This window comes from Georgenia sp. SYP-B2076, from assembly GCF_003991205.1.
Taxonomy (GTDB): Bacteria; Actinomycetota; Actinomycetes; order Actinomycetales; family Actinomycetaceae; genus Georgenia.
In genome coordinates this window covers 1-55481 of the sequence record NZ_RXOZ01000032.1, presented here as the reverse complement: position 1 = coordinate 55481, position 55481 = coordinate 1, and the positions used below count along the sequence as shown (strand labels likewise).

Genomic DNA, 55481 nt, shown 5'->3' with positions numbered 1-55481 from the left:
CGGGGATACCGCCGATGACGGGGTTCCTGGGGAAGGTGGGCCTCGTCGAGGCCGCCGCGGCGCAGGCCACGAGCCTGGACTACGCGCTGATTGCCGGCGGCCTCGCCACCTCCCTGCTGACGCTGTACGCGATCACCAAGACGTGGAACATGGCCTTCTGGCAGGACGCGCCCGAGCCGCTGCCGGAGACGACCATGCCCAGGGCGATGGTGGGCTCCGCCGCCGCGCTCGTCGTCTTCTCCCTGTTGCTGGCGCTGGTGGCGGGCCCGCTCTTTGGGTACACCGACCAGGCCGCCCGCGACCTGCGGGAGCGGGCGCCATACATCGAGGCCGTGCTGCCCGAGGGCGGGCGGGGGACCGGCCAGTCGCCCGACGTGGCCGAGCAGGGGGACCGTCGCGCCGCCGACGCCCCGGGTGGCTCCGCGACGCCGGGCGCGCCCGCGGCCCCGGCGGGGGGTGGGACGCCGTGAGCGCGCCCCGCCGTCGCTGGCCCCGCGCGTCCTGGGGCATGATCGTCTGGCTCACGGCCGTCTGGGTGCTGCTGTGGGGGGACATCAACGCCGCGAACATCCTCGCGGGTCTCGGCATCGCGCTCCTCGTCACGACGGCCGCGCCGCTGCCCTTCGCGCCCTTCGACGGTCGGTTCCGGCTCTGGGGCGTGGCGCGGCTGGTGGTGCGCTTCGCCTACGACGTCATCGTCGCGTCGCTGCAGATCTCCCTCAAGACGATCCGGCGCCAGCAGCCGCGCGGGGCCGTGATCCGGGTGCGGCTGCGCTCCCACTCGGACACCTTCCTCACCGCCACCGCGGGCATGTCATCCCTCGTCCCCGGCTCGATCGTGGTCGAGGCGCACCGGCTGACCGGCACCCTGTACCTCCACGTCTTCGACGTCGAGCTGGCCGGGGGCCTGGAGCACGCGCACCGCACGGTGCTCGAGCAGGAGGAGCGGATCCTGCGCGCCTTCGCCTCCCGCGACCAGCTGATCGACGCCGGCTACGCACCCGGCTCCTCGCCCCGCGCAGGGCGGCTGCCGGCCGCCTCCACCGGCGGGGCGGCACGCCCCGCCGGGCGTGCCCCCGGACGCGAGGAGGGCCGATGAGCATCGTGTACGCCTACTGCATCCTGGCCCTGGCCCTCGCCGGCCTCATCGCCCTCGTGCGCATGGAGCGCGGCCCCAGCATGCTGGACCGCATCGTGGCGCTCGACGTCATCACCGCCGTCGTCCTCGGGGCCGTCACGCTCGTCTCGGCCGGCTCCCGCCGGACCGACCTCGTGCCGGTGCTCGTGGTACTCGCCACGGTCGGCTTCGTCGGCTCCGTGGCGATGGCCCGCTTCGTCGCTGTGGAACGCGCCGAGGAGTCCCGCATCCTCACCAAGGACGAGCTCAGGGAGCTGCTCGCCCAGCAGAAGGTCATCGACGACGACGCGGCGCCGGTGCACGACCCCGACGCCGCGGCCTCGGCGGCGCGCGGCGAGGAGCCGGAACCCGGGGAGTACGCCATCGAGTCCGCGAACGACGCCGCCGGGTCGGACCTCGGCGACGGGCGTGCGTCGGGCACGGAGGGGGAGACACGATGAGCTGGAACCACGTGGCCGACGTCCTCGGCGCGGTCTGCCTGGTGCTGGGCTCGACCCTGACCCTGGTCGCCGCCGTGTCCGTGAACTTCTTCCAGGACCTGCTCTCCCGCATGCACGCGGCCACCAAGCCGCAGGTGCTGGGCCTGGCGCTGATGATGACCGGGCTGGCGCTGATCGTGCGCAACCCGGTGGTGGGCTGGACGCTCGTGCTCGTGCTCGCGTTCCAGCTGATCACCGCCCCGATCTCCGCGCACATGGTCGGGCGCGCCGGGTACCGCACCGGCAAGGTGGACCGGTCCCGGCTGGTCGTCGACGAGCTGACCGAGGACCTCGAGGCCTCCGCCCGGCAGGCCGCTGCGGAGGCGCCCGCTGCGGAGGCGCCCGCGGCGGACGCCGGCCGCGGCAGTGACGGCCGCGGCGATGGCCGGCGCAGCGGCGAAGACACGTCCGCGCGTCGCTGAAGCCGCAGGTCAGGGGCCCCCGGCCGGGGGGTCGGTGGGCGCGCCGGTGCGGGGTGCGGCATGATCGATGCGGGTGCGTGCGAGCACGCACGGGACGCCGGACTCGGACAAGGAGCATCGATGGACATCGGCTGGAGGGCAGTGAGCGGGGGGTCGTTCCTCATCGCGGGACTGCTGACGAACAAGATCCTCGATGTCGGGTGGAAGGCCGTGACCGGTCACGAGCCGCCGCACGACCCGGACGACCCGGGCGTGGCGCTGTGGGAGGTCCTGACCTTCGCCGTGGTCTCCGGGGCGCTCGTGGGGCTGACCCGCCAGCTGGCGCTGCGCGGTGCCTCGAAGTGGTACGGCGGCCCGGGGGCCGGGAAGATCGACAAGCACGCCTGAACCCAGGCTGCCGGCCGGCCCGCGGTCCGGCGTCGAGAGGCCCCGGCCCGGACCGGGGCCCGGCCCGGGCCGGGGCCCGGTGTAGGCTTTCCCCGAACGACAGGGGAGCGCCATGATGGCGCTGAGAGTGCGGACAGCCGCAGACCCTCGAACCTGCACCGGTTAGCACCGGCGAAGGAAGTCGGGAACGTCTCTCCCTGCCGTCGCCACGCGACGCCCAGGCCGCGGGACGACGGCGGGCCCTCCTGAACATGAGGAGGAGCCAATGACCACCAGCAAGCAAGCCGCCACCGGAGCCGCGGCGGAGACGACCCCGCGCCGAAGGCCCGACCGCACCGGGCCGAGCGCCCGCCGGCGGACCCGCCGCGGGCGGACCGGTCGGGCCGCGGCGGCCCTCGCGGCCGGCGTGCTCGTGCTCGCCGGGTGCAGCCTCACGGGCGGGGACAGTGCCGCCTCGGGCACCAAGGGCAGCGAGCTGACCGTCGTCACCCACGACTCCTTCAACCTCAGCCCGAAGCTGCTCGACTCCTTCCGGTCCGAGACCGGGTACCAGGTCAAGACGGTGGCCCCCGGCGACGCCGGCGCGCTGGTCAACCAGCTCATCCTCACCAAGGACTCCCCGCTCGGCGACGTCGTCTACGGCATCGACAACTCCTTCGCCGCCCGGGCCGTCGACGCCGGCGTCCTGGTGCCCTACACCTCGCCGGCCCTGCCGGCGGGCGCGGCGCAGCACCCCGTCGACGACCGCGGCTCGCTCACCCCGGTGGACATGGGGGACGTGTGCGTCAACGTCGACCACAGGTGGTTCGCCGACGCCGGCATCCCCGAGCCAGTCACCCTTCAGGACCTGGCCGAGCCCGCCTACAAGGACCTCCTCGTCGTGACGAACCCCGCGACGTCGTCCCCGGGGCTGGCCTTCCTCCTCGCGACCGTCGGCGCCTTCGGGCCGGACGGCTGGCAGCAGTACTGGCAGCAGCTGAGGGCCAACGGGGTGAAGGTGGACCAGGGCTGGGAGGACGCCTACTACGTGGACTTCTCGGGCTCGAGCGGCGCGGGACCGCGCCCCCTGGTGCTCTCCTACTCCTCCTCGCCCGCGGCCGAGGTGCCCGAGGGGGCCACGGAGCCGCGGACCGGCGCGCTGCTCGAGACCTGCTTCCGGCAGGTCGAGTACGCCGGCGTGATCGCCGGCACGGACAACGAGGCCGGCGCGCAGGCCTTCATCGACTTCCTGCTCTCGCCGGAGGTCCAGGCGGACATCCCCGGACAGATGTACATGTATCCGGTCGACGGCGACGTCGCGCTGCCCGAGGCGTGGGCGAAGCACGCGCCGCTTGCCGAGCACCCATTCACGGTCTCCCCGGCCGACATCAGCGCCCACCGCGACGAGTGGATCGCCGCGTGGACCGCCACCGTGATCGGCTGACGTGACCGTCCCCGCCCCGACCCGTGACCCCGCCGCGCCGGTGGGCCCCGCCCGGCGCGCCGCCGGGCCGCACCGAGCTGCCCCCGGGCGGGGCAGGGGTGACCCCGGGCGCCCGGCGGGCCGGGGCCGAGGCGCCGCGGGGCGCCCGGCAGGGCGGGCGCGGGGCCGCGGCGCCGCGTGGCTCTACGGGGGGATCGCCGTCGGGCTGCCGCTGGCGTTCCTGGGCACGTTCTTCGCCTGGCCCGTCCTCGCCCTGGTCGCGCGCGGGTTCTTCCCGGGCGGCGCCCTCGACCTCGGTGGCTTCGCCGACGTCTTCGCCCGCCCGCGCACCCTGCGGATCCTCGGCCAGACCCTCACCCAGGCCGCGCTCGGGACCGCGGGCGCGGTGCTGCTCGGAATTCCGGGCGCCTACGTGCTCTACCGGTGCCGCTTCCGCGGCCGCGGGCTCGTGCGCGCATTAGTGACGATCCCGTTCGTGCTGCCCACCGTCGTCGTCGGGGTCGCGTTCCGCTCGCTGCTCAGCGTGGGCGGCCCGCTGGGCTTCCTCGGCCTGGACGGGACGTTCGCCGCGATCGTGCTCGCCCTGGTGTTCTTCAACTACTCGATCGTCGTGCGCACCGTCGGGGGGATGTGGGCGCGGCTGGACCCCCGCGCCGAGCAGGCCGCCCGCGCGCTCGGGGCCTCGCCGTGGCGGGCGTTCGTCACCGTCACCCTGCCGGCGCTGGGCCCGGCGATCGCCTCGGCCGCCTCCATCGTCTTCCTGTTCTGCGCGACCGCCTTCGGGGTGGTCCTCGTCCTCGGCGGCGTCCAGTTCGGCACCATCGAGACCGAGATCTGGGTCCAGACCACCCAGTTCCTGGACCTGCGCGCCGCCGCGGTGCTCTCCGTCGCCCAGCTCGTGGTCGTGGCCGCCGCCCTCACGGTGGCGGGCCGCGCGCGCGCCCGCCGCGAGCGGGCCCTGCCGCTGCGCACCACCGACGCCGGTCACCCCCTGCGCCTCGTCGTGCGCCGGCGGGGCTCGGCCGCCGGCCCCGGCCCGGCGCGCGGGGGCGCGGCGCCCGCCCGGTGGCGCGCGGGCCCGGACCTCCTGCCCGCCCTGGTGACGGCCGCCGTCGTCCTGGGCCTGCTCGCCCTGCCGCTGGTGGGCCTCGTCGCGCAGTCCCTGCGCACCCCCGCGGGCTGGGGCCTGGACAACTACGCGAACCTTGGGACCACCGGCGGCTCCGGCGCCCTCACGGTCTCCGTCTGGGAGGCCACCGCGAACTCCCTGCGCGTGGCTGTGGACGCCACCGTGATCGCCGTCGTGGTCGGCGTCCTGGTGGCGCTCGTGGTCTCGCGCCGGCCCCGCTCGCGCGCGGCACGGCGGGGCGTGGCCGCGCTCGACGCGGTGTTCATGCTGCCGCTCGGCGTGTCCGCGGTGACCGTCGGCTTCGGCTTCCTCATCACCCTGGACCGGCCGCCGCTGGACCTGCGCTCCTCGCTGATCCTCGTGCCGATCGCGCAGGCGGTGGTCGCCGTGCCGATGGTGGTGCGGACCGTGCTGCCGGTGCTGCGGGCCATCGACCCGCGCCAGCGGGAGGCGGCGGCCGTGCTCGGCGCGTCACCGCTGCGCGTGCTCGCCGGCGTGGACGGCCCGTACCTCGTGCGGGGCCTGGGCCTGGCGGTCGGGTTCGCCTTCGCGGTCTCGCTCGGGGAGTTCGGGGCGACGTCGTTCCTCGCCCGGCCGGACCGCCCCACGCTGCCCGTGGTGATCTTCCGCCTCATCGGCCGGCCGGGGGCGGAGAACTACGGCATGGCGATGGCTGCGGCCGTCGTGCTGGCGGTGCTGACGGCGGGCGTCATGGCGCTGGCGGAGACGATGCGGACGAAGGAGGCCTCCCAGTGGTGAGCGAGCTGCACGTCCCGGCGGCCGGCGGCCGGCGTGCGCCGGCGCCCCCGCCCGAGGCCGACGCCCGCCGGGCCCCGGCGTGGTCGCCGCGGTCGCCCGGTCATGCGGGGCTGTCCGTGCGGGGCCTGGTGGTCCGGTACGACGCCGGCCGCGGCGGGGCGACGACGGCGGTCGCCGGCGTGGACCTCGACGTCGCCGTCGGCGAGGTGGTCGCCCTGCTCGGGGCGTCCGGCTCGGGCAAGTCCTCCCTGCTGCGCGCCGTCGCCGGCCTCGAGCCGGCGGTCGCGGGCACGATCGGCTGGGACGGGCGGGACGTCGTGGGCGTCCCGGTGCACGAGCGCGGCTTCGGCCTGATGTTCCAGGACGGCCAGCTCTTCCCGCACCGCTCGGTCGCCGGGAACGTCGCCTACGGCCTCGCGATGGCGGGGGTGCCCCGCGCGCTGCGGCGGCGCCGCGTGGGCGAGCTGCTCGAGCTCGTCGGCCTGCCCGGCTACGGCGCGCGCGCGGTGAGCACCCTCTCGGGCGGCCAGGCCCAGCGCGTGGCGCTCGCCCGGTCCCTCGCCCCGGCGCCCCAGCTGCTGCTGCTCGACGAGCCGCTCTCCGCGCTGGACCGGGGGCTGCGCGAGCACCTGACCGGCGAGCTCCACGACATCCTGCGGGCCACCGGTACCACCGCCCTGTACGTCACCCACGACCACGACGAGGCCTTCACGGTCGCCGACCGGGTGGCCGTCATGGCAGACGGGCTCATCGCCCAGGTCGCCGGCCCCGGCGAGCTGTGGCGCGCCCCGGTCAGCCGCGAGGTCGCCGCCTTCCTCGGGTACGGGCCGTTCCTCCCGGCGGTGGCGGCCGGCGGGCTCGCGCGCACGGTGCTGGGGCCGGTGTCCGTGGCCGGCGAGCGCGGCCCGGTCCTGGTCGGGCTCGGGCCGGGGGCCCTGCACCTCGCGGAGGGCGGCGCGGGCGACGGCACGCCGCTGACCGTGGCCGCCACGCGGTTCCGCCGTGGGCACACCGAGGTCGCCGTCACGCTCCCGGACGGGCAGACTGCCGTGGCCCTGGCCGGGCCGGCCGCGCAGGTCGGCGCGCAGGTGCGGGTGCGGCTCGACCCGGCGGGCGTCGTCGTCGTGCCGGCCGGGGAGGACGCGCGGGCCTGACCGTGAGCAGCGCCGGTCAGGGCATCGCCGGGAGCTGGCCGAGGAGCTTGTCGACGCGGGCGTCGAGCTCGTTGCGGATCCGCCGCGCCTCCTCGATGGTGTCCTCGGAGGCGTCGTCGAGCTCCCAGTCCTCGTAGCGCTTCCCGGCGTAGACGGGGCAGGCGTCCGGGCAGCTCATCGTGATGACGACGTCGGCGGCGCGGACCACGTCGTCCGTCAGCGGCTTGGGGTAGGCGTCGGCCATGTCCACGCCGAGCTCCGCCATGGCCTCCGCCGCGCGGGGGTAGACACGCTCGATCGGGGAGGCTCCCGCTGAGCGGGCGTGCACCCGGCCCTCGGCGCGGCGGTTCAGGAGGGCGGCGGCCATCTGCGAGCGCCCGGCGTTCTCGACGCAGACGAACAGGACCTCGGGGACGGCGTGGGGCAGCGCGCCCTCGGACTGGGCGAGGGCGGTGAGCCGGTCGGTCGCGAACTTCTGGGCCAGCGCCGGCAGCATCGCGCTGACCCGGGCCGTCCGGGCGAGGGCGGCGTAGGACTCGAACACGTAGCGCTCGACCATGTCGGCGCTGAACGTGCCGGCGAACTTCTCGGCGAGCTCCGCGGCGATCGTGCGAAGGATGTGGTCGGGGTGGCTCAGACCCGGGAGCCCCTTGTCGCCGTCCATTGGTGCTCCTCGTGGCGTCATTGCGTGGGTGCGACGGAGTGCCGTTCATTCTGCTCCTACCCCGGCGCCCCTGACCTATGTCGCCTCGGCGTAGTTGTCGACGACGGCGACGTCGAGCGGGAACTCGACCGGGAAGTCCCCGAACAGGAGCCGCCCGGCACCCGCGGCCGCCTCGCGCACCGCCGCGGCGACGGCGTCGGCGAGGTGGGCGGGGGAGTGGACGATCACCTCGTCGTGCAGGAAGAACACGAGGTGCGGGGCGCCCGCGCCGGGGGCTGCCGGGCCGCTGGTGCCCGGGTCGCCTGCCGCCGGGTCGTTCCCGGCGATCTCGCGGAGCCGGCCGCGCAGGTCCGCCATCCAGCACAGGGCCCACTCGGCGGCGGTGCCCTGGACCACGAAGTTGCGGGTGAAGCGCCCCCAGTCGCGGGCCTGCCGGTAGGCGCGGCGGCGGTCGGCCTCGTCGGCGTCTGGCTCGCTCGCGCGCCGCTGGGCCTCGTGCCACGAGCCGGCCGGCGGCGGGGAGGTCCGCCCGAGCCACGTGCTCACCACGCCGCCCCCCTCGCCCACCTGCGCCGCGTGCTCGACGACGCCGGTGGCCCGCGGGTACGCGCGCACCAGGCGGGGCATGAGCCGGCCGGCCTCGCCGGTGGTCGCCCCGTACAGGGCGCCGAGCATCGCGACCTTGGCGTGCGCGCGCGTGTCGACGATCCCGTCGTCCACCAGGCCCTGGTAGAGATCGGCCCCCCGGCCGGCCCGGGCCATGTGCCCGTCGCGGGACATGGCCGCCAGCACGCGCGGCTCGACCTGGGCGGCGTCGGCGACGACGAGCTTCCAGCCCGGGTCCGCCGTCACCGCGGCCCGGATCTGCCTGGGCAGCTGGAGGGCGCCCCCGCCCCGGGTCGCCCACCGGCCGGTGACCACGCCGCCGGGCACGTAGTCGGGCCGGAACCGGCCGCCCCGGCCGCCCGCCGCCGGCCGGACCCAGGCGTCCATCCAGGCCCAGCCGTTCGCGGAGAACAGGCGGGAGAGCTGCTTGTACTCCAGCAGCGGCGGGACGACGGGGTGGTCGAGCTCCGCGAGCTCCCACTTCCTGGTGGTGCGCACGTCGAGGCCCGCGCCCCGCAGGGCCCGCAGGAGCTCCGGGGCGGAGTCGGGGTTGAGGTCGGGGGCGTCCAGGCACGCGCGGATCTGCCCCGCGAGCGCCTCGAGCCGGGCCGGGCGGCTCCCGTGCCGCGGCCGGGGCCCGAGCAGGTCCGTGAGCAGCCGGTCGTGCACCTCGCGGTCCCACGGCAGCCCGTCGTGCGACATCTCGGCCGCGATGAGCGCACCGGCGGACTCCGCGGCGAGGAGGAGGCGCAGCCGGCCCGGGTCCGCCGACCCGTCCACGGCAGCGCGCTGGCGGGCGTGCTCGGCCACCACGTCCTCCGCGGTGTGCGCCTGGACGAGGCCGTCCAGCAGGGTGGGCTGGTGGTCGACGTCGCCGCTGAGGGATGTGTCCCAGGCGCCCGGCGGGGCGCTCGCCAGGGCGGATCCGGCGCTCAGCGCGGCGTGCCGCAGGACCGCGTGGCACAGCCGCAGGTCGTGGCAGCGCTCCACGCGCACCGACGCCTGCAGCAGCGCGGGGTAGAGCGAGCCAGTGTCCGCCCAGACCCAGCGGGGACGCCTGGCCTCGAGCGCGCGCACCCGCTCGGGGAGCTCCTCGAGGGGGAACCGGGACGTCGTGCCCGCCGCGCCGCCGTCGGCCACGAGGTGGACGTTCCCGCGCTCCACTGCCACGACGACGTCCACGTGCCCGAGCGTAGTTGCCGCCGGGGACACGGTCGCCGACGCCGCCGCGGCCGGGCGGCCACCGGCGTCGCGGCCCGGGGCCCGCCCGGTCAGCCGCCCGGCGATGGCCCGGCCGCGGCGGCGGCCTCCCGGTGGCCGCCGCGCTCGAGCTCCTCGGCGGCACGCGCGACGTTGCGCTGCATCCCGCCGAAGACGAGGCCGTGGAAGGGGGAGATGGCCCACCAGTACGCCTGGCCGAGCAGCCCCTGGGGGTGGAAGACCGCCCGCTGCCTGAACAGCGTGCGGCCCCGCTCGTCGGCGTCGGCGATGAGCTCCAGCCACGCCAGTCCCGGCAGGCGCATCTCGGCGCGCAGGCGCAGGAGGTGTCCGTCCTCGATCTGCTCCACGCGCCACCAGTCCAGGGCGTCTCCCACGGACAGGTCGCGCGGGTTGCGCCGGCCGCGGCGCAGCCCCGGCCCGCCGAAGACCCGGTCCATGAGGCCCCGCGCCACCCAGCCCATGCGCCACGAGTACCAGCCGTTGGCGCCGCCGATGCCCTCGATCACGGTCCACAGGCTGGCCCGGCTGGCCCCGACCAGGCGCTCACGCTCGTCGACCTGGAGGCTGCCGCCCGCCCACTCCGGGTCCTCCGGCAGCGGGTCGCTCGGGGCGTCGGCGGTCGACGCGGAGGACCAGGAGGTGCTCACGTCGAACTCCCGCACCCGCTGGAGCGCCAGCTCCACGGCCCGGTCGAAGCCGAGCAGCCCCTCCGGGGGGTCCGGCACGTAGCGGCGGATGTCGTCCTCCTTCGCCACCACCTCGTGGATGAGGGACTCCACCAGCGGCCGCGCCAGCCCGGACGGCACCGGGGTGACCAGGCCCACCCAGTGGCTCGCCAGCTTCGGCGTCAGCACCGGCACGGTGCGGATCACGCGGGCCGGCAGGCCGGCGACGGCGGCGTAGCGCTGCATCATCTGGCGGTAGGTGAGCACCTCCGGGCCGCCGATGTCGAACGTGCGGCTGACCTCCGGCGGGACGCGGGCCGCCCCCACGAGGTAGCGCAGCACGTCGCGCACCGCGATGGGCTGGATGCGGTTGTCCAGCCACTTCGGCGCCACCATCGCGGGCAGGCGCTCGGTGAGGTAGCGCATCATCTCGAACGAGGCGCTGCCCGAACCGATGATGACGGCGGCCTGCAGCACGGCCGTGGGCACCCCGCTCGCGAGGAGGATCTCGCCCACCTCCCGGCGGGAGTCGAGGTGGGGCGAGAGCTGCTCGTCGTCAGGGTGCATCCCGCCGAGGTAGACGATGCGCCCGACGCCTGCCTCGCGGGCGGCGACGGCGAAGGTGCGCGCCGTGCGCCGGTCGCGCTGCTCGAACGTGGCCCCCGTGGCGAGGGAGTGGATGAGGTAGTAGGCGACGTCGACGCCCTCCATCGCCGCGCGCAGCGCACCCACGTCCTGCGCGTCGGCCTGGACGACGTCCACCGCGCCGCGCCAGGCGCGGTCGGCCAGCCGGTCCGGGTGGCGTGCCATGGCGCGCACCGCGAAGCCGGCCGACAGGAGCTCGGGGACCAGCCGCCCGCCGATATAGCCGGTGGCGCCCGTGACGAGGGCGGTGAGCTGGCGTTGGTCGGACATCGGTCTAGACCTTCCGTGGGTTGCGCCGGGCGATCGCGGTGGTGAGCGCGGTGGCGAAGCCGCACCACGCGGCGTAGGGCGCCAGGGCGACTCCCGCACCCGGCCGTGCCCGGTAGGTGCGGCGGACCAGGTCGGCGCCGCTCAGGGCGAGCGCCGCGCACTCCGCGGCGGCCACCCAGGGGCGCCTGCCACGCCAGAAGAGCCAGCTCCAGCCGGCGTTCAGCACGAGGTTGCCCGCCAGCGCCCAGAGGTAGCGCCGGCGCTCCGGGTCCTCGCGCTCGTGCGCGTCCAGCGCCGCAGCGGCCGCGAGGGCGATGCCCAGGTACAGCGCCGTCCACACCACGGGGAACGCCACCGGCGGCGGCTGCCACGCCGGCTTGCGGAGCGCGCGGTACCACGAGGCCGACGGGTCCGTCGCGACCGACCCGGCCACCGCCGTCAAGACGCAGGCGACCGAGGTGCCCGCCACCGTCGCCGCGCGCATCACGAGCCGGCGGCTTCCTGGATCGTGCTCATGCGTCGTTCCTACCGCAGGGCTCGCGCCCCGGCGCGCCGAGCGCGCGATCGCCCCGCCCGGCGCGCGCGAGGACGGTACCTTCGGCCCAGCCGCGCTCGCCCAGGGCGTGGAGGTGGGGATGGAGAGGCGGATGACCCACGGGAGAGCGCGCGGCGCCACGGGGCCCGGGCCGGAGCGCACCGAGGTGCTGCACCGCGTCGCTGCCTTCACCGACGCCGCGGTGGCCATCGCGCTGACGCTGCTGATCCTGCCGGTCGTCGAGCTGGCCCCCGAGGCCGCCGACGCCCGGGTCGGGGCCCTGCTGGCCGACCACGTGGGCGAGCTCGTCAGCTTCGGCGTCTCCTTCCTCGCCATCGCCGCCTTCTGGCGCGGGCACCGCCGCCTCTTCGAGCAGGTGACGGACTATGACGACACGCTCGTGGGCCTGACGTTCCTGTGGCTGCTGGTCATCGTCGTCATCCCGTTCCCGACGGCGATGCTCGGCGCCGGCGAGGGGCCACGGATTGACACCACCAGCTTCTACCTCGCCACGCTGACGGTGGGGGCGGTGGTGGCGGCCGCCCAGACGGCGTACGTCCGGCGGCGGCCCGGGCTCCAGCGTGGTGGTGACGGGCCGGCCAGGCTGCGGGCGCTCCAGGCCCGGGAGGCCGCGTCCGCCGCCCTGTTCGCGGTCGCGACGGTCGTCGCGCTGGCGTGGCCCGTCCCGGCGCTGTTGCTGCTCCTCGCCATGCCGGTGGCCACCCGCCTCGGCACGGGTCTCGACCGGACCAGGCGCCGACGGCGTCGGTGAGGCCCCGTGGGGCCGCTGCACGCGAGCGTGCGGGGCCCGGCCGGGGCCGGGCCCCGCACCGGGGGATCGACGATGTGCGGCGGGGCCGCGGTCGCCGCGCTACGGGCGCGTGTGGCGGCCCGTGTCGCGGTCGGTGTCGGTGTCGACCTCTTCCTTGCGGACCTGCTCGGTGACCTCCCGCTGCTCGGTGACGGTGTCCTTGTTGAGCCGGACCTTTTCCACGGGCACGGTGTCCTTGTCGACGACGACCTCGTCCTCGTGGAGGGTTACCTCGGCCTCGTCGTCACCGATGGTGGTGGAGTGCCGGTCGCCGTCGGTGATCGGCTCGCGCTCGATCCGGACCTCCTCCCGGGTGACGGGGACGGTCTTGGTCACGTTCTCGGTGATGACGTACTTGCGCAGCCGCGCGCGGCCCGCCTCCCGCCGGCGGGTGCCGACGTTGACCTGCTCCTCGGACAGGACCACCGAGGCGTCGTCCCCGCGGTCGGTGTCGAGCCTGTCCCGGTCACGGAGCCCGCTCGTGCCCGCCGTGCCGCTCATCGTGGTGGTGGTGTCGACGTCGGTCCTGCTGTAGCCGGAGTCGTCGAGGTGGTAGTAGCGGTAGAGCTCGTCCTCCTCCGCCTCGGAGAGGTGCTGGTCCGTGTCGATCCTGGGCGCGTCCTTGACCATGGACTTGTCGTAGGGGACGCGCACGGTGTCACCCTCGACGGTGGCGGCGCTGAGCGGCACGAACGACTCGGACGTGCCGAAGAGGCCCGTCTTGGCGGTGACCCACGTGGGCTCGCCGGTGACGTCGTCGACGAAGACCTGGCCGACGGTGCCGATCTTGTCCCCGTCGTTCGAGACGACGGTGGCCTTGCTGTCGATCAAGTTTTGGATCTGCTCGGTGGTGATCATTTCTTCTCCTGGGGGTCGACGTCGGCGCGGCACCCGGATGAGGGCGCGCGCCAAGAAGGACTGGTGGTGGATGTCGTTGACGCGGCTCCGCGCGGTGCCGGCCCGCCCGGTGGGGCTAGGCCTGCTGCGGCGGGGCGTTGTCGATGCCGCCGAGCTGGCGGAGGAACTCGTGGCACTTCCTCGCGCGCTCGGAGTCCTCGGCCATGACCGACTCGAAGAAGGAGGCGATCTCCTCCTTGCCCGCGTTCCGGGCGTCGCGGACGTACTGGCCGTAGTCGTGCCCGGCCTTGAGGGAGTGGTACTGCACCGAGATGAGGTCGTACGTGACGTCGTCGAAACCGGTCTCTCCGGTTGCCATTGGTGTCCTCCTCCAATCGGCTTGTCGGGACCATCGAGAGCGTTCGGTGCGCGGCCGGCCAGGCGTTCCCGAGGTGTGCTTTACAACGTACGCGCCCGCGTCGCGCCCGCAACCGCAGGGAGTGAGCATCCGATCCGGGTTCGGACGCGGGAGCGCCGACATGGGCCCCGCAGCGGTGCCGGCGCCCCGCCGTCGGGCGCCCCCGATGGCAGCCGGGCGGCGGCGCAGCGAAACTGACGGGACGGATCGAGGCAAGGAGCGTCCATGCTGGGTCTTCCCGACGGTGTGCGGGCATGCCTGTTCGACCTCGACGGCGTCCTCACGCGCACGGCAGAGGTCCACCGTGCCGCCTGGTCCCACGCGTTCGACGGCTACCTGCGCGAGCGCGCGCGCCGCACCGGGTCGACGTTCGTGCCCTTCGACCCACGGGCCGACTACGCCACCTACGTCGACGGGAAGCGGCGCGTGGACGGGGTGCGGGACTTCCTGGGCAGCCGCGGGATCGTCCTTCCCGAGGGGACGCCCGAGGACGGGCCCGCGACGGAGACGGTCTACGGCCTCGGCAACGGGAAGAACGAGCTGCTGCTCCGGCTCATCGAGGACGACGGTGTCGAGGTGTACGAGGGCAGCCGTCGCTACGTCGAGGCCGCGCGGGCCGCGGGGCTCGCTCGGGCGGTGGTCTCGAGCAGCGCCAACACGCGTCTGGTGCTCGGCGTGACCGGCATCGCCCCGCTCTTCGACGGCGTGGTCGACGCCGTCGTGGCCCGGCAACGGGGCCTGACGGGCAAGCCCGCCCCCGACACGTTCCTCGAGGCCGCACGCCGGCTCGGTGTGGAGCCCGCGGACGCCGCCGTCTTCGAGGACGCGCTGGCCGGGGTGCAGGCCGGCCGGGCCGGCGGCTTCGGCTACGTCGTCGGGGTGGATCGCCTCGGGCAGGCGGACGCGCTGCGCGCCAGCGGCGCCGACGTGGTGGTGCGGGACCTGGAGGAGCTGCTGTGAGTGACTCGCGCGTGCTGCCCGTCGAGCCCTGGTGCCTGCGCGAGCCCGAGCTCGACCTGGACCTGCTGGGGCAGACGGAGTCGCTGTTCGCGCTCTCGAACGGGCATCTCGGGCTGCGGGGCAACCTCGACGAGGGCGAGCCCAACAGCACCCCCGGCACGTACCTGAGCTCGTTCTTCGAGCGCCACCCGCTCCCCTACCCGGAGGGCGGGTACGGGTACCCGGAGTCGGGCCAGACGATGGTCAACGTCACCAACGGCAAGCTCATCCGGCTGCTGGTGGACGACGAGCCCTTCGACGTGCGCTACGGGAGGCTGCTGAGCCACGAGCGGGTCCTGGACTTCCGCGCCGGGACGCTCTACCGGGAGGCCGAGTGGGTCTCGCCCGCGGGCCGGCGGGTGCGGATCCGGTCCACGCGCCTGGTCTCCTTCGCGCAGCGCGCGATCGCCGCGATCGCCTACGAGGTGGAGGCGATCGACTCCGAGACCCGGGTCATCCTGCAGTCCGAGCTCGTCGCTAACGAGGCGCCGCCCGAGATGCACAGCGACGACCCCCGCGTGGCGGCGGCGCTGGACGCGCCCCTCGAGGCCGTCGCCCAGGACGTCGAGCAGCACGGGGCGGTGCTGGTGCACCGCACCCGGCGCAGCCGCCTGCAGATCGCGGCCGGGATGGACCACGACATCGAGTCGCCCGTGCAGTACGACGTCGAGAACGAGGCCCGCGACGACTGGGCGCGGACCACCGTCGTCAGCGTGCTGCGGCCCGGGCAGACGCTCCGCCTCGTCAAGTACGTCGGGTACGGCTGGTCGGCGACCCGGTCGGACTCGGCCCTGCGGGACCAGGTCGCGGCCGCGCTGACCAGCGCGCGCTACGCGGGGTGGGACATGCTCGCGATGGCGCAGCGCAGGTACCTCGACGCGTTCTGGGCGTCCGCCGACGTCGAGGTCGACGGTGACCCGGTCGCGCAGCAGGCGGTGCGTTTCGGCCTGTTCCACGTGCTCCAGGCCGGCGCCCGCACCGAGCGCCGCGCGATCGGCGCGAAGGGGCTGACCGGCACCGGGTACGGCGGCCACACCTTCTGGGACATCGAGGGCTTCGTCCTGCCCGTCCTCACCCTGACCGCGCCCGAGGCGGCGGCGGACGCCCTGCGCTGGCGCGCCTCGACGCTGGACCTGGCGCGGCAGCGTGCCGGCACCCTCGGCCTGGCCGGCGCCGCCTTCCCGTGGCGGACCATCGGCGGCGAGGAGACCTCGGCCTACTGGCCGGCGGGCACGGCGGCCCTGCACGTCAACGCGGACATCGCCCGGGCGCTGGAGGAGTACCGCCTCATCACGGGCGACGAGGAGCTCGAGACGGAGTGCGGCCTGGAGGTCCTCGTCGAGACGGCCCGGCTGTGGCGCTCGATCGGTCACCACGACCGGCACGGCCAGTGGCACGTGGACGGCGTCACCGGGCCGGACGAGTACACCGCCGTCGTCGACGACAACGTCTTCACGAACCTCATGGCGGCGCGCAACCTCCGCGCCGCCGCCGAGGCGTGCGCGCGGCACCCGCGCGAGGCCGGTGACCTCGGCGTGACGACGGAGGAGACCGCGACGTGGCGCAACGCCGCGGACGCGGTCTACGTGCCCTACGACGCCGAGCTGGGCGTGCACCCCCAGTGCGAGAACTTCACCAGGTTCGCCGAGTGGGACTTCCGGGACGACTCCTTCTACCCCCTGATGATGTCCGCGCCGTACTTCCAGCTCTACCGCAAGCAGGTCGTCAAGCAGGCGGACCTGGTGCTCGCCATGCACTGGTGCCCGGAGGCGTTCACGGCCGAGCAGAAGGCCCGAAACCTGGACTACTACGAGCGCCGGACCGTCCGGGACTCCTCGCTGTCGGCCTGCACGCAGGCCGTGCTGTGCGCGGAGACCGGCCACCTGCGCCTGGCGCACGACTACCTCCACGAGGCGGCGCTCGTGGACCTGCGCGACCTGCACCACAACACCAGCCAAGGGCTCCACATCGCCTCGCTGGCCGGGACGTGGACCGCCCTCGTCGAGGGGTTCGGCGGCCTGCGTGCCGGCGGCGAGCGGGTCTGCCTGGCCCCGGCTCTGCCCGACGCCATCACCAGGATGGCGTTCCGGGTGCGCTGGCGGGGCATGCTGCTGCTCGTCGAGATGACCGGCGAGGAGGTGCGCTGCAGCCTGCCCGACCAGGTCGACGCGGCGCTGCCGGTCCGGCTCTACGACGAGGAGCTCATGGTCACGTCCGCCGAGCCGGTCAGCCGCCCGTGCCGGCGCCGCGACCCGCTGCTGCCTCCGCCGACCCAGCCGCCCGGGCTCGGGCCCCGGGCGCGGTTCGCGGCCGCCGAGGTGTGACCGGCGCGGGACGGCGCCGGGGCGGCGTCAGCGTCCGAGCAGCGCGTCGAGGTCGACGTCCCCCTTGAGCAGGCGGCCCGCCTTCCCGAGCTCGACGAAGGCGATGGCGGGTCGCCGCCGTCCGCGCGCACCGACGCCCGCACGGCCCTGTCCCCGATGGCGTTGACGGCTCAGCATTGGGGCTCAGGCCCGGGGCGGGAGATAGGCGATGGCGTCGATCTCGACGAGGAACTCGGGGCGGCCGAGGGCGGCGACCTGCAGCACCGAGATCGCCGTCGGGTGCTGGCCCCACACCCGCTGGGAGGCGGCGAACCCCTCCCGGGCGTCCTGGCCGGCGACGAGGTAGACGGTCATCTTGGCGACGTCCTCGCGGGTGCCGCCGACGGCCGCCAGCACCGTCAGGAGGTTCTCGAGCGCCCGGGCGGTCTGCGTGGCCAGGTCTGTTCCGACGACGGCGCCGGCCGGGTCGACGGCGTTCTGGCCGCCGATGACCAGGAGCCTGCCGGGGCCGTCGAGGAGCACGGCCTGGGAGAACGCCGGGTTGGCGTGCATGCCGTCGGGGTTGATGTGGGTCAGCGTCATCACTGGTCTCCCGCCTGCGTGGTGGTGGAGCTGGCGGGCTCAGCCCAGCAGCTGCCGCATCGTCCCGAGGCTCTGCGGCGCGACGAGGATCCCGCGCTCGGTGCGGCTCCACCACTGGTGGGTCCGGCGCAGCTCCTCCCACGTGGAGTAGCGGTAGCGGAACACCCGGGCCCGGACGTAGCGCGGCCGGCGGCCGGCGAACGGGTCGGTCGCCAGCAGCCGCAGGGTGGCGCGGTCCGCCTCGAGCAACCGCATGAGGAACACCGTGAACCACCGGTGCTGCGCCGCCGAGCCCAGGGCGAGGAACCACATGCCCCAGTCGAGCCGCAGGTGGTAGGGCGCCCACTGCCGGGGCATGCGCCCGGGGGAGCCCGGCTTGCCCTTGAACTCGTACTCGCGCCAGTCGGTCGTGAACGGGTCCTCGTCCTCGGTGCCCTCGACGACCACCTCGTCCCGCCGGCGGGTGATGGAGCCGAACGCGCCGTAGGCGCCCGCGAGGTGCCAGCGGTTGAACGAGGCGTTCATCTTCTGGTGCCGGTCGAGGAGGTTCCGCGCCGGCCAGTAGCTCAGCACCACCATCACCGCGGTCATGGCGAGCACGAGGACGACGAACCACGGCGGCGTGGGCGCGTGCGGCTGCGTCCCGGGGCTCCACGGCAGGGCGGCGTCCAGCACGTCGTCGCCGACGGCGCTGAACGCGAGCAGCATGGTCAGCGCGTTGAGCCAGGCGAAGTTGCCCGAGAGCATCAGCCACCCCTGCGTGACGACGACGACGCCCGCGGCGATCGAGGCCACCGGCTGCGGCACGAAGAGCAGGAAGGGCACCACGAGCTGGGTGACGTGGTTGGCGGCCACCTCCACCTTGTGCAGGGGCCGGGGCAGGTGGTGGAAGAACCAGCTGCCCTGGTTCGGCATCGGCTGGGTCTCGTGGTGGTAGTACAGGCAGGTCAGGTCACGCCAGCAGGGGTCGCCGCGCATCTTGATCAGCCCGGCGCCGAACTCGAGCCGGAAGACGAGCCAGCGGAACAGGAAGATCACCGTCACGGGCGGGGCGACGGCGTCCGAGCCGAGGAACGCGGCGAGGAAGCCGGCCTCGAGCAGCAGGGACTCCCAGCCGAAGCTGTAGAACACCTGGCCCACGTTGACGATGGACAGGTACAGGGCCCAGACGACGCCGAAGGCGAGCAGCGGCAACCAGGGCGGCCCCGCCTGGGGGAGGCCGACGACGATGCTCGCCGCCACGACCCCGCCGGACCAGGCGACGGCGAGCAGCAGCCGGTCGGAGTAGCGCCAGTGGAACAGGCTCGGGGCCAGCCGGCTCGGCACGCGGGCGACGAACCGCGGCACCGGCAGCAGGCCGTGCTCGCCCAGCAGCGGGCGGAACTGGCGCAGGGCGGCGACGAAGCCGATGACGTAGACGGCGGCGATGCCGCGCTGCAGCACGAAGCGTGCCACGTCGTAGCTCTCTGCCGCGAACCAGTCCACGGCCGCGTCCCCTCCCCCTCCTGCTCCCATTGCACACCCCGGGCGGGGCGGTTGCAGCCCGAGCGGGGGGCGCACGGCGCGAGCGGGCGGCGTGCGGCGCGAGCGGGCGGCGTGCGGCGCGAGCCGGTGGCGGGGGCGCGAGCCGGTGGCGTGGCGGCGCGCGGCGCTCAGCCGGCCGCGTACCTCAGGGAGCCGGGGACCGCGGGGCACTCGCGCCCGATCTGCATGGGGGCGATCCGGCCCTGCTCACGCAGCCCGAGCAGGCGGGCGACCACCCGGTCGCGCAGCGCCCACGGGTCGATGGTGTTGAGGTAGATCTTCGTGCCGCCCTCGAACCCGGCGACGGTCGAGATCCGCCACTTCAGCATGATGCGCCACGGCATCGGGGCCCGGACCCCGACGGGTCGGTAGTGCCACTCCTCGTTCGTGGGGACCAAGACGCCCGTGGCGGCGTGGCAGGCGTGGACGACGTCGGACACCGCGCGCAGCTCGTCGTCGTCGTGCTCCCACGGGGCGTTGTGCGCGCTCTTGGAGTAGACCTCCAGCGTCGGGTAGCGGTGCCCGAACCCCGCGAAGGCGACGGCGTGGGTGTTCTCGGCCACGACGAGGTGGGCCGTGATGGCGTAGTTCAGCGCGGCGTCGTTGAACACGTCGGGGTTCGACGCAAGGCGCTCCAGCTCGGCCTCCATCTGGGCCCCCCGCTCGTCGATGGCGACGAGCTGCTTGTGGAGGTGGTCGAACGAGGCACCAGCCGGCCGCAGCCAGTTCTGGAACACCGCCACGTACCGGGCGTACGGGATCGCCTCGTAGAGCGAGCGCGCCGCCGCGGCGGTGTAGGCCGTGAAGTGGTGGTGCTCCCCGGGCGTGAGCGTCCCGGCGGAGGCCAGCTCGGCGTCGGTGGTGGCGCCGTCGACGACGTGCCGGCGGGCGACGACGAGGTCGTGCCCGCCCGCGAAGAAGGCGGCGGACAGGGCGAGCCGTTCCCCCTCCGTCATGGCGCTCCACTCGGCCTCGGTGCGCCCCTCGGCCAGCAGCCGGTCGTGGACGACGGCGAGCACGTGCGCGCGACCGGCGGGGGAGGCTAAGTAGGCGCGCCGGTGTGCCTCGGCTGCGGCCGGCGGCGCGTAGCCGTAGTTCGCGCGCCAGTACTCGTAGGGAAGGATCTCGAAGAGGTTGGGCACCCGGCGGAACTCGGCGACGGTGTCGTCCAGCCGCTCGGCGGGCAGGTTCTCCAGCACCTCCCAGCGGCCGCCGTCGCCCCGGCCGGGCCCGCCGTCGCCCCGGCCCGCTCGGCGGACGAGACGGGACTTCTCCGGCGGCGTCCGAAGATAGTTCCGCTCGCAGAACGCGCAGAGGCGGCCGGCGGCCGCCGGGTCCAGCGGTGCGGGCGCCGTCGCCGTGGCGCGCAGGGGCCGGTGGGCGCGCCCCGGCACCGTCCACACCTGGGTCCCGGTCAGGGGGTTGACCTGCTTGATGGTGCCGTCCGCCATCCGGGTCAGCGGCCCGCCGTCGGGCACGTCGGGCACGCGCATGGCTGCACCGTACGCGCGGGTCCGGGCGCGGACGCGGAATGCCGTCATCCCGTGTCGTGTTCGGGCAGGTATGGAGACCGTCACGCAGAACAAGGGCCAGTTCGAGATCGTCGTCGACGGCACGACCGCAGGGCTGACGCAGTTCGTCGACGACGACGGGCTGCGGATCTTCTTCCACACGGAGACCGGCAAGGAGTACGCCGGCCAGGGCCTGGCCGGTCGGCTGGTCGCGCGCGCGCTCGAGGAGACCCGCGCCGCCGGGCTGCGGGTCGTGCCCGTGTGCCCGTACGTGGCCGCCTACGTGGGGCGCCACCACGAGTACGACGACCTGGCCCGGCCGGTCACGCGGCGCGCGCTGCGGATCGTGCGGGACCACGAGCTGACCCTGGAGGCCGCGGCCGGGCCGGCTCCCGGCGAGCGGTCGTGAGCACCACCCGCCCGCGCCGCCGGCCCCTCTGCTCACCGCTCCTGTCCCGCCGGGCCGGAACCTCTCGACCGCGCGGGGCCCGGCTGCAAGACTGACGGCGCTCATCCGCTCCCGGACCCTCCGCCACGCGGCCTCTTCCCGAGGCCGGCCAAGCGGGCGGGGCGGAGGTGCGCTGCCGCATCGACGAGGGGACACGCCATGGCGCCCGACACGTACCTCGAGGGGCTGTCGAGGGCGGACTGCCTGAGGCTGCTCGCCACGGTGCCGATTGGTTGGCTCGCGTACTGCGGGTCGGGGCGGCCGCACCTGGTGCCGGTCAACTTCGTCGTCCATGAGAACGAGGTGGTCGTCGCCACCGGGTACGGCGGCAAGCTGGCGGCGGCGGCGCGCGACGCCGTCATGGCGTTCGGCGTCGAGTCGATCGACGTCGGGAACCGGACCGGCTGGTCCGTGACGGTGACGGGCCGGGCGCAGCTGATGGGCGACCCGCTCGTGAACGCGGCGCGGCCGGCCGTCGACTCGTGGGTCATCCGTGAGGAGGCGATCTCCATCGCCATCGGCATCGAGGATATCTCCGGCCGGCGGATCGCCACGACCGACGGCTGACGCGGTGCAGCGCTCTCGCGGGTGCGTCAGTTTTCGAGGGTGCGCGCACGCCGCGCGAACCAGCGGACGAACCCTCGTTGCCACGGTGTGTCGACGGCATGCCTGTCGTAGTGCGTCCTGACGTACCCGATCGCCTCCCGGGCCGTCAGCCCGCCGAGGGTGCTCATGCACGCCAGGGCGGTGCCCGTCCGTCCCCGGCCGGCGTGGCACGCGAGCTCGACGCGGCTGTGCGCGGCCTGCTGGTGCGCCAGGACGAGCGCCCGGGCCGCCCGGCGCCAGCCCAGGGGCAGCAGGAAGTCGGGCCACGGGACCCACCTGCTGTCCCAGCCGAGCGGGGGCGGGGGCAGCCCGGTGAGGTAGTACCCGTGGTCCGGGTCGGGGCCCCCGGGGGCCGGCCGTCTCAGGCCCCGCCCGCGCACGCGGCGCCCGTCGGGCAGCTGGAGGACGCCCGCCACCAGGGGCCAGGGCTCGAAGCCGTCGCCGGCCGCACGCCCGTCCGAGCCGCGCGCGGATCGCATCGCTCCAGTATCGGTGGCAGGACGCAGGCGGGCACCGTGAGCGCCGTCGGGAGGGAGTCCTCATGAGGGCCGTGACGATCACCGAGGCGCCCATGGCGGTGGCGGACCTGCTTGCCGTGGTCGACGGCGCACCGGTCGAGCTGGACGGCGCGGTCCGCGCCCGGATCGCGGCCGGTCGCCAGATCGTGGACCGTGCGCTCGCCGCCGGTCAGGCCGTCTACGGCCTGACGACCCAGGTCGGCCACGGCAAGGACACGCGGCTCACGGACGAGCAGGTCCGCGGCGAGCAACGCTTTCTCGTCATGTCGCACTTCGGGGGCGTCGGCCCGCCCCTGCCCACCGCTGCCGTGCGCGCCGCCCTGGCCGTGCGCCTGAACGGCATCGCCCGCGGCGGTTCGGGTGCCGCGGTCGCGGTCGCGGAGGCCCTGGCCGCCATGCTCAACGCCGGCGTCCATCCGATCGTGCCCGAGACCGGCTCGGTGGGGGCCGGCGACCTCTCGCAGATGGCCGGCATCGCGCAGGTCGCGATCGGCGAGGGCCGCGCGGAGCACCGCGGCGAGGTCCTGCCCGGCGGGGAGGCCATGCGACGCGCCGGGATCGTCCCGCTCGTGCTCGGCGGCAAGGACGGCCTGGCGCTGATCTCGGCCAACGGCGTCTCGGTCGGGCAGGCGGCGCTCGTGGGTGCGCGGGCCGCGCGGGCCGCGGAGGCCGCCGACGACGCCGCGGCGCTGTCGATGGAGGCCACGGGCGCCAACGTCTCGGTGATCGGGCCCGCCGTCGGGCGGGCCAAGCCGATCCCCGGGCAGGTCGCCGCCGCAGACCACCTACGTCGGATGCTCGCCGGCAGCGGCCTGACGGCGCCCGGCGGCGCCCGGTCCGTCCAGGACGCGCTCTCGTTCCGCGTCGTTCCGCAGGTCCACGGCGCGCTGCGCGAGTACGTGGCCGCGGCGTCGCACGCGGTCTGGACCGAGCTGAACGCCGCCGCCGACAACCCGCTCGTGTCCGTGCGCGAGCAGGCGACGATCAGCAACGGGAACTTCCATCCGATGGTGATGGCGATCGCGTTCGAGGCGCTGCGGATCGCCCTGGCGCACGTCGGGCAGCTGAGCGAACGCCGGATGGCGCACCTGTGGGACGCGTTCTTCCGGCAGGCGGGCGGCCGGCCCCCGGGCAGCCTGTACGGCCTGCCGCTGCGCTACCCGGCGGCGGCCCTGTTCTCCGAGCTGAAGCAGCTCGCGGCACCCGTGACGCTCGACACGCCGCCGCTCGACCTCGGCGTCGAGGACCATGCCACCGGCGCGCCCCTCAGCGTGCGCAGGACGGATGCCGCCCTCGACCTGCTGGACGACCTGCTGGCCATCGAGCTGCTGCTGGCCCGGGACGTGCTCGCCGCGGCGCCCAGCCGGCCCGTCCTCGGCGCGGGCACGGACGCGACCCTCCGCCGGGTCGAGCAGGTCATCGCCGCCGCCGGGCCTTTTCCCGACGACGTCCACCGCGCCCTGAGGGGGCCGCGGCCGGGGCGAGGAGACGCGTAGCGCGGAGGTCGTCACGCGGACGGGCCGTCGTCACGCGGACGGGCCGTCGTCACGCGGACGGGTCGAGGAGCGCGGCGATCGGCGCCGTCCGCACGACGTCGCGGACGGCCCGCGCGAGCTCGTCGTCCGCGGTGACGAGGGCGTCCGCCTGCAGCTGGGTGAGGGCCACGTACTCGGCGTCGAGGGTGGACGGCCAGCGCAGCCGGTCCGCCAGCTCCCACGCGCGGCGCCGGAGCACGGCGTCGCCGAGCAGCCTGATCTTCATCCGCCCCACGGCGGCGAGGCGGTCGAGCGCGACGTCGGCCGGGAGCTCGCCGCGGAAGACGGCCTCGTGCAACGCCGAGAGGGTGTGCGACCGCAGGAGCGTCGGGGCGAGGAGGGCGTGGACGTCGGGGACGGTGGCGCCCGTCGCCGCGAGGTGGAGGACGGCGCCGGCGTCGACGACGAACCTGGTCATCGAGGACCTCCGATCGGCAGGGGCATGTCGCAGTGTGGCATCGTGGGCGAGCGCGACCGGGCACTTTCGGGCGCGCTGGGTTCGACACCTGTCAGGGGTTGAGGAGGTCCGCCGCGGCCGCTCGCACGGCCGCGGTGATGCGCTCGATGCTGGGGGAGCGGAGCCGCCAGCGTTGCCAGTACAGCGACACGTCGATCCGCTCGCGGGCGGCGAGCCGGACCAGGCGGCCGGTCTCGAGGTCGTCGCCCAGCTGGTCCTGAGGCACCGCGCCCCACCCGAGCCCCGCGCGCACCGCGGCCAGGAACCCCTCCGAGGAGGGGACGACATGGGTGGGCGGGCTGCCGGTGACGCCGTGGGTCGCGAGCAGCCGCTGCTGCAGGTCGTCCTTGGCGTTGAACCGGATGACCGGCATGGCGGCCCAGTCGTACCCGCGCCCCTGTTCCCAGCGGCCGGCGAGCCGGGGCGCCGCCACCGGGATGTAGCGCATCGTCCCGAGCCGTTCGACCGAGCAGCCCTGGACGGCGACGGGGTCGGAGGTGACCGCCCCGAGGACGGCCCCGGCGCGCAGCAGCGCCGCGGAGTGGCCCTGATCCTCGACGTGCAGCCGCATGGTGACGTCGCTCCAGGTGGCGCACTCGTCCAGGACCCGGACGAACCAGGTCGCGAGCGAGTCAGCGTTGACGGCAACGGGCAGGTCCATGACCGGCGCCCCGCCGGCCGAGAGCTCCGCGAGGGCCTCGCTCTCCAGGAGCTGTTGCTGGCGCGCCAGCCCGAGCAGCACGTCACCGGCCCTCGTCGTCCGGGCCGGGATCGCGCGGACCAGGAGAACTTGGCCGACGTCGGACTCCAGTGCCCGGATGCGCTGGCTCACCGCCGAAGGGGTGACCGAGAGGTGCCGTGCGGCCGCCTCAAAACTGCCGGCATCGACGATCGCCATGAGCGCCGCGAGCTGTTCCGTCCGGACTCGCATGAAGAAATGCTAACCGGAGTGCAGAAAGTGTCGCTTCACTTCATGGGGCGGCCTCCTTAGGGTCGAGCCTGTGCCCGCTCTGCTCCCCGGCCTGTTCACCGGCCTCTCGCTCATCGTCGCCATCGGCGCCCAGAACGCCTATGTCCTGCGGCAGGGCCTGCTCCGCCACCATGTCGGCATCGTCGTGGCCATCTGCACGGTCTCCGACGTCCTGCTCATCGGCGTCGGGGTCTCCGGCGTGGGCTCGGTGGTGCGGGACCACCCCGCGGTGTTGACGGCTCTGCGGTGGGTCGGGGCGCTCTACCTCGCCGGCTACGGCGTCCGGTCGCTGTGGAGCGCGCGCCGGCGGCAGGCCCTCCGTGCGCTGGAGGGAGGACGTCCGGGGCGCAGAGCGGTGATCGCCACCACGCTCGCCCTGACCTTCCTCAACCCCCACGTGTACCTCGACACCGTGCTCCTGCTCGGCTCCATCGCCAACCAGTACGGCCCCGAGCGCTGGTGGTTCGCCGCCGGCGCCGTCCTCGGCAGCGTGCTCTGGTTCACCGGGCTCGGCCTCGGCGCGCGGCGGGCCTCCCGCGTGCTGAGCCGGCCGTCCACGTGGCGGGTCCTGGACCTCCTCATCGGCGTCGTCATGCTGACCCTCGCCGTCAGGCTGGTGCTCGGATGACCGACGCCCGCGGCCTGCCGAGGACCCGTGCTCACCTGGGCGGGAGCGACCTCGTGTAGGCGACCCCCTGCGCGACCCACCGCCGCAGGGCCTCCTCGGTCCGGGCCGCGGCGGTGTCGATGTGGAGCCAGCCGTCCATCGCCCGCCCGCGCATCTCCATGCGGCGCACGTGCGGCTCGTCGACCAACGACTCGGTCAGAGCTGGGTCGACCCGGAGCAGCAGCCCGCCCTGGCCGCTGGCGCCGACCGCCAGGTGGCCGTTCAGGAGGAAGGCCAGGCCACCGAACATGCGCTTCTCGGTGAGGCCGGGTTCGTCCCGCACGATCTCCCGGACGCGGTCGGCGAGGTCTTCCTCGTACGCCATGACGCCAGTATCGCGCGGACGGACGGGACGACGGCCCACGAGGTCTAGGCGCGCCGACCGGCGACCAGGGGGAGGACGGCCGCAGCGACGATGAGCCCGGCGCCCATGGCGGCGGCCAGCGAGATGGACTCCCCGAACACGGCGGCGCCGAGCAGCAGCGCCACCACGACCTCCCAGTAGGACAGGCTCGAGAGCTCCGCGGCGCGCAGGTGCTTGCCGGCCACGACGAGCAGACCCAGGGCGAGCAGGCCGCAGACGAGGAAGAACGCGACGGCCCACGCCCAGTGCGTGGCGGTCATGCCGGAGATGTCGGGCCGCGTCAGCGCGACCATGCCCGCGGTGCCCAGGGTGCCGAAGGCGAAGTTCCAGAAGCTGCGGATGTCCGCCGGCATGTCGGTGCGGTAGCGGTAGCACAGGAGCGCCGCCCCGTAGAAGACCCCGGAGACGACGCCCAGCACGGTGCCCAGGACCGGCTGGTCGGAGCTCGGCGCCGGCTGCCCCCCGATCAGGCCGGCGGCCAGCATCATCCCGAGGAAGCTCCCCGCCAGGGAGAGCAGCTCGACACGGGTGATCGACTCCTTGAGCAGCACGCGGGCGAGGACGGTCGCCAGGACCGGGCCGAGGTAGTGCAGCGCCACGGCCCGCGAGAGGTCGATGAGGACGGTCGCGGACAGGAGCGTCGCGAGCGACAGGCCGAGAAAGACGCCGCCGAGCACGACGGACCAGGACAGCCGGGTGCGGCGCAGGACGCCGAGGCGGCGCGCGACCGTGAGGATGGCCAGCATGCCGAGCGCGCCGACCAGCATGCGGCCCATCGTGAGCGCCTCGCCGATCAGCGCGCCGGGCGGGGCGGCCATCCGGCCGAACACGCCTGCGGTGCCCATCGCGGTGGCGGAGACGACGATGGCGAGCACACCGAGCCGGCGGTTGGGGCGCGGGGCGCCGGACGGCACCCGGCGGACCGGTGCCGGCTCAGGCGGGACGACTTCGTGCGCGCGCACGGGCGCGTCGACGGACAGGGCCACAGAACTCCTCAGGGCGAACGCGCCGAGGCGCGCAGAACGGGTGGGTGTTCCCCGCTCTGTCATCGGACCTGAGAGCTTTCGCGGGCCGGGCCCGCTTACACCGTCGGTGAACCCGTGAGGGTTGCTTTCCAGAGGAGCCTCGCCGCGGCGGTCTGGGGGGCCTGAGAGATTCCCGGGGAGGTTGCTCCTTCGGCGCCCGCTGCTGCGGGACTCTCCCGCTGCGGTTCGGTGGCATGTTCAGTTGTCAGGTCAAGTATGCCGCATCGGACGTCAGTAGGACCAAACGCGCGGTCCCCGCGGGGTGTGGTGTTGGTCGCCGGCTCCGGCCGGGGCATGACGCGCCGGGCCTCCTGATCGTGCTGGCGTCGCCGCGGTCAGTAGTAGGTCGGCGGCCGTTCGCGGGGATCGGCCCGGACGAGGTCGAGCCGGGGATCCGCGACGAGCTCGTCGATGGCCGACTGGTCGGCACCGATCCCGGCCCAGTGCGGGTCGACGTCCCTGGCGACGCACCAGGCGTGGTCGGCCGGCCAGACGAACGCGGGCTCGGCGAGGGACCTCGGGCGGCCGGGCCACATCTCGGCGGCGCCCCAGTCCCCGAAGTCGGTCAGCCTCCCCTGGAACAGGTAGAAGGCGCGGTTCGGGACGACGACCTTGGGCCCGTCCAGCACCGAGCGGGGAAACGCCGGCGCGATCGGTGGGCCACGGCGCAGGCCCGCTGCCGGGTCGCTGTAGACCGCGGGGAGCGCGCGCCGGCGGCCCGTGGCCCGCCGGAGCCGTCGGGCGAGGGCCGAGACGGCGCCGGTCAGCGGGTTGACGGGCCGGGCGCCCTCGCCACCCTCGAGGTCGCCCCAGCCGTCCCAGAGACAGAAGTAGCACCGGTCGGGCGTGTCCGTGTGGCGCGCCAGCGTGTCCAGCGCGCCGCGCAGCTGCTCGCTCTCGGGCGGCGCATCCTCGGCCGGGTGGACGTCGTTCTCGCTCTGCCCCGGGTGCGTGGGGTCGGGCAGGAACCGCAGCCGGGCGTACGCCGGGAAGCCTCGCGGGCCGAAGGTGACCAGCTCGTCCCACGGCTGGTCGCTCCGGGCGATCCAGGCCGCTGCCGACAGGTCCGGGCTCGGGGTCAGCGCCACACGCCCATCCTGCCCGGTCACGGCCTCCGGCACCCCGTCCCGGGAGCTCAGGTTTGCCCGCGGGGGTGGTGCGGTGCGGCAGTCGAATTTCACGGATTTTCTTCGCTGTCTTCTGTTTGTGTTCTCCGCTACGTTCGCGGTGCACGCGGAAACCTGCAGAACTGCCCCGTCCCCCGGCCCGCACCGTCGCCAGGGGAGGCCGTGAGGCGAGCGCCGTCGGCGAGCGTCCTTCGCGGTCGACCCGGGGACTTCTCAGAGGAGGGCTGCTGTGGTCCAGACTGCTCCGGACGCACGCCAGGGTCGCACCGGGTTCATGGTCTCCAAGGGGTGGGTGCAGGGCGTCGCGCTCGTCATGCTGTTCGGGTTCTTCATCATGGGCCTGCTGGCCATGCGGACCTACACCGACTCCATGCCCCTGCCGGACCGGGTGGTCGACAGCCAGGGCGACGTGGTCTTCACCGGCGAGGACATCACCGCGGGACAGCAGATCTTCCTGCGCCGCGGGCTGCAGCAGTACGGCTCGATCGTCGGTCACGGCGGCTACCTCGGACCGGACTACACGGCCGACTACCTGCGCCGGTCCGCGACCTTCGTGCTCGATGCGCTGCGCGACTCGGGCGTCCAGGACCCCCAGGCGGAGCTGGTGAAGCTCCTGCGCACGAACACCTACGACGAGGCCTCCGGGACGCTGCGGATCAGCGACCTGCAGGTGGCGGCGTTCGAGGAGATCCAGGGGCACTACGCCGACTTCTTCGGCTCCCCGACCACGCGGTACGGCCTCATCCCCAACGCGATCACCGACCCGGCGGACATCCGCGCGCTGACGTCCTTCTTCGCGTGGACGGCGTGGGCCGCCGCGGCGGAGCGCCCCGGGCACGGCTACTCCTACACCAACAACTGGCCGCCCGAGCCGCTGGTGAACAACAGGCCGACGGCGGACATCCTGGTCTGGAGCGGACTGTCGCTGGTGGCGCTCCTCGCCGGCACCGGGGCCCTGTTCGCCGTCTACGGCCGGTGGAGCCGGAACGTGGGCTGGCACAGCACCGAGGCGCCGGTGCTCGCGTTCAAGCAGCCCGGCGAGGTGGCGGTCACGCCGGCGCAGCGGGCGACGGCGTGGTACTTCCTCGTCGTCGCCGTGCTGTTCCTCGCGCAGGCGCTGCTCGGCGCGGCCGCGGAGCACTACCGGGCCGAGCTGACGGGCTTCTTCGGGTTCGACCTCGCCCGGATCCTGCCCTACAACCTCGCCCGCACCTGGCACGTCCAGCTCTCGCTGCTGTGGACCGCGGCCTCGTTCCTGGCCGCGGGGATCTTCCTCGCCCCGTACGTCTCCGGGCGCGAGCCGAAGAACCAGCACGTGCTCACGTACGGCCTGCTGGGCGCGCTGGCCCTGGTGATCGCCGGCTCGTTCGTGGGCGAGGCGATGAGCATCTTCGGGGTCGGGTGGGCCGCCGGCTCCCCGCTGTGGGACCAGCAGTGGGAGTACCTGGACCTGCCGAAGGTGTGGCAGGGCATCCTCACGATCGGCATGTTCCTGTGGATCGCGATCATCTACCGCACCATCCGCTCCCGGCTCAAGACCGAGCACCGGGGGAACCTGCCGTGGCTGTTCTTCTACGCCGGACTCGCCATCCCGGGCTTCTACGCCGTGGGGATGCTGGCCGGCACCCGGACGCACCTGACGGTCGCCGAGTTCTGGCGGTTCTGGGTGGTGCACCTGTGGGTGGAGGACTTCCTCGAGCTGTTCACCACGGTGATGGTGGCCTACATCTTCGTGATGCTCGGCGTGGTGCGGCACCGCATCGCCATGCAGATCATCTTCCTCGACGTGATCCTCTACTCCGCGGGCGGCGTCCTGGGGACCATGCACCACCTGTACTTCTCGGGCACGCCCGTGGAGCACATGGCGCTGGGGGCGTTCTTCTCGGCGCTGGAGGTCATCCCGCTGACGTTCCTGACGATCGAGGCGTGGAGCTTCCTCCAGCTCGGGTCGCGGCAGGAGTCCCGCAGCTCCGCGCCGTTCCCGCACCGCTGGGCCGTGATGTTCCTGGTGGCGGTCGGGTTCTGGAACTTCCTCGGCGCCGGGGTGTTCGGGTTCCTCATCAACCTGCCGATCATCTCCTACTACCAGATCGGCACCGCGCTGACGGCGAACCACGCCCACGGCGCGATGATGGGCGTCTACGGGATGATGGGCGTCGGCCTGTCGCTGTTCGCCCTGCGCTATCTCATCCCGCCCCGGCGCTGGCCCGACACACTCGCCAAGGTCTCCTTCTGGTCGCTGAACATCGGCCTGGCCTGGATGGTGTTCGCGACCCTGCTGCCCCTCGGCGTCATCCAGCTCTGGTACTCCGTCAACAACGGCTACTTCGAGGCCCGCGAGCTCGGCTACCTCACCCAGACCGGCAACGCGGTGCTGGAGTGGCTGCGCATGCCCGGTGACCTGGTGTTCATCATCGGCGGCGTCCTGCCGTTCCTGTGGATCACCTGGCTCGGGGTCCGCCACCGCATCAGGTCGACGACGCTCGAGGTGCCGCAGGAGGAGCTGTTCGTCATCGACGCCGTCACCGCGGCGGGCCGGGCCGCTTCCGCCGAGGGCGGCGGCAGCGGCACGAGCCGGTACGGCTCGGACCGGCGCCGCACCGATCCCGAGGGCACGCCCTCGGGCGGGGAGGCGCGATGAGGGTCGACATCGCCGTCTGGCTCGCGGCCGCCTACGCGGTGGTGCTGCTCGTGGTGGCCTTCGGGCTCGACTCCATGGCGCGGCGCACGGCCACCCGCACGGCGGCGTGGCGCTCGGGAGCCTTCACGTACCACGCGGACCACGACGCGTGGGTCTGCCCCGAGGACCAGTGGCTCTGGCCCCAGTCGTTCGACCCCGAGAACCGGGTGATGCGCTACCGGGCGAGCCCGGCGGTCTGCAACGCCTGCCCCGTCAAGGACACCTGCACGACGTCGGACCACGGCCGGGAGATCAGCCGAAACGTCGACCCCTGGCCGAGCTCGGAGGCGGAGCGGTTCCACCGGGGCATCGCCTGCGCCGTGGCCGTCCTGGGAGCGGTATGGCCGCTGGGGATGATGCTGGGCGGGCGGACCTCCGCCGAGCTGCTCGTGCTCGCCGCGTCGCTGGCCGTCGTCGCCCTCGGCAGCTGGCCCCTGTGGTCGCACCTGCGCCGGTCGCCGGCGGCGTTCCCCGATCACGTCAAGGTCGAGCGGCCCGACGCCGCGGCGGCCGCCCGCGCCGTCGAGCGCTCGCGCGAGCTCCGGCGTCGTTCCGGCTACCGCTCGGACCGGGTGGCCGGCGCCGTGACGGCCGGGCCCGCGGCGGCCGGGCCTGTGGCTGCGGCGCCGCCGACGGACCGGTTCGCCACGCGGTGGGGCGCGTTCGAGTCGCTGGCCGAGGACGAGGACCCGCCGGGCGGGTGGAGCAGGAGGGGGCGGCGATGAGCCCGTGGCAGGTGGTGGCCGTCGTCCTGGTGGCCGTGGTGGTAGCGGCGCTGACCGTGTCGGTGAAGGTGGTCCGGGAATACGAGCGGGGCGTCGCGTTCCGCCTGGGTCGGTTGCGCGAGCCGCTGGGGCCGGGGGTGCGGCTGCTCTTCCCCGGCATCGACAAGATGGTCCGGGTGGACCTGCGGGTGGTGACGCTGACCATCCCGCCGCAGGAGGTCATCACCAAGGACAACGTCCCGGCCCGGGTCAACGCCGTCGTCCTGTTCCAGGTGACCGACCCGGTCCAGTCCGTCATGGCGGTGGAGAACCACGCCGTCGCGACGTCGCAGATCGCGCAGACCACGCTGCGGTCGGTGGTGGGCCGCGCGGATCTGGACACGCTGCTCGCCCACCGCGCCGATCTCAACGAGGACCTGGCGCAGAGCATCGCCGCCCAGACGGCCCCGTGGGGCGTGCAGGTCAACGTGGTGGAGATCAAGGACGTCGAGATCCCCGAGGCGATGCAGCGGGCCATGGCCCGGGAGGCGGAGGCGGAGCGGGAGCGGCGGGCGAAGATCATCAACGCCCGCGGCGAGCTCCAGGCCTCCGAGGAGCTCCGGCAGGCCGCGGACACGCTGAGCCGCAGCCCCGCGTCGCTGCAGCTGCGATACCTCCAGACGCTCCTGGAGCTCGGGGCGGACCAGAACTCCACGGTGGTGTTCCCCCTGCCGATCGACATCATCGGCCCGTTCCTGGGGACGTTGCCGCACCTGATGGACAAGCTCGGCACGTCCGCGTCCAACGGGCACGCGCCACGTCCCGCCGCGCGCCCGCCCGCCGCCCCGGAGCCGGCGACGCCCGCCAGAGACGGAGACGACCATGACTGAGGCCCCGGAGCCGCGCAACGCCGAGGTCCGTGAGCAGCCGATGGACCCCGCGGAGCTGCCGGGCGTCCACCGGATCATCGTCGGCACCGTCATCGCGGTCCTCGCGCCGCTGTTCGGGTTCCTCGTGGGGTCGATGACCGGGGCGACCAGCCAGCGGGACGCCCTGCAGGGGCTCTACCTCTGGCTCGTCGGCGGCATCGTCCTCGGCGGCATCGGGGCCATGGTCGCCTTCGTCGGCGCGCTGCGCCTGCTGCGGTCCCGGCGAGCCCGGATCCGCGAGGGGTAGCGCCGCCCCGCGCCCGGTCGACGACCGCCCGGGCGGTTGCCGACCGGGCGGTCGCCGTGCGGGGTGGCCGGTCCTAGAACGGGTTCGGCGTGAGCGTGTACTTGGTCTGCAGGTACTCGTGGATGCCCTCGGCGCCGCCCTCGCGGCCCAGCCCCGACATCTTCCACCCGCCGAAGGGCGCCGCGGCGCTGGAGACGACGCCGACGTTCAGCCCCATCATCCCGGTCTCGAGCCGCTCGATCATCCGCTGCCCGCGCGCGAGGTTCTCCGTGTAGACGTACGAGACCAGCCCGTACTCGGTGTCGTTGGCGATGCGCACGGCGTCGTCCTCGGTGTCGAACGGGACGATCGCCAGCACCGGCCCGAAGATCTCCTCGCGCAGGATGTCGCTGCCGGGCTGCACGTCCGTGACGACGGTGGGCTGGTAGAAGGTGCCGGGGCCGTCGACCGCGCTGCCGCCGGTGCGCAGCGTCGCGCCGCGCTGGACGGCGTCGCCCACGAGCGCGGCGGCCTTCTCGACCGCGGCCTCGTTGATGAGCGGGCCGATGGTCACGCCCTCCTCCGTGCCCCGGCCGATCGCGAACCCCTCGACGCGCTCGGTGACGCGGCGGGCGAACTCGTCGGCCACCGCCCGGTGCACGATCAACCGGTTCGCGGCCGTGCACGCCTGCCCCACGTTGCGGAACTTCGCCGCGATCGCGCCGTCGACCGCCTTGTCGAGGTCGGCGTCCTCGAAGACGACGAAGGGCGCGTTGCCGCCGAGCTCCATCGAGGTGCGCAGCACGCCCTGCGCCGCCTGCTCGAGGAGGCGCTGGCCCACCGGCGTCGACCCGGTGAACGACAGCTTGCGCAGCCGCGGGTCGCGGATGATCGGCTCGGACACCGCGCCCGACGTCGAGGTGGTGAACACGTTCACGACGCCCTTGGGGAGCCCGGCGTCCTCGAGCAGCCTCGCGAAGTACAGGGTGGTGAGCGGGGTCAGCTCGGCCGGCTTGATGACGACCGTGCACCCGGCCGCGAGCGCGGGGGCGACCTTGCGGGTGGCCATCGCCAGCGGGAAGTTCCAGGGCGTGATGAGGAAGCACGGCCCGACCGGGTGCTGCGACACGATCATGCGGCCGGTGCCCTCCGGGTTGGGCCCGTAGCGGCCCTGGATGCGCGACGCCTCCTCGCCGAACCACCGGAGGAACTCGCCGCCGTAGGCGACCTCGCCGCGCGCCTCGGCGAGCGGCTTGCCCATCTCGATCGTCATGAGGAGCGCGAACTCCTCCTTGCGCTCCTGCAGGAGGTCGAACGCGCGGCGCAGGATCTCGGCGCGCTCGCGCGCCGGCGTCGCGGCCCAGGCGGGGAAGGCGTCGGAGGCCGCGTCCAGCGCCGCCATGCCGTCGGCGGGCGAGGCGTTCGCGATCGTCTTGACCGGGGCCCCCGTCGCGGGGTCGAAGACCTGCAGCGTCTTGCCGCCCTCGGCGGCGCGCCACCGGCCCCCGATGAACAGGCCGTCCGGCACGCGCGCCAGCAGCTCGGTCTCGCGGTTGTCGGTCATGGGACTCCTTCGTCGTCATCGGATGCCGTGGCATCCGTCCGTCAGGCGGGCGCGGCCCGGCGCGGGCCGCATCCGTCGTGATGCCGGGAGGTTACGGCACCCGCCGCCCCGAACAGTGTGGGCGGCGGGTGCCGAGCCGGGATGGCTCGTCCCGCCGGCGTGTCAGCCGCCCTACCGGCTCCGCTACGCGACGGGCTGCCGGTCGGCCGCGAGCAGGTGCTGGCGGAAGAACGCGGCGAGCTCGGCGGTGGCGCCCAGCGGGAGGACCGCCGCGACGTACTGGTCGGGCCGGACCACGACGACGCACCCGGCCCCGCGGTCGATGCCGCGGAGGTCGAAGATGTCGTGCTCCGGATCGACGGCGTAGACCTTCTCGTAGTCGATCAGCTGGAACGGCCCGCTGCGCGGCAGGAACAGCTCGGGGACCTTGGCGATGTCGACGCCCGAGTGCGGCTGCTGGTAGACGACCTTGACGTCGAAGATGCTGTCGACGTCGGCGCCGCCCGGCGTGTGGGTCACGACCGGCGAGTCCGGCGAGCCGGCCATCCACGCGGCCCAGTCCGCCAGCGCCGAGGCCTCGCCGGGCGCGGCGTCGGCGAACGCGTACACGCGCCACCTGCCGTCCGCGCGGTGCTGGTGCCCCAGGTGCAGGGGGTTCGCGTCCGCGACACGGACGACGGGGGCCGACTTGAAGCGCTTGCCGACCGGGAACCCCGTGGCCAGCGGCTGGTGGGCCGGCTCGGCGACGAGCATCGACGGCGGGTACTGCGTCATGAAGCCGAAGGGGAACTCGGCGGTCTTGACGTAGAAGTCGGCGAGGTCCGCCGGGTCGGCGAAGTCCTCGGGCTTCTTCGCCATGAGCGTCGACCACTCCCGGTCGAAGTCGATGAGGTTCTGCGCGATCACCTGGCGCTCGGCGGAGTACGTGCTCAGCAGGCTCTCAGGGCTGCGCCCGGAGAGCACGTACCCGAGCTTCCAGCCGAGGTTGAAGCCGTCCTGCATCGACACGTTCATGCCCTGGCCGGCCTTGGCGCTGTGGGTGTGGCAGGCGTCGCCGGCGATGAAGACGCGCGGTGCGCGCGTGCCGACCTCCTCGAGGGGCACGTCGTCGAACCGGTCGGTGACCCGGTGGCCGACCTCGTACACGCTGTGCCAGGCGACGTGGCGCACGTCGAGCGTGTAGGGGTGCAGGATCTCGTTCGCCTTGGCGATGATCTCCTCGATCGTCGTGTTGCGCACGGCCCCGTGGTCGTCCGGGGAGACCACGCCGAGGTCGACGTACATCCGGAACAGGTAGCCGCCCTCGCGGGGGATGTGCAGGATGCTGCCCCCGTTGTGCGACTGGATCGCGCACTTCGTGCGGATGTCGGGGAAGTCGGTGACGGCGAGGACGTCCATGACGCCCCAGGCGTGGTTGGCCTTGTCGCCCTGCATCGTGCAGCCGATCGACTGGCGCACGGCGCTGTGCGCCCCGTCGGCGCCGAGGACGTACTTGGCCCGCACGACCCGCTCCTGCCCCGCCCGCTCGCCGGCGGTGTGGACCAGCGTCACGGCCACCGGGTGGTCCACGTCGTCGGAGACCTCGAGACCGCGGAACTCGTAGCCGTAGTCCGGCCTCATGCGGCTGGGGGAGTTCGCCATGTACTCCGCGAAGTAGTCCAGCACGCGCGCCTGGTTGACGATCAGGTGCGGGAACTCGCTGATGCCCGAGGGGTCGTCGAGCGGCCGCTCCCCGCGGACGATCCGGGACGGGTCCTCCGCGTCCGGCCGCCAGAAGCTCATCTCGGTGATCCGGTACGCCTCCTCGATGATGCGCCCGGCGAACCCGAACGCCTGGAAGGTCTCGACGCTGCGCGCCTGGATGCCGTCCGCCTGGCCGATCTCGAGCCGCCCGTCGCGGCGATCGACGATGCGGGTCGTGACACCGGGGAACTGCGAGAGCTGGGCCGCCGTGATCATCCCCGCGGGTCCCGTGCCGACGATGAGGACGTCGACCTCGTCGGGCAGCTCGTCGGGGCGGTCGACGCCGACTCCCGCCGCGGGCTGGACGCGCGGGTCGCCGGAGACGTAACCGTGGTGATGGAACTGCATGCGATGCCCTCCTCGGACTTCGGTGTCGAGGTTTGTCGATGCGAACGGCCCGTTCTAAAATCGAACACGCAGTTCTACTATTGGGAATGGATCGTATACGATGACGAAACGGCCGCGCAAGCCCCCCGCGAGCAGGAATCAATGACAACGGCGAACCCGGCGTCGCAGACGCTGAGCCGGGGCATCCGCATCCTCGAGCTGCTCGCCGACGCGCGGGAGCCGCTGACCATCGACCAGGTCGCCGACCGGCTCGCCGTCCACCGCTCGATCGCCTACCGGCTCGTGCGCACCCTCGAGGACCACGGCCTGGTCGGCCGCGACGGCGCGGGGCGGATCGCGCTCGGCGCGCGGATGGCGACGCTCGCCGCGGGCGTCGCCGGGGACCTCCAGGCCGAGGCCCTGCCCGAGCTGACCATGGTCGCCAACGAGCTCGGCATGACGTGCTTCCTGGCCGTGCTCGACCACGAGGAGTGCGTCACGCTGGCCAGCGTCGAGCCGCGGCACGCCGTCCCCTCGGTCGCGCAGCGGCCGGGGACGCGGCACCCGGTGACCGTGGGCGCGCCGGGCAAGGCGATCCTCGCGGCGCTCCCGCAGCCCGAGTGGCCGTCCTGCGTCTCCGCGGCGCTCAGCGATGAGATGACGGTGACCGCCGCCCGCGGCTATGCCCAGAGCCACGACGAGGTCACGCCGAGCCTGCGGTCGGTGGCGGTGCCGCTGCGGCTGCGCGGCCGGGGGCCCGCCGCGATCGCCGTCGTCTACGTCGCCAGCGCGCACGAGCCACCCGCGATCGGGGCGCGGCTGGCGGCGAGCGCGGCGTCGATCCGGGACGCGCTCGGCGGCTGACGCGACGCCCACGGCCGGGAGCCCCGCCGCGACACGCCCTAGCATGAGCCCCGTCCGTGACGACGGGTGCCCGGCACCCGGAGGCAGCCCCCTCGCGCACCGCCGCGCGGGACACGGACGGACCACGCCGCCCCGTCTCGAAGGCTTCTCATGCCCACGGTCTCCGCCCATGTCGCCGCCACCCTCGCCGCCCACGTCGACCACGTCTTCGGCGTGATGGGCAACGGCAACGCGTACTTCCTCGACGCGCTCGAGCGCCAGACCCACGCACGGTTCACCGCGGTGCGGCACGAGGCGGGCGGCGTCGTCGCCGCCGACGCCTTCCACCGGGCGTCCGGGCGCGTCGCCGCGGCGACCGCGACGTACGGCGCCGGGTTCACGAACACCCTCACGGCGCTGGCCGAGGCCGTGCAGGCCCAGGTGCCCCTCGTGCTCGTCGTCGGCGACGAGCCGACGTCGGGGCCGCGCCCGTGGGACGTCGACCAGATCGCGATGGCGTCGGCCGTGGGCGCGCGCACCTACACGGCGGGGCGCACGGACGCCGCGGCCACCACCGCGATCGCGGTCGAGCACGCGCTGACCTATCGCGTCCCCGCGGTGCTCGCGATCCCGTACGACATCGCCGCGCTCGACGCCGGGCCGGTTCCGCCGGCGCCGGCCCTTCGCCTGCCCCGGCCCCTGGCGCCCCGCGGGCCGTTCGCCGAGCAGGTCGTACGCGACATCGCGGCGGCGCTCGCGGCGGCCCGCCGGCCCCTCCTCCTCGCGGGCCGCGGCGCGTGGACCGCCGGCGCGGGGGAGTCCCTCGGCGCGCTCGCCGACGCGACCGGCGCGCTCACGGTCACGACCGCGCTGGGGCGCGGGGTGTTCCCGGCCGCCGAGTTCGACCTCGGTGTGGCCGGCGGCTTCGGCGCCGAGGGGGCGATGGCGCTCGTGCGCGAGGCCGACGTCGCCGTCGTGCTCGGCGCCTCCCTCAACCAGTTCACGATGCGCTTCGGCGACCTGTTCGCGCCGGGCGCCCGCGTCTTCCAGGTCGACGTCGCCCCGGCGGCGACCCACCCGAACGTCGGCGGGTACGTGCGTGGGGACGCCGCGGTGGTCGCGGCGGGGATCACGGCCGCGCTCGCGGGCGCGACCCCGAGCGGCTGGCGGGAGTCGGTCGACCTCACCGCCGCCCGCCAGTACGAGCCCGGCGACGCGGCGGCCCCGGACGGCCGGCTCGACCCGCGCTCGGCGGCCAAGCGCCTCGGGGAGCTGCTGCCGGAGGATCGTGTGGTCGTCTCGGACGGGGGGCACTTCATCGGCTGGGCGAACATGTACTGGCCGGTGGCCGCGCCCGATCGCATGATCATGGTCGGCACCGCGTTCCAGGCGATCGGGCTGGGGTTCCCGAGCGTCCTGGGTGCGGCGCTCGCCAGGCCGGAGGCGACCGTCGTGCTGACCACCGGCGACGGCGGCGGCCTGATGGCCCTCGCCGACCTCGAGTCGGCCGTGCGGGTCGCGGGCGGCCGCGGCCTCGCGGTCGTCTGGAACGACGCCGCCTACGGCGCCGAGGTGAACCTCTACGGGCTCAAGGGGCTCGCGAGGGAGCCGATGCTGATCCCCGAGGTGGACTTCGCTGGTCTCGCGGCCGCCGTGGGGGCGCACGGCGTGGTCGCGCGGTCGCTCGACGACCTCGACGTGCTGAGGACGTGGGCGGCCCGGCCCTGGCGGGAGCGCCCGTTCCTGCTGGTCGACCTGCGGATCTCAGGGTCCGTCGTCGCGCCGTACCAGCAGGAGATCATCCGGGTGAACGGCTGACCGGCGCCGGGACAGCCGGCGCCGGTCGCCCGGAGGCTCAGACCTTCGAGAGCCCGCGGATGGGGCTGACCTCCTGCTCCGCCTCGTGGGCGAGCCCGAGGGGGATGCCGGTGCGGTCGCGCAGCAGCAGTGTCGCGATGAGGCCGAGCACGGCCATGCCCGCGAGGTACCAGGTGACCGCGGTGGTGGTGCCCGTCGCCTTGACGATCGCGGCCGCGATCGTGGGGGCGAAGGCGCCGCCGGCGATCGCGCCGATCGCGTAGGAGATCGACACGCCCGAGAACCGGATCGAGGCCGGGAAGAGCTCGGCGTAGAGCGCCGCCTGCGGACCGTAGGTGAAGCCGAGGCCGATCGTGAGGATCACGAGGCCCGCGAGCAGCGACCAGATGGTGCCGGTGTTCACGAGGGGGAACAGGGCGAAGACGCCGACGAGCAGCAGCACCCAGCCGAGCAGGTAGGTCGAGCGCCGCCCCAGGCGGTCGGAGATCCAGCCGGCCGCGATCGTCGAGAGCAGCCACGTGACGGCGGAGCCGGTCACGGCCCACAGCACCGGGCCGCGCTCGAGGGCGATCGGGCCCTCCGGGTTGGTCGCGTAGTTCTGGATGAATCCGCCGGTCGTCATGTAGCCGACCGCGTTGTTGCCGGCGAAGACGAGCGCGGCGACGACCACGAGGATGGTGTGCTTGCGGAAGAGCTGGATGATCGGCATCTGCACCTCTTCCTTGCGCTCGGCCAGCTCGGCAAACACCGGGCTCTCCTCGACCTTCCGGCGCACGTAGTAGCCGACGAGGATGAGGACGACGCTCAGCAGGAACGGGACGCGCCAGCCCCACGTGAGGAACGCGTCGCCGGGGGCGATCATCGCCATGAGGGCCATGACACCGGAGGCGAGCAGCAGCCCCAGCGGGACGCCGGTCTGCGGGCCCGCCCCGAACAGGCCGCGCTTCTTCTTCGGCGCGTGCTCGACGGCCATGAGGACCGCGCCGCCCCACTCGCCACCGGCCGAGATGCCCTGCAGGATGCGCAGGACGACGAGGAGGATCGGCGCGGCGACGCCGATCGAGGCGTAGGTCGGCAGCAGGCCGATGAGGGCGGTGGCCACGCCCATCATGATGAGCGTGACCATGAGGACGAACTTGCGGCCGTACTTGTCGCCGAGGTGGCCGGCGAGGAAGGCACCGAGCGGGCGGAACAGGAAGCTCACACCCACGGTGGCGAACGACAGCACCAGGCTGTTCGCGCCGAGGCCGGCGAAGAAGATCTGGCCGAAGACCAGCCCGGCCGCCGCGGCGTAGATGAAGAAGTCGTACCACTCCACGGTCGTGCCGATGACGGTCGCGAAGACGACGCGCCTGCGGTCGACGAGGTCGTCGGCGGGGGCTGCGGTGCCGTTGGGCCTCGCGCCTTGAGGTAGGGCGTTGGGGGTGCTCATGTGTCATGACTCCTGTGTCGATCCGACGTCGCTGTCTTCACCAAGACCGCCGAGCTAGCCCGGCTTGCCTCGACGGGTGTCATCGTATACGATTTCGGATATCACGCAAGAGCGAGGGAGCTCATGACTGAAGACACCATGACCGTCGACGGCGCGGACCCGCGGTTCGCCGCCCTCCCCGGCCGTCCCGGCAAGATCATCGCGGTCCACCTCAGCTACGCGTCGCGCGCCGACCAGCGCGGGCGCCGACCCGCCGATCCGTCGTACTTCTTCAAGCCGTCGAGCTCCGTCGCGGCCACCGGCGGCACGATCGAACGTCCGGCCGGCACCGAGCTGCTGGCCTTCGAGGGCGAGGTCGCGCTCGTCATCGGCACGGCGGCCCGCCGCATCACCCTGGACGAGGCGTGGAGCCACGTGGCATGGGTGACGGCGGCGAACGACTTCGGCGTGTACGACCTGCGGGCCAACGACAAGGGCTCCAACGTCCGCTCCAAGGGCGGCGACGGGTTCACCCCGATCGGCCCGCACCTCGTCGACGCCCGCGCCGTCGACCCGGCCGCGCTGCGGCTGCGCACGTGGGTGGGCGGCGAGCTCCGCCAGGACGACACGACCGCCGGGCTCATCTTCCCGCTCGCGCAGCTCGTCGCCGACCTCTCGCAACACTTCACGCTCGAGCCGGGCGACGTGATCCTCACGGGCACCCCCGCCGGGTCCTCCGTCGTCGTCCCTGGCGACGTCGTCGAGGTCGAGGTGGATGCGCCTGGTGCGCCGGGAGCCCCGAGCTCGGGCCGGCTCGTCACGACCGTGACGCAGGGCGCGCGGGGCTTCGACGGCGCCGTGGGGTCGCTGCCGGCGGTCGACGACCGGCAGCGCGCCGAGGCGTGGGGCTCGCGCGCCGAGGCCGGGCTGGAGCCCGAGCCGGAGCCGTTCCGCCTCACGGCGGCCCTGCGGGACAAGCTCGGTCGGGCCCCGGTGGCCGGGCTCAGCGCGCAGCTGCGCAGGCGTGGCCTGAACAACGTGACCGTCGACGGCGTGCGGCCGATGCACCCGGACGCCAAGCTGGTCGGCACCGCCCGCACCCTCCGCTTCGTGCCGGGCCGCGAGGACCTGTTCGCCAGCCACGGCGGCGGCTACAACGCGCAGAAGCGCGCGTTCGACGCCGTCGGCGAGGGCGAGGTCATCGTCATCGAGGCCCGCGGCGAGGAGGGGTCGGGCACGCTCGGCGACATCCTCGCGCTCCGCGCCCACGCACGCCGCGCCGCCGGCGTCGTCACCGACGGCGGCGTCCGCGACTACGACGCCGTGGCCGCCGTGGGCATCCCGGTGTACACGAAGGGCGCGCACCCGGCCGTCCTCGGCCGCCGGCACGTGCCCATGGACGCGGACGTGACCATCGGGTGCGGCGGCACCACCGTGCAGCCCGGCGACGTCATCGTCGGCGATCGTGACGGCGTCATCGTCATCCCCCCGTCGATCGTGGAAGAGGTGGTCGACGCGACCCTCGCCCAGGAGGACGAGGACGCGTGGATCGCCGAGCAGGTCGCCGCGGGGCACCCTGTCGACGGCCTGTTCCCGATGAACGCCGAGTGGCGAGCGAGGTACGACGCGTGGCGCGCCGCCAGGTGACGGACGTCGCGGCCCCCGGCCTCGACGGCTCCCGGAGCAAGTCGCAGCAGGCCTACCACTGGCTCAAGGAACGGATCGCGAACCAGGAGTTCACGCCGGGCTACCGCCTGGTGCTGGCCGCCATCGCGACGGAGCTGGACATGAGCGTCGTGCCGGTGCGCGAGGCGATCCGCCAGCTCGAGGCCGAGGGCCTGGTGACCTTCACCCGCAACGTCGGCGCGCAGGTGTCGATGATCGACGACACGCAGTACCGGCAGAGCATGCAGGCCCTGGCGATCCTCGAGGGCGCGGCCACCGCCCTCGCGGCCCCCCGCCTCACCACCGCCGACGTGCGCCGCGCCCGCGAGGTCAACGCGCTGATGATCGACACGCTCGACCACTTCGACCCCCGGGCGTTCACGGCGCTCAACCAGAAGTTCCACTCGATCCTGTTCGCGCCCTGCGCCAACCCGCGCATGCTCGAGCTCGTCAACGCGGAGTGGGGCCGCCTGGGCCACCTGCGCGAGTCGACCTTCAGCTTCGTGCCCGGGCGCGCGCAGGAGTCCGTGCGCGAGCACGAGAACATCGTCCACCTCATCGAGACCGGCGCCGCCCTGACGGACATCGAGAGGGCCGCGCGGCACCATCGCTCGGCCACCCTCGACGCCTACCTGACCCACGAGCACCCAGACGAAGCGCTGGGCCTGACCGCACCCCGACCGGAGGCAACCCATGAGTGACACCAGCACTGACTCGGCGACCGCGACGGCCGGCCGTCACCTGCCCGCCGACCTGCCCGACCGGATCCAGCACTACATCGACGGCGAGTTCGTCGACTCCGTGGACGGGGACACGTTCGAGGTGCTCGACCCGGTCTCGAACACGACCTACCTGCGCGCCGCGGCCGGCAAGAAGGCCGACATCGACCGCGCCGTCGCGGCGGCCACGCGCGCGTTCAAGGAGGGGCCGTGGCCGCGGATGCTGCCGCGCGAGCGCTCCCGCGTGCTGCACCGCATCGCCGACATCATCGAGTCGCGCGACGCCCGGCTCGCCGAGCTCGAGAGCTTCGACTCCGGCCTCCCGATCACCCAGGCGCTCGGCCAGGCCCGCCGCGCGGCCGAGAACTTCAGGTTCTTCGCCGACCTGATCGTGGCCCAGGCCGACGACACCTACAAGGTGCCCGGCCGCCAGATCAACTACGTCAACCGCAAGCCGATCGGCGTCGCCGGGCTCATCACGCCCTGGAACACGCCCTTCATGCTCGAGTCCTGGAAGCTGGGCCCCGCCCTCGCCACGGGCAACACGGTCGTGCTCAAGCCCGCCGAGTTCACGCCGCTGTCGGCGTCCCTGTGGGCTGGCATCTTCGAGGAGGCGGGCCTGCCCCGCGGCGTCTTCAACCTCGTGAACGGGCTCGGTGAGGACGCGGGCGACGCGCTGGTCAAGCACCCCGACGTGCCCCTCATCTCGTTCACGGGCGAGAGCCGCACGGGCCAGATCATCTTCGGGAACGCGGCGCCCTACCTCAAGGGCCTGTCCATGGAGCTCGGCGGCAAGTCTCCCGCCGTCGTCTTCGCCGACGCCGACCTCGACGCCGCGATCGACGCGACGATCTTCGGCGTGTTCTCCCTCAACGGCGAGCGGTGCACGGCGGGCAGCCGCATCCTCGTGCAGCGCGACGTGTACGACGAGTTCGTGGAGCGCTACGCCGCGCAGGCGCGGCGCGTGGTCGTGGGCGCCCCGCACGACCCCCGCACCGAGGTCGGCGCGCTCGTGCACCCCGAGCACTACGACAAGGTCATGAGCTACATCGAGATCGGCAAGGGCGAGGGGCGCCTGGTGGCCGGCGGCGGCCGGCCCGAGGGCTTCCCGACGGGCAACTACGTCGCCCCCACCGTGTTCGCCGACGTCGCCCCCGACGCCCGGATCTTCCAGGAGGAGATCTTCGGCCCGGTCGTGGCGATCACGCCGTTCGACACCGACGAGGAGGCCCTGGCGCTGGCCAACGGCGTGAAGTACGGCCTCGCCGCCTACGTGTGGACGAACGATCTCAAGCGGGCGCACAACTTCGCGCAGTCCGTCGAGGCGGGCATGGTGTGGCTGAACAGCAACAACGTGCGTGACCTGCGCACCCCCTTCGGTGGCGTCAAGGCCTCGGGCCTCGGCCACGAGGGCGGCTACCGCTCGATCGACTTCTACACCGACCAGCAGGCCGTGCACATCACGCTCGGCAAGGTCCACAACCCCACGTTCGGCAAGGTCGAGCACCACGCCGCGACCGACCTGGACGACCCCGACCCGCGCTGAGAACACCATCACCGAGAGGCAAGGACGCTGACGTGACCACACCCATCACCCCGAACGCCCCCGAGCCGGTCGTCACCGCCGAGGACCCGATCCGCGCGACCAACCGCATCCCGACGCCCGCGGCGCCGCCGCCGGACATCCTGCGCTGCGCCTACATGGAGCTGGTCGTCACCGACCTGCAGGCGTCCCGCAACTTCTACGTGGACGTGCTCGACCTGGTCGTGACCGAGGAGGACGAGGAGACCGTCTACCTCAGGAGCTTCGAGGAGTTCATCCACCACAACCTCGTGCTGCGCAAGGGCCCGGTCGCGGCGGTCGCCGCGTTCTCCTACCGCGTGCGCGCGCCCGAGGACCTCGACAAGGCGGTCGCGTTCTACACCGAGCTCGGCTGCCGGGTCGAGCGTCGCGCGGAGGGCTTCACGAAGGGCATCGGCGACTCGGTGCGCGTCGAGGACCCGCTGGGCTTCCCGTACGAGTTCTTCCACGACGTCCAGCACGTCGAGCGGCTCGCGTGGCGCTACGACCTGTACACGCCCGGCGCGCTCGTGCGCCTCGACCACTTCAACCAGGTCACCCCGGACGTGCCGCGGGCGGTGGCGTACATGGAGGACCTCGGGTTCCGCGTGACCGAGGACATCCAGGACGCCGAGGGCACCACCTACGCCGCGTGGATGCGCCGCAAGCCCACCGTGCACGACACCGCGATGACGGGCGGCGACGGGCCCCGCATGCACCACGTCGCCTTCGCGACGCACGAGAAGCACAACATCATCGCGATCTGCGACAAGCTCGGTGCGCTGCGCCTGTCGGACCACATCGAGCGCGGCCCCGGCCGCCACGGCGTCTCCAACGCGTTCTATCTGTACCTGCGCGACCCCGACGGTCACCGCGTGGAGATCTACACGCAGGACTACTACACGGGCGACCCGGACAACCCGGTCGTCACGTGGGACGTGCACGACAACCAGCGCCGCGACTGGTGGGGCAACCCCGTCGTCCCGTCGTGGTACACCGAGGCGTCCCTCGTCCTCGACCTCGACGGCAACCCGAAGCCCGTCGTCGAGCGCACCGACTCCAGCGAGATGGCGGTGACCATCGGCGCCGACGGCTTCTCCTACACCCGCAAGGGCGACGAGCCCGAGGAGCTGCCGAGCTGGAAGCAGGGCGAGTACAAGCTCGGCCACCAGCTGTGACGCCCCCGTTCCGGCCGGCCGCCGGCGGATCTAAGACGACAGAAGGACGAGGAGGACCTGATGCTCTCTCCTGAGACCATCGCCGTGATCGCGGACGAGCTCGCGGTGGCCGAGCGTGACCGCACGACCGTCCCGCCGCTGGGCGCGCGACACCCCGGGATGACCATCGAGGACTCGTACGCGGTGCAGAACGAGTGGCGTCGGCGCGCCGTGGCGGCGGGCCGTCGGCCGGTCGGCCGCAAGATCGGGCTGACGTCGAAGGTGATGCAGGCGGCGACCGGCATCGACGAGCCCGACTACGGGGCCATCTTCGCGGACATGGTACTCGAGAACGGCGCGGTGATCGAGCACTCGCGGTTCTCGAACGTGCGCATCGAGGTCGAGCTCGCCTTCATGCTGGCCGAACCGGTCGACGGGCCGGACGCCACGGTCTTCGACGTGCTCCGGGCGACCGAGTACGTCGTGCCGGCGCTGGAGGTCCTCTCGTCCCGGATCGAGATGAAGAACAAGACCATCGTCGACAACATCAGCGACAACGCTGCCATGGGTGCGATGGTCTACGGCGGCAACCCGGTGCGCCCGGGCGACGTCGACCTGCGGTGGGTCTCGGCGCTGTTGTACCGCAACGAGGTCATCGAGGAGTCCGGGGTCGCCGCGGCGGTGCTCAACCACCCCGCGATGGGCGTCGTGTGGCTCGCGAACAAGCTCGCGCAGCACGGCGACCGGCTCGAGGCCGGTGAGATCGTGCTCGCCGGGTCGTTCACCCGGCCCATGTGGGTGAACCCGGGCGACACCGTGCTCGCCGACTACCGAGAGCTGGGGACGATCTCATGCCGCTTCGTCTGAGCCCGACCTTCCGCGACGCCCTGGCGGCCGAGCACGAACGAGGCGCGGCGGCCCGGCCGCTCGCGGGGATGTGGGTGTGCTCGGGGAGCCCGCTCGTCGCCGAGATCTGCGCGGGGGCGGGCCTGGACTGGGTGCTCATCGACATGGAGCACTCGCCCAACGGCCTGGAGTCGGTGCTCGGGCAGCTCCAGGCCGTCGCCGCGTACCCGGTGACCCCGGTGGTGCGCGTGCCGATCGGGGACGTCGTGACCATCAAGCAGGTGCTCGACCTCGGCGCGCAGAACCTGCTGGTGCCCATGGTCTCGTCCGCCGACGAGGCGCGCGCCGCCGTCGAGGCCGTGCGCTACCCCCCGCGCGGGCGCCGCGGCGTGGGCTCGGCCCTGGCCCGGTCGGCGCGGTGGAACCGCGTCGACGGGTACCTCGCCGACGCCGACGCGCACGTCTCGCTGTTCGTGCAGATCGAGACCGCGGAGGGCGTCGAGGCCGCCGCCGAGATCGCCGCCGTGGACGGCGTCGACGGGGTCTTCGTGGGGCCCTCCGACCTCGCCGCCTCGATGGGGCTGCTCGGCCAGCAGAGCCACCCGGGCGTCGTCGCCGCCGTCCGCCGCGCCTTCGAGGCCGTGCGCGCGGCGGGCAAGCCGGTCGGCGTCAACGCGTTCGAGGCCGCCGTCGCGCACGCGTACATCGACGCCGGCGCCACCTTCGTGCTCGTGGGCGCCGACGTGGCCATGCTCGCACGCGGCTCCGAGGCCCTCGCGGCCGCGTTCGTGGCCACGGCCGGCGAGGGGGCGCGCGCGAGCTACTGACATCGCCGCACGACTATCGGTCGCTGCCGGAAGTTGCCCGCCCTACGGCCGCGAACCGTCAGCCCGGATCCGGGCGGGCAGGCCGGGAGTCGTGTCCAGCGGCGACTGCTCCGTGTACTGGGCGCGGTCCTCGGCCGCCGGGAAAGCCCCGCCCATGTAGATGGTCTCGCGATCGATGAGGTCGCCGCGGAAGTGGAGGATGTCGACGAACGGCATGGGGTCGGTGCCCGCGTACCCGGCTTGCCCCTCGACGACCCACGTGTCGCCCTCGCCCCGGATCGAGCGCACCACGAAGTACGTCTCGAGGGGATATGCGCCCCGCCAGGTGGTGAAGTTCTCCTTGCCGCGGAACCGCTCACCGGACTGGGGGAACTCGAGGAGGGCGTCGTCGGTGTAGACCTCCGACGCCTGCGGTTCGGGGTGGGTGAGGTTCCAGAGGAACTTCGCCTTGGCGCCGTCATAGTCCATGACCCTCCCTCCGAAGATGACCGCCATCCTCCGCCCGGGCCGGAGGGGCGGACAAGAGGCCAGCCGGACGGTGCGGGGTCGGCCGGCCGACGGCCAGGCAGCCTCGAAGCCCCGGCGCGCCGGCCGAGTCCCTCGGCGCGGGAACAAACGCGGCCCCCTCCAAGTTGAGCCATACAGACTCAAGTTTGGCCGCCCGGGTTGACAACGATCCGACGGGGCGCAGACTTGAGTGCATACGACTCAACATGGTGCCGGCGGTCCTCGCCGGCCCGGGACGAAGGAGCAGCACATGGCACGAGCGGTAGGAATTGACCTCGGCACCACCAACTCCGTGGTGTCCGTTCTCGAGGGCGGCGAGCCCACGGTCATCGCCAATGCCGAGGGCGCCCGCACCACGCCGTCGGTCGTCGCCTTCAGCAAGTCCGGAGAGGTCCTCGTCGGCGAGATCGCCAAGCGGCAGGCCGTCACCAACGTCGACCGCACCATCTCCTCGGTCAAGCGCCACATGGGCACCGACTGGAAGGTGCAGATCGACGACAAGTCCTACACCGCACAGGAGATCTCGGCGCGCGTGCTCGGCAAGCTGAAGAAGGACGCCGAGTCCTACCTCGGCGAGCCGGTCACGGACGCGGTGATCACCGTGCCCGCGTACTTCAACGACGCCCAGCGTCAGGCGACCAAGGACGCCGGCCAGATCGCCGGCCTGAACGTCCTGCGCATCATCAACGAGCCCACTGCTGCAGCCCTGGCCTACGGCCTCGAGCGCGGCAAGGAGGACGAGCTGATCCTCGTCTTCGACCTCGGTGGCGGCACGTTCGACGTCTCCCTGCTGGAGGTCGGCAAGGACGAGGACGAGTTCTCCACCATCCAGGTCCGGGCCACCAACGGCGACAACAAGCTCGGTGGTGACGACTGGGACCAGCGCGTCGTGGACTGGCTGGTCAAGCAGGTCCAGAACAAGACCGGCGTCGACCTGTCCAAGGACAAGATCGCCCTGCAGCGGCTCCGTGAGGCGGCCGAGCAGGCCAAGAAGGAGCTGTCCTCCGCGACGAGCACCAACATCTCCCTGCAGTACCTGTCCATGAGCGAGGCCGGCCCGATCCACCTGGACGAGAAGCTGACCCGCGCGGCGTTCGAGGAGATGACCTCCGACCTGCTCGAGCGGACCAAGACCCCGTTCAAGAACGTCATCAAGGACGCGGGCATCTCCCTGAACGAGATCGACCACGTCGTGCTCGTGGGTGGGTCCACCCGCATGCCGGCCGTCAGCGACATCGTCCGCGAGCTGACCGGCGGTAAGGAGCCCAACAAGGGCGTCAACCCGGACGAGGTCGTCGCCGTCGGCGCGGCCCTGCAGGCCGGCGTCATGAAGGGCGACCGCAAGGACGTCCTGCTCATCGATGTGACGCCGCTGTCCCTGGGCATCGAGACCAAGGGCGGGGTGATGACCAAGCTCATCGAGCGCAACACGGCCATCCCGACCAAGCGCTCCGAGGTCTTCTCCACCGCCGAGGACAACCAGCCCAGCGTGCTCATCCAGGTCTTCCAGGGCGAGCGCGAGTTCGCCCGCGACAACAAGCCGCTGGGGACGTTCGAGCTGACCGGTATCGCGCCGGCCCCACGCGGCATGCCGCAGGTCGAGGTGACCTTCGACATCGACGCCAACGGCATCGTCCACGTCTCCGCAAAGGACCGGGGCACGGGCAAGGAGCAGTCGATGACGATCACCGGCGGCTCCGCGCTGCCCAAGGACGAGATCGACCGCATGATCAAGGAGGCCGAGGCGCACGCCGCCGAGGACGCCAACCGTCGTGAGGAGGCCGAGACCCGCAACACGGCCGAGCAGCTGGTGTACTCCACCGAGAAGCTGCTGACCGAGAACGCGGAGAAGCTCCCCGAGGCCGTCTCGTCCGAGGTCCGCGAGGCCGTCGACGCCCTGAAGAAGGCGCTCGAGGGGCAGGACATCGACGCGGTCAAGAGCGCCCAGGCCACCCTGACCACCAAGAGCCAGAAGATCGGCGAGGCTCTGTACGCCCAGCAGTCGGCCGAGGGCACCAACCCCGGCCCGCAGGGCGCCCCGGGCTTCGAGGAGACCGCCAGCAAGGGCTCCTCGGACGACGACGTCGTGGACGCCGAGATCGTGGATGACGAGGAGACCAAGTGACGGCTTCCGACCGAGACCGCGACGAGGAGGCTTACGACAAGCCCGTCGTGACCGACAAGCGGCGCATCGACCCGGAGACGGGCAAGGCACGTCAGACGCCGGCGGAGCAGACCGCGACGGAGGCGCCGTCGTCCACCGACGGCGGCGCCACCGGGGCGGCCGCCGACGCAGCTCCGGCGACCGCGGAGGCGCCGGCGACCGGGGAGGGGGCGCCCGCGGACGGCGCGCTCGCCGCCGCCCAGGCGGAGGCGCTCGACCTCGCCGACCAGCTCGCCCGGCGCAACGCGGACATCTACAACGTCCAGCAGGAGTACAGCGCCTACGTGCGCCGGTCGAAGACGGACGCCGCGGGCCACCGCCAGGCGGGCCAGTTCGAGGTGATCGAGGCGCTGCTCGGCGTGCTCGACGACCTGGAGATGGCTCGCCAGCACGGCGACCTCGTCGGGCCGGCGGCGTCGATCGCCGAGAAGCTGGAGGGCACGCTCGCCCAGCGGTTCGACGTGGTGCGCTACGGGACGGTCGGCGACGAGTTCGACCCGGTCATCCATGAGGCGCTCATGCACGCCACCGACCCGAGCGCCACGACCACCGCGATCACGCAGGTGCTCCAGCCGGGCTACCGTGCCGGGGAGAAGGTGCTGCGTCCCGCCCGCGTGGCGGTGACCAGTCCCGAATGAGGGCCGGGACACGACTGACCAGGTGCCGCGGCGGGATCCCCGCCGCGGCACCGCACGATCGAGGAGGTGAGGCGGGATGACCGGACAGGACTGGCTGGAGAAGGACTTCTACGCCACTCTCGGCGTCGCGAAGGACGCCGACGCCGACGCGATCAAGAAGGCCTACCGCAAGCAGGCCCGGAAGTACCACCCGGACAAGAACCCCGGCGACGCCAAGGCGGAGGACAGGTTCAAGTCGGTGGGGGAGGCCTACGCGGTGCTCTCGGACACCGAGCAGCGCAAGCAGTACGACGCCCTGCGCGCCATGGCCGGCGGCGGGGCCCGCTTCTCCGCCGGCACCGGCGGGGCCGGTGGCGGCGCCGGCTTCGAGGACCTCTTCGGCGGCATGTTCGGCCAGGGAGCGCCCGGCGGCACCCGCGTGCGCTACTCCACGCCCGGCTCCAGCACCGGCACGAGCGGCGCCGGCGGGTTCGAGGACATCCTCTCGGGGATGTTCGGCAGTGGCGGGGGCTTCGGCTCCCGGCGGCGGCCCCAGCGCGGCGGCGACATCACGGCCACCACGCGGCTGCCGTTCCGGCAGGCCCTCACGGGCTCCACGGTCCAGCTCACCGTGGACGGCCGCTCCACGACCACGCGCATCCCGCCCGGGGTGCACGACGGCCAGAAGATCCGCCTGCGCGGCAAGGGCCAGCCGGGCGCGAACGGCGGCGAGCCCGGCGACCTGATCGTCACCGTGCAGGTCGACCCCCACCCGGTGTTCTCCCTCGACGGCAAGAACGTGCGCATCACCGTGCCGATCACCTTCGACGAGGCCGCGCTCGGCGCCACCATCGAGGTGCCGACCCCGGACGGGTCCGCCGTCAAGGTCAAGATCCCCGCCGGCACGCCGTCCGGGCGGACGCTGCGGGTGCGGCGCAAGGGCACGACGACGCCGACCGGGGGCGACCTGCTCGTCACCGTCAACGTGGTGGTGCCCAACCGGCTCAGCGGTGCGGCGAAGGAGGCCGTGAAGGCCTTCGCCGAGGCCAACGAGGGGGCGAACCCCCGCGAAGGCCTCTCCGCGCTGGCCGCGCAGTGAGGACAGAGCAGTGGTGGAGGAGCAGGGGCGCGGCGGGGCCGAGCAGGCTCCACGCGCCCCTGCCCGGGGCTCGGGAGGAGTGATCGCAGTGCCCCACGGGCGTGACGACGCGCCGCTCCTCACGATCTCCGTCGCCGCGGAGCTCGCGGGCATGCACCCGCAGACGTTGAGGCAGTACGACCGCCTCGGCATCGTCGAGCCGCGGCGCACGCGAGGGCGGGGACGGCGCTACACCTTGCGCGACGTCGCGCAGCTCAGGGAGGTCCAGCGGCTGAGCCAGGAGGAGGGCATCAACCTCGCCGGGATCAAGCGGATCCTCGACCTCCAGCGCGAGCTGCTCACCGCGCGCGCCGAGCTCGACCGGCTGCGTTCCGTCGCCGAGTCGGGCAACCGCATCTTCGCCGCCGGTCCCACCGGCGACGTCGTCGCCCTGCCGCGCGGCACCCGCGTGCGCCGGGTGAGCACCACCGGCGGGGGTGCGCTCGTCCTCTGGCGCCCGCCGGCGCGCTGAGCGCCGCCGCGCCCGACGCCGCGGCAGCGCCGGTCAGGCGTGCAGGGCCTGCCGGAGCCGCGCGGCGACCGCATCCAGCTCGTCCCGCGCCGGACGATGGGTCGCGCCGTCCTTGACGATGCGCAGACCGTCACCGGTGCGCCGCGGGATCACGTGCAGGTGCACGTGCCCGACGGTCTGGTGGGCGGCCTCGCCGTCGGAGAGATGCAGGTTGACCCCGTCCGCCCACGCCGGGTCCTGGCGCATCCGCGCGCCGATCCGGTGCGCCACCCGCCACACGGCCGCGCCGGCGGCCTCCGGGAGGTCCGCGAGCCCCGTGGCGTGGGCGCGGGGCACCACGAGGACGTGGCCGGTGTTGACGGGCACGACATCCAGGAACGCGACCACGTCGTCGTCGGCGTGGACCACGCTGGCCGGCTCGGCGCCGGTGACGATCCGGCAGAACGGGCACGCTGGCGCGCCGGCGGCGGCGCCGCCGGCTTGGGCCGACGGCGCGCCGGCGTCGCCGCCCCCGCTCACGACAGGCGCTGCCACAGGAACTCGAACGCGAGCGCCTGCATGAACGCCGCCTGCGCGTTCGTCGCCGCCCCGCCGTGCCCGCCCTCGATGTTCTCGTAGTACGTCACGTCCTTGCCGGCGTCGAGCATCTTCGCCGCCATCTTGCGTGCGTGGCCCGGGTGGACGCGGTCGTCGCGCGTCGAGGTCGTGAAGAGCACCGGCGGGTAGTCCTTGGCGGCGTCGAGGAGGTGGTAGGGCGAGAAGTGCCGGATGAAGTCCCACTGCTGCGGGTCGTCCGGGTCGCCGTACTCGGCCATCCAGGAGGCGCCGGCGAGCAGGTGGGAGTAGCGCCTCATGTCCAGCAACGGGACCTGGCACACGATGGCGCCGAAGAGCTCGGGGTACTGGGTGAGCATGTTGCCCACGAGCAGCCCGCCGTTCGACCCGCCCTGGGCCCCGAGGTGCGCCCGGTCCGTCACGCCGCGGGCGACGAGGTCGCGCGCGACCGCCGCAAAGTCCTCGTAGGACTTGTGCCGGTTGGCCTGCAGCGCCGCCTGGTGCCAGCGCGGCCCGTACTCGCCGCCGCCGCGGATGTTGGCGACGACGTAGACGCCGCCGCGCTCGAGCCAGGACTGGCCGGTGCCGCCCGAGTACCCCGGCAGGCGGGGGATCTCGAAGCCGCCGTAGCCGGAGAGCAGGGTGGGCGCGGGCTGGACCTCGCCGTCACGGGCCACCGGCTCGCCCGAGACCTGGAAGTACGGCACCCGCGTCCCGTCCGCGGAGGCGGCGAAGTGCTGCTCAACGTGCAGGCCGGTCGCGTCGAAGAACGCCGGCAGCGACTTGAGCCGTTCCACCGAGGTGGTGGCGCCGTCGGCGTCGAGGTCCAGGCGCGCCAGCGTGGTGGGGGAGAGGAAGCCCGAGGTCGTCAGCCACAGGGCGTCCTCCTCGTCGGCGTCGACCGCGCCGACGGCGATCGTGGCGAGGGCGGGGACCTCGCCCGGCGCGGTGCCGCCGGCCGTCAGGTCCAGCGGACGACGGCGCCACGGTCCGGGCGCGCCGCCCTCGGGGGGGATGAGCACCTCGAGCCGGTTGCTCACGTCGTCGAGGATGTTGAGCACGAGGTGGTGGCGGGTCCACGTCGCGCCGACCAGGGACGTGGTCTCGGTGGGGGTGTAGAGCACCTCGAAGTCGCGCGCGCCGGCGAGGAAGCGCTCGAAGCTCGTGGCCAGGAGCGCGCCGCCGGGGTAGGTGCGCCCGCCGGTCGCCCAGTCGTCGCGCAGCTCGACCGTGAGCCACTCCCGCTGCACGCCGGGCTCGCTCGAGCGGGGGACGTCGAGCCGGGTGAGGGTGTCGTCCGAGCCCAGCAGGAGGGTCTCGGAGTCGTAGAAGGCGTGCGCGCGCACCACGAAGTCCCGCTCGAAGCCGGGGGTCGTGTCGTGCACCGCGGCGATCGACAGGTCCGTGACGTCACCGGCGAAGATTTCCACGGCCTCCTCCGGCGCGGTGCCGCGTCGCCACCGGCGCACCGTCCGGGGATAGCCGGAGGTCGTCATCGAGCCGGGGCCGAAGTCGGTGTAGACGAAGACCTCCTCGCCGTCCGAGCCGGCCCACCCCATCCCACCCTTGGACTCGGCGCGGGCGAACCCGCCGTCGACGAACGTCTTAGTCGTGAGGTCGAACTCGCGGGTGACGTCGGCGTCCGAGCCGCCGCGCGAGAGGTCGACCAGCGCCCTGTCGAACGAGGGGCGCAGCACGCGAGCGCCGTGCCACACCCAGCCGACGCCCTCCGCCTCACCCAGTGCGTCGACGTCGACGAGCACCTCCCACTCGGGGGAGGCGGTGCGGTAGGACTCCCAGGTGGTCCGGCGCCACAGGCCCCGGACGTGCTCGGCGTCCGTCCAGAAGTTGTACAGGTACGCGCCGCGCTGGACGACGCCGGGGATCTTCTCGGTCGAGTCCAGGATCTCGAGCGTCCCCGCGCGCAGCTGCTCGAACCGCTCCGAGCCGGCCAGGGCCGCCTCCGCCTCGGCGTTGCGCTCGCGCACCCAGGCCAAGGGCTCGGCGCCCTCGACCTCCTCCAGCCAGGCGTAGGGGTCGTCCGTCTCGACGCTCGTCGCCGGGGCGACCGCCGTGCCGGTCGCTGGGGCGCTCGCCGTGCTGGTGGTCGGGGTGCCGGTAGCCGCGGGGGTGTGCGGCGTAGCGCTGGTCATGTCCGCTATCCCACCACGAGGCGCCCACGGCCGGTGCACCGACATGAGCGGTCGGCGCCACGACCCCGGCCACCGGTGCGTGTGCTGGGCCGTGTGGGTGGGGGTGTCTGTGGTGAGGGTTTGGTGGTCATGTGCGGGCGAATGCTCACCGTTGTGGGGCCGTGGGTGTGCGTGGTGGTGTCAGGTTTCGAGGAGGAGGGCTTCGCCTTGTCCGCCGCCGCCGCAGAGGGCGACGGCGGCGCGGTGGATGCCGTTGGCGTGGAGCTGGTGGGCGGCGTGGACGACGAGGCGGGCGCCGGAGGCGCCGATGGGGTGGCCGATGGCGATGCCGCCGCCGTGGGGGTTGACCTTGGCGGGGTCCAGGCCGAGCTCGGTGGTGGACTGGGCGACGACGGCGCCGAAGGCCTCGTTGATCGCGACGTGGTCGAGGTCGTTCGGGTGCCAGCCCTGCCGCTTGAGGGCCTGTTCGAGGGCGCGGGCGGGCTGGGCGTGCAGGGAGGTGTCCGGGCCGGCGACCTGCCCGGCCGCGCGGAGGGTGGCCAGGACCGCCCAGCCCTGGGTCTGGGCGTGGGCGCGGGTGGTCAGGACCACGGCGGCGGCGCCGTCGGAGATCGGGGACGCGTTCCCCGCGGTGA

General features: G+C 73.6%; 52 protein-coding genes, 1 pseudogene and 2 riboswitches (1 of these 55 running past the window's edge). Of the genes and pseudogenes, 31 read left to right on the top strand and 22 right to left on the bottom strand.

The genetic code is table 11. The annotated features are described in order from the left end of the window. From EJK16_RS12995 to EJK16_RS12955, 8 genes are all read left to right on the top strand, one after another. Nucleotides 1-470 carry the 3' portion of a Na+/H+ antiporter subunit D gene (locus EJK16_RS12995; RefSeq protein ID WP_127129981.1) on the top strand. Its footprint begins 1141 nt before the window's first position, so the window shows 470 of its 1611 coding nt (coding positions 1142-1611); the start codon falls outside the window, past its left edge; its stop codon occupies nucleotides 468-470. Further along, nucleotides 467-1099: a Na+/H+ antiporter subunit E gene (locus EJK16_RS12990; RefSeq protein WP_240646033.1), complete on the top strand. Its 633-nt coding sequence runs from the start codon at nucleotides 467-469 to the stop codon at nucleotides 1097-1099. Before EJK16_RS12995 ends, EJK16_RS12990 begins: the two co-directional genes overlap by 4 nt. After that, nucleotides 1096-1578, top strand: a complete 483-nt coding sequence (locus tag EJK16_RS12985) for a monovalent cation/H+ antiporter complex subunit F (protein ID WP_127129979.1) — start codon at nucleotides 1096-1098, stop codon at nucleotides 1576-1578. Before EJK16_RS12990 ends, EJK16_RS12985 begins: the two co-directional genes overlap by 4 nt. Continuing rightward, nucleotides 1575-2039: a monovalent cation/H(+) antiporter subunit G gene (gene mnhG, locus EJK16_RS12980; protein ID WP_127129977.1), complete on the top strand. Its 465-nt coding sequence runs from the start codon at nucleotides 1575-1577 to the stop codon at nucleotides 2037-2039. The genes EJK16_RS12985 and mnhG overlap by 4 nt, the downstream gene beginning before the upstream one ends. 120 nt (nucleotides 2040-2159) lie before the next feature. Next, nucleotides 2160-2426 carry a DUF4235 domain-containing protein gene (locus tag EJK16_RS12975; protein ID WP_164737342.1) on the top strand — a complete coding sequence of 89 codons (267 nt, stop codon included), beginning with the start codon at nucleotides 2160-2162 and terminating at the stop codon, nucleotides 2424-2426. A 91-nt stretch (nucleotides 2427-2517) separates the two neighbouring features. Beyond that, a riboswitch (TPP riboswitch) is annotated at nucleotides 2518-2623 on the top strand. Between the two features lie 68 nt (nucleotides 2624-2691). Next, nucleotides 2692-3849 carry a thiamine ABC transporter substrate binding subunit gene (locus tag EJK16_RS12965; protein WP_127129973.1) on the top strand — a complete coding sequence of 386 codons (1158 nt, stop codon included), beginning with the start codon at nucleotides 2692-2694 and terminating at the stop codon, nucleotides 3847-3849. A gap of 1 nt (nucleotide 3850) precedes the next feature. Continuing rightward, nucleotides 3851-5737: an iron ABC transporter permease gene (locus EJK16_RS12960; RefSeq protein WP_240646031.1), complete on the top strand. Its 1887-nt coding sequence runs from the start codon at nucleotides 3851-3853 to the stop codon at nucleotides 5735-5737. Beyond that, nucleotides 5734-6891, top strand: a complete 1158-nt coding sequence (locus tag EJK16_RS12955; RefSeq protein ID WP_370276040.1) for an ABC transporter ATP-binding protein — start codon at nucleotides 5734-5736, stop codon at nucleotides 6889-6891. The genes EJK16_RS12960 and EJK16_RS12955 overlap by 4 nt, the downstream gene beginning before the upstream one ends. Before the next feature lie 16 nt (nucleotides 6892-6907). Here the strand turns inward: EJK16_RS12955 and EJK16_RS12950 are convergent, their stop codons facing one another. The 4 genes from EJK16_RS12950 to EJK16_RS12935 form a co-directional block, all read right to left on the bottom strand. Next, a complete protein-coding gene (locus tag EJK16_RS12950) occupies nucleotides 6908-7555 on the bottom strand; it encodes an arsenate reductase ArsC (RefSeq protein WP_127129971.1) in 648 nt (215 codons plus the stop codon). A gap of 75 nt (nucleotides 7556-7630) precedes the next feature. Next, on the bottom strand, nucleotides 7631-9343 hold the full coding sequence (locus EJK16_RS12945; protein ID WP_127129969.1) for a bifunctional 3'-5' exonuclease/DNA polymerase: 1713 nt from the start codon (nucleotides 9341-9343) through the stop codon (nucleotides 7631-7633). Nucleotides 9344-9432: 89 nt separating this feature from the next. Then, nucleotides 9433-10962: an SDR family oxidoreductase gene (locus EJK16_RS12940; protein ID WP_127129967.1), complete on the bottom strand. Its 1530-nt coding sequence runs from the start codon at nucleotides 10960-10962 to the stop codon at nucleotides 9433-9435. 4 nt (nucleotides 10963-10966) lie between these two features. Then, nucleotides 10967-11446, bottom strand: coding sequence for a TspO/MBR family protein (locus EJK16_RS12935; RefSeq protein WP_127129965.1), 480 nt, complete (start codon nucleotides 11444-11446; stop codon nucleotides 10967-10969). Between the two features lie 163 nt (nucleotides 11447-11609). Between EJK16_RS12935 and EJK16_RS12930 the strand changes: the two genes are divergently transcribed. Next, nucleotides 11610-12269, top strand: a complete 660-nt coding sequence (locus EJK16_RS12930) for a TMEM175 family protein (protein WP_164737341.1) — start codon at nucleotides 11610-11612, stop codon at nucleotides 12267-12269. Between the two features lie 99 nt (nucleotides 12270-12368). Here the strand turns inward: EJK16_RS12930 and EJK16_RS12925 are convergent, their stop codons facing one another. Both EJK16_RS12925 and EJK16_RS12920 read right to left on the bottom strand, forming a co-directional pair. Then, nucleotides 12369-13166, bottom strand: a complete 798-nt coding sequence (locus EJK16_RS12925; RefSeq protein WP_127129961.1) for a DUF2382 domain-containing protein — start codon at nucleotides 13164-13166, stop codon at nucleotides 12369-12371. A 115-nt stretch (nucleotides 13167-13281) separates the two neighbouring features. Continuing rightward, nucleotides 13282-13524 (bottom strand): acyl carrier protein, encoded by a 243-nt coding sequence (locus EJK16_RS12920; protein ID WP_127129959.1) that lies wholly within the window; start codon nucleotides 13522-13524, stop codon nucleotides 13282-13284. Between the two features lie 264 nt (nucleotides 13525-13788). Between EJK16_RS12920 and EJK16_RS12915 the strand changes: the two genes are divergently transcribed. Both EJK16_RS12915 and EJK16_RS12910 read left to right on the top strand, forming a co-directional pair. After that, nucleotides 13789-14523, top strand: a complete 735-nt coding sequence (locus tag EJK16_RS12915; protein WP_127129957.1) for a beta-phosphoglucomutase family hydrolase — start codon at nucleotides 13789-13791, stop codon at nucleotides 14521-14523. Further along, nucleotides 14520-16886, top strand: a complete 2367-nt coding sequence (locus tag EJK16_RS12910) for a glycoside hydrolase family 65 protein (RefSeq protein WP_127129955.1) — start codon at nucleotides 14520-14522, stop codon at nucleotides 16884-16886. The genes EJK16_RS12915 and EJK16_RS12910 overlap by 4 nt, the downstream gene beginning before the upstream one ends. A 183-nt stretch (nucleotides 16887-17069) precedes the next feature. Here EJK16_RS12910 and EJK16_RS12905 read toward each other — a convergent pair whose 3' ends face one another. From EJK16_RS12905 to EJK16_RS12895, 3 genes are all read right to left on the bottom strand, one after another. After that, nucleotides 17070-17468, bottom strand: a complete 399-nt coding sequence (locus EJK16_RS12905) for a RidA family protein (protein WP_205739751.1) — start codon at nucleotides 17466-17468, stop codon at nucleotides 17070-17072. 39 nt (nucleotides 17469-17507) lie between these two features. Beyond that, nucleotides 17508-18953, bottom strand: coding sequence for a lipase maturation factor family protein (locus EJK16_RS12900; RefSeq protein WP_127129951.1), 1446 nt, complete (start codon nucleotides 18951-18953; stop codon nucleotides 17508-17510). 167 nt (nucleotides 18954-19120) lie between these two features. Further along, nucleotides 19121-20485, bottom strand: a complete 1365-nt coding sequence (locus EJK16_RS12895) for a DUF4921 family protein (RefSeq protein ID WP_127129949.1) — start codon at nucleotides 20483-20485, stop codon at nucleotides 19121-19123. A 70-nt stretch (nucleotides 20486-20555) separates the two neighbouring features. Here EJK16_RS12895 and EJK16_RS12890 point away from each other — a divergent pair, with 70 nt between their 5' ends. Continuing rightward, the gene (locus EJK16_RS12890) at nucleotides 20556-20912 is read left to right on the top strand and encodes a GNAT family N-acetyltransferase (protein ID WP_127129947.1); all 357 of its coding nucleotides are present in this window, start codon (nucleotides 20556-20558) and stop codon (nucleotides 20910-20912) included. Nucleotides 20913-21110: 198 nt separating this feature from the next. Further along, nucleotides 21111-21518 carry a pyridoxamine 5'-phosphate oxidase family protein gene (locus EJK16_RS12885; protein WP_127129945.1) on the top strand — a complete coding sequence of 136 codons (408 nt, stop codon included), beginning with the start codon at nucleotides 21111-21113 and terminating at the stop codon, nucleotides 21516-21518. 26 nt (nucleotides 21519-21544) lie between these two features. Here the strand turns inward: EJK16_RS12885 and EJK16_RS12880 are convergent, their stop codons facing one another. After that, nucleotides 21545-22036, bottom strand: a complete 492-nt coding sequence (locus EJK16_RS12880; RefSeq protein ID WP_240646029.1) for a protein phosphatase — start codon at nucleotides 22034-22036, stop codon at nucleotides 21545-21547. A gap of 62 nt (nucleotides 22037-22098) precedes the next feature. On the opposite strand from EJK16_RS12880, the gene EJK16_RS12875 reads away from it, so the two are divergent. Continuing rightward, complete coding sequence (locus EJK16_RS12875) at nucleotides 22099-23571, top strand: aromatic amino acid ammonia-lyase (RefSeq protein ID WP_127129943.1); 1473 nt, start codon at nucleotides 22099-22101, stop codon at nucleotides 23569-23571. Between the two features lie 49 nt (nucleotides 23572-23620). Here the strand turns inward: EJK16_RS12875 and EJK16_RS12870 are convergent, their stop codons facing one another. Both EJK16_RS12870 and EJK16_RS12865 read right to left on the bottom strand, forming a co-directional pair. Next, the gene (locus tag EJK16_RS12870) at nucleotides 23621-24028 is read right to left on the bottom strand and encodes a type II toxin-antitoxin system VapC family toxin (RefSeq protein WP_127129941.1); all 408 of its coding nucleotides are present in this window, start codon (nucleotides 24026-24028) and stop codon (nucleotides 23621-23623) included. A gap of 91 nt (nucleotides 24029-24119) precedes the next feature. Next, on the bottom strand, nucleotides 24120-24998 hold the full coding sequence (locus tag EJK16_RS12865; protein ID WP_127129939.1) for a LysR family transcriptional regulator ArgP: 879 nt from the start codon (nucleotides 24996-24998) through the stop codon (nucleotides 24120-24122). Between the two features lie 70 nt (nucleotides 24999-25068). On the opposite strand from EJK16_RS12865, the gene EJK16_RS12860 reads away from it, so the two are divergent. After that, on the top strand, nucleotides 25069-25665 hold the full coding sequence (locus tag EJK16_RS12860) for a LysE/ArgO family amino acid transporter (protein ID WP_127129937.1): 597 nt from the start codon (nucleotides 25069-25071) through the stop codon (nucleotides 25663-25665). A 31-nt stretch (nucleotides 25666-25696) separates the two neighbouring features. On the opposite strand, the gene EJK16_RS12855 is transcribed toward EJK16_RS12860, so the two are convergent. From EJK16_RS12855 to EJK16_RS20285, 3 genes are all read right to left on the bottom strand, one after another. Further along, nucleotides 25697-26029 (bottom strand): TfoX/Sxy family protein, encoded by a 333-nt coding sequence (locus tag EJK16_RS12855; protein WP_127129935.1) that lies wholly within the window; start codon nucleotides 26027-26029, stop codon nucleotides 25697-25699. A gap of 44 nt (nucleotides 26030-26073) precedes the next feature. Continuing rightward, complete coding sequence (locus EJK16_RS12850; RefSeq protein ID WP_205739750.1) at nucleotides 26074-27054, bottom strand: DMT family transporter; 981 nt, start codon at nucleotides 27052-27054, stop codon at nucleotides 26074-26076. A 138-nt stretch (nucleotides 27055-27192) separates the two neighbouring features. Then, a riboswitch (glycine riboswitch) is annotated at nucleotides 27193-27282 on the bottom strand. 146 nt (nucleotides 27283-27428) lie between these two features. Further along, nucleotides 27429-28181, bottom strand: coding sequence for a hypothetical protein (locus EJK16_RS20285; RefSeq protein ID WP_240646028.1), 753 nt, complete (start codon nucleotides 28179-28181; stop codon nucleotides 27429-27431). Between the two features lie 313 nt (nucleotides 28182-28494). Here EJK16_RS20285 and EJK16_RS12840 point away from each other — a divergent pair, with 313 nt between their 5' ends. Genes EJK16_RS12840 through EJK16_RS12825 form a run of 4 tightly spaced genes read left to right on the top strand, consistent with a single transcriptional unit; the run spans nucleotide 28495 to nucleotide 32780 of the window. After that, complete coding sequence (locus tag EJK16_RS12840) at nucleotides 28495-30861, top strand: cbb3-type cytochrome c oxidase subunit I (protein WP_127130364.1); 2367 nt, start codon at nucleotides 28495-28497, stop codon at nucleotides 30859-30861. Beyond that, the gene (locus EJK16_RS12835; RefSeq protein ID WP_127129931.1) at nucleotides 30858-31625 is read left to right on the top strand and encodes a hypothetical protein; all 768 of its coding nucleotides are present in this window, start codon (nucleotides 30858-30860) and stop codon (nucleotides 31623-31625) included. The genes EJK16_RS12840 and EJK16_RS12835 overlap by 4 nt, the downstream gene beginning before the upstream one ends. Then, the gene (locus EJK16_RS12830) at nucleotides 31622-32494 is read left to right on the top strand and encodes a slipin family protein (RefSeq protein ID WP_127129929.1); all 873 of its coding nucleotides are present in this window, start codon (nucleotides 31622-31624) and stop codon (nucleotides 32492-32494) included. Before EJK16_RS12835 ends, EJK16_RS12830 begins: the two co-directional genes overlap by 4 nt. Beyond that, on the top strand, nucleotides 32487-32780 hold the full coding sequence (locus EJK16_RS12825; RefSeq protein WP_127129927.1) for a hypothetical protein: 294 nt from the start codon (nucleotides 32487-32489) through the stop codon (nucleotides 32778-32780). Before EJK16_RS12830 ends, EJK16_RS12825 begins: the two co-directional genes overlap by 8 nt. A gap of 73 nt (nucleotides 32781-32853) precedes the next feature. On the opposite strand, the gene EJK16_RS12820 is transcribed toward EJK16_RS12825, so the two are convergent. Then, the gene (locus tag EJK16_RS12820; protein WP_127129925.1) at nucleotides 32854-34323 is read right to left on the bottom strand and encodes an NAD-dependent succinate-semialdehyde dehydrogenase; all 1470 of its coding nucleotides are present in this window, start codon (nucleotides 34321-34323) and stop codon (nucleotides 32854-32856) included. A gap of 183 nt (nucleotides 34324-34506) precedes the next feature. Continuing rightward, on the bottom strand, nucleotides 34507-36414 hold the full coding sequence (locus EJK16_RS12815; protein WP_127129923.1) for an FAD-binding monooxygenase: 1908 nt from the start codon (nucleotides 36412-36414) through the stop codon (nucleotides 34507-34509). Nucleotides 36415-36555: 141 nt separating this feature from the next. Here EJK16_RS12815 and EJK16_RS12810 point away from each other — a divergent pair, with 141 nt between their 5' ends. Both EJK16_RS12810 and EJK16_RS12805 read left to right on the top strand, forming a co-directional pair. Next, nucleotides 36556-37257, top strand: a complete 702-nt coding sequence (locus EJK16_RS12810; RefSeq protein ID WP_127129922.1) for an IclR family transcriptional regulator — start codon at nucleotides 36556-36558, stop codon at nucleotides 37255-37257. Between the two features lie 150 nt (nucleotides 37258-37407). Beyond that, entirely contained in the window at nucleotides 37408-39054 is a 1647-nt protein-coding gene (locus EJK16_RS12805; RefSeq protein WP_127129921.1) for a thiamine pyrophosphate-binding protein, read from the top strand. Nucleotides 39055-39091: 37 nt separating this feature from the next. Here EJK16_RS12805 and EJK16_RS12800 read toward each other — a convergent pair whose 3' ends face one another. Then, a complete protein-coding gene (locus EJK16_RS12800; protein ID WP_127129920.1) occupies nucleotides 39092-40486 on the bottom strand; it encodes an MFS transporter in 1395 nt (464 codons plus the stop codon). Nucleotides 40487-40609: 123 nt separating this feature from the next. Between EJK16_RS12800 and EJK16_RS12795 the strand changes: the two genes are divergently transcribed. Genes EJK16_RS12795 through EJK16_RS12770 form a run of 6 tightly spaced genes read left to right on the top strand, consistent with a single transcriptional unit; the run spans nucleotide 40610 to nucleotide 47240 of the window. Beyond that, entirely contained in the window at nucleotides 40610-42112 is a 1503-nt protein-coding gene (locus tag EJK16_RS12795) for a fumarylacetoacetate hydrolase family protein (RefSeq protein WP_127129918.1), read from the top strand. Next, nucleotides 42109-42831 (top strand): GntR family transcriptional regulator, encoded by a 723-nt coding sequence (locus EJK16_RS12790; protein WP_127130362.1) that lies wholly within the window; start codon nucleotides 42109-42111, stop codon nucleotides 42829-42831. The genes EJK16_RS12795 and EJK16_RS12790 overlap by 4 nt, the downstream gene beginning before the upstream one ends. Further along, a complete protein-coding gene (hpaE, locus tag EJK16_RS12785; protein WP_127129916.1) occupies nucleotides 42824-44395 on the top strand; it encodes a 5-carboxymethyl-2-hydroxymuconate semialdehyde dehydrogenase in 1572 nt (523 codons plus the stop codon). Before EJK16_RS12790 ends, hpaE begins: the two co-directional genes overlap by 8 nt. A 32-nt stretch (nucleotides 44396-44427) precedes the next feature. Beyond that, nucleotides 44428-45588, top strand: a complete 1161-nt coding sequence (gene hpaD / locus EJK16_RS12780) for a 3,4-dihydroxyphenylacetate 2,3-dioxygenase (protein ID WP_127129914.1) — start codon at nucleotides 44428-44430, stop codon at nucleotides 45586-45588. 60 nt (nucleotides 45589-45648) lie between these two features. Continuing rightward, the gene (locus tag EJK16_RS12775) at nucleotides 45649-46434 is read left to right on the top strand and encodes a fumarylacetoacetate hydrolase family protein (protein WP_127129912.1); all 786 of its coding nucleotides are present in this window, start codon (nucleotides 45649-45651) and stop codon (nucleotides 46432-46434) included. Beyond that, nucleotides 46419-47240, top strand: a complete 822-nt coding sequence (locus tag EJK16_RS12770) for an HpcH/HpaI aldolase/citrate lyase family protein (protein ID WP_127129910.1) — start codon at nucleotides 46419-46421, stop codon at nucleotides 47238-47240. Before EJK16_RS12775 ends, EJK16_RS12770 begins: the two co-directional genes overlap by 16 nt. A gap of 42 nt (nucleotides 47241-47282) precedes the next feature. Here the strand turns inward: EJK16_RS12770 and EJK16_RS12765 are convergent, their stop codons facing one another. After that, complete coding sequence (locus tag EJK16_RS12765) at nucleotides 47283-47708, bottom strand: nuclear transport factor 2 family protein (protein ID WP_127129908.1); 426 nt, start codon at nucleotides 47706-47708, stop codon at nucleotides 47283-47285. A 289-nt stretch (nucleotides 47709-47997) separates the two neighbouring features. On the opposite strand from EJK16_RS12765, the gene dnaK reads away from it, so the two are divergent. From dnaK to EJK16_RS12745, 4 genes are all read left to right on the top strand, one after another. Further along, nucleotides 47998-49872, top strand: coding sequence for a molecular chaperone DnaK (gene dnaK, locus EJK16_RS12760; protein WP_127129906.1), 1875 nt, complete (start codon nucleotides 47998-48000; stop codon nucleotides 49870-49872). Beyond that, nucleotides 49869-50549: a nucleotide exchange factor GrpE gene (locus EJK16_RS12755; RefSeq protein WP_127129904.1), complete on the top strand. Its 681-nt coding sequence runs from the start codon at nucleotides 49869-49871 to the stop codon at nucleotides 50547-50549. Before dnaK ends, EJK16_RS12755 begins: the two co-directional genes overlap by 4 nt. Before the next feature lie 76 nt (nucleotides 50550-50625). Beyond that, a complete protein-coding gene (locus tag EJK16_RS12750) occupies nucleotides 50626-51627 on the top strand; it encodes a DnaJ C-terminal domain-containing protein (RefSeq protein ID WP_127129902.1) in 1002 nt (333 codons plus the stop codon). Between the two features lie 151 nt (nucleotides 51628-51778). Next, nucleotides 51779-52138, top strand: coding sequence for a heat shock protein transcriptional repressor HspR (locus tag EJK16_RS12745; protein ID WP_127130360.1), 360 nt, complete (start codon nucleotides 51779-51781; stop codon nucleotides 52136-52138). A gap of 33 nt (nucleotides 52139-52171) precedes the next feature. On the opposite strand, the gene EJK16_RS12740 is transcribed toward EJK16_RS12745, so the two are convergent. The 3 genes and pseudogenes from EJK16_RS12740 to EJK16_RS12730 form a co-directional block, all read right to left on the bottom strand. Further along, nucleotides 52172-52672, bottom strand: coding sequence for an HIT family protein (locus EJK16_RS12740; RefSeq protein ID WP_240646025.1), 501 nt, complete (start codon nucleotides 52670-52672; stop codon nucleotides 52172-52174). Further along, on the bottom strand, nucleotides 52654-54846 hold the full coding sequence (locus tag EJK16_RS12735; RefSeq protein WP_127129900.1) for a prolyl oligopeptidase family protein: 2193 nt from the start codon (nucleotides 54844-54846) through the stop codon (nucleotides 52654-52656). Before EJK16_RS12735 ends, EJK16_RS12740 begins: the two co-directional genes overlap by 19 nt. A gap of 180 nt (nucleotides 54847-55026) precedes the next feature. Further along, nucleotides 55027-55481: pseudogene (locus tag EJK16_RS12730) on the bottom strand (acetyl-CoA C-acyltransferase); the annotation flags it as partial.

Excerpts from the sequence above, each read along its gene's own strand:
- EJK16_RS12985 (WP_127129979.1), top strand. The coding sequence starts at position 1,096 with ATGAGCATCGTGTACGCCTACTGCATCCTGGCCCTGGCCCTCGCCGGC.
- mnhG (WP_127129977.1), top strand. The coding sequence starts at position 1,575 with ATGAGCTGGAACCACGTGGCCGACGTCCTCGGCGCGGTCTGCCTGGTG.
- EJK16_RS12975 (WP_164737342.1), top strand. The coding sequence starts at position 2,160 with ATGGACATCGGCTGGAGGGCAGTGAGCGGGGGGTCGTTCCTCATCGCG.
- EJK16_RS12965 (WP_127129973.1), top strand. The coding sequence starts at position 2,692 with ATGACCACCAGCAAGCAAGCCGCCACCGGAGCCGCGGCGGAGACGACC.
- EJK16_RS12950 (WP_127129971.1), bottom strand. The coding sequence starts at position 7,555 with ATGGACGGCGACAAGGGGCTCCCGGGTCTGAGCCACCCCGACCACATC.
- EJK16_RS12940 (WP_127129967.1), bottom strand. The coding sequence starts at position 10,962 with ATGTCCGACCAACGCCAGCTCACCGCCCTCGTCACGGGCGCCACCGGC.
- EJK16_RS12935 (WP_127129965.1), bottom strand. The coding sequence starts at position 11,446 with ATGCGCGCGGCGACGGTGGCGGGCACCTCGGTCGCCTGCGTCTTGACG.
- EJK16_RS12930 (WP_164737341.1), top strand. The coding sequence starts at position 11,610 with ATGACCCACGGGAGAGCGCGCGGCGCCACGGGGCCCGGGCCGGAGCGC.
- EJK16_RS12925 (WP_127129961.1), bottom strand. The coding sequence starts at position 13,166 with ATGATCACCACCGAGCAGATCCAAAACTTGATCGACAGCAAGGCCACC.
- EJK16_RS12920 (WP_127129959.1), bottom strand. The coding sequence starts at position 13,524 with ATGGCAACCGGAGAGACCGGTTTCGACGACGTCACGTACGACCTCATC.
- EJK16_RS12915 (WP_127129957.1), top strand. The coding sequence starts at position 13,789 with ATGCTGGGTCTTCCCGACGGTGTGCGGGCATGCCTGTTCGACCTCGAC.
- EJK16_RS12905 (WP_205739751.1), bottom strand. The coding sequence starts at position 17,468 with ATGACGCTGACCCACATCAACCCCGACGGCATGCACGCCAACCCGGCG.
- EJK16_RS12895 (WP_127129949.1), bottom strand. The coding sequence starts at position 20,485 with ATGCGCGTGCCCGACGTGCCCGACGGCGGGCCGCTGACCCGGATGGCG.
- EJK16_RS12890 (WP_127129947.1), top strand. The coding sequence starts at position 20,556 with ATGGAGACCGTCACGCAGAACAAGGGCCAGTTCGAGATCGTCGTCGAC.
- EJK16_RS12885 (WP_127129945.1), top strand. The coding sequence starts at position 21,111 with ATGGCGCCCGACACGTACCTCGAGGGGCTGTCGAGGGCGGACTGCCTG.
- EJK16_RS12880 (WP_240646029.1), bottom strand. The coding sequence starts at position 22,036 with ATGCGATCCGCGCGCGGCTCGGACGGGCGTGCGGCCGGCGACGGCTTC.
- EJK16_RS12875 (WP_127129943.1), top strand. The coding sequence starts at position 22,099 with ATGAGGGCCGTGACGATCACCGAGGCGCCCATGGCGGTGGCGGACCTG.
- EJK16_RS12870 (WP_127129941.1), bottom strand. The coding sequence starts at position 24,028 with ATGACCAGGTTCGTCGTCGACGCCGGCGCCGTCCTCCACCTCGCGGCG.
- EJK16_RS12865 (WP_127129939.1), bottom strand. The coding sequence starts at position 24,998 with ATGCGAGTCCGGACGGAACAGCTCGCGGCGCTCATGGCGATCGTCGAT.
- EJK16_RS12855 (WP_127129935.1), bottom strand. The coding sequence starts at position 26,029 with ATGGCGTACGAGGAAGACCTCGCCGACCGCGTCCGGGAGATCGTGCGG.
- EJK16_RS12840 (WP_127130364.1), top strand. The coding sequence starts at position 28,495 with ATGGTCTCCAAGGGGTGGGTGCAGGGCGTCGCGCTCGTCATGCTGTTC.
- EJK16_RS12835 (WP_127129931.1), top strand. The coding sequence starts at position 30,858 with ATGAGGGTCGACATCGCCGTCTGGCTCGCGGCCGCCTACGCGGTGGTG.
- EJK16_RS12830 (WP_127129929.1), top strand. The coding sequence starts at position 31,622 with ATGAGCCCGTGGCAGGTGGTGGCCGTCGTCCTGGTGGCCGTGGTGGTA.
- EJK16_RS12825 (WP_127129927.1), top strand. The coding sequence starts at position 32,487 with ATGACTGAGGCCCCGGAGCCGCGCAACGCCGAGGTCCGTGAGCAGCCG.
- EJK16_RS12820 (WP_127129925.1), bottom strand. The coding sequence starts at position 34,323 with ATGACCGACAACCGCGAGACCGAGCTGCTGGCGCGCGTGCCGGACGGC.
- EJK16_RS12815 (WP_127129923.1), bottom strand. The coding sequence starts at position 36,414 with ATGCAGTTCCATCACCACGGTTACGTCTCCGGCGACCCGCGCGTCCAG.
- EJK16_RS12810 (WP_127129922.1), top strand. The coding sequence starts at position 36,556 with ATGACAACGGCGAACCCGGCGTCGCAGACGCTGAGCCGGGGCATCCGC.
- EJK16_RS12805 (WP_127129921.1), top strand. The coding sequence starts at position 37,408 with ATGCCCACGGTCTCCGCCCATGTCGCCGCCACCCTCGCCGCCCACGTC.
- EJK16_RS12800 (WP_127129920.1), bottom strand. The coding sequence starts at position 40,486 with ATGAGCACCCCCAACGCCCTACCTCAAGGCGCGAGGCCCAACGGCACC.
- EJK16_RS12795 (WP_127129918.1), top strand. The coding sequence starts at position 40,610 with ATGACTGAAGACACCATGACCGTCGACGGCGCGGACCCGCGGTTCGCC.
- hpaE (WP_127129916.1), top strand. The coding sequence starts at position 42,824 with ATGAGTGACACCAGCACTGACTCGGCGACCGCGACGGCCGGCCGTCAC.
- EJK16_RS12775 (WP_127129912.1), top strand. The coding sequence starts at position 45,649 with ATGCTCTCTCCTGAGACCATCGCCGTGATCGCGGACGAGCTCGCGGTG.
- EJK16_RS12770 (WP_127129910.1), top strand. The coding sequence starts at position 46,419 with ATGCCGCTTCGTCTGAGCCCGACCTTCCGCGACGCCCTGGCGGCCGAG.
- EJK16_RS12765 (WP_127129908.1), bottom strand. The coding sequence starts at position 47,708 with ATGGACTATGACGGCGCCAAGGCGAAGTTCCTCTGGAACCTCACCCAC.
- dnaK (WP_127129906.1), top strand. The coding sequence starts at position 47,998 with ATGGCACGAGCGGTAGGAATTGACCTCGGCACCACCAACTCCGTGGTG.
- EJK16_RS12750 (WP_127129902.1), top strand. The coding sequence starts at position 50,626 with ATGACCGGACAGGACTGGCTGGAGAAGGACTTCTACGCCACTCTCGGC.
- EJK16_RS12745 (WP_127130360.1), top strand. The coding sequence starts at position 51,779 with ATGCACCCGCAGACGTTGAGGCAGTACGACCGCCTCGGCATCGTCGAG.
- EJK16_RS12735 (WP_127129900.1), bottom strand. The coding sequence starts at position 54,846 with ATGACCAGCGCTACGCCGCACACCCCCGCGGCTACCGGCACCCCGACC.